The organism is Peribacillus sp. FSL K6-5616, from assembly GCF_038008245.1.
Classification (GTDB): Bacteria; Bacillota; Bacilli; order Bacillales; family DSM-1321; genus Peribacillus; species Peribacillus frigoritolerans.
This window is the reverse complement of record NZ_JBBOYT010000001.1, coordinates 337501-393469: the sequence shown is the minus strand read 5'-3', so window position 1 is coordinate 393469 and position 55969 is coordinate 337501. Positions and strand designations below refer to the sequence as shown.

The following is a 55969-nucleotide window of genomic DNA, read 5'->3' as shown; positions in this document are numbered from 1 at the left end:
TTTCATAGGTGGGCTTGATTCCCAGATCATTATCCTTTTGATGGGGATTGTACCAGCATGTATCCATTCCATAATTCAAGCCGCCCTGTATATCTGAAGTCAAGGAGTCACCAACTATCAACGCTTTCGATTTATCTGTGATATTTAACTTGGAAAATGCATAATCAAAAATCCCTCTATCAGGCTTCTGAAACCCAGCCTCTTGGGAAACTATCAAGGTCTCAAAGGTATTGCAAAGGGCTGACCCGCCGATTCTTGCTGTCTGCACTGCCGTGAAGCCATTCGTTATAATAGCAAGCCGGCATCCTCCAAGCTTCTCGCAAACCTCTATAGCCCCGGGCAGAAGATGTATTTCCTTTCCCAAATGTCCCAGGTACGCACGGCTGAACGCATCCGCATCCATATCAAGCCCATGCTTCAGGAACAACCGCTTGAACCTTTCCACTCCCAGAATGGTTAAATCTATATGCCCCCGTTCCAAATCCCTCCATAATACCTTACTGATTTCTTGGTAGCATCCCGCATAATCCTCCGCCCCTGTTGGCAAACCAAACTCTAAAAAGGCTTCATGCAGTGCTTTCTTTTCCGATATTCCAAAGTCTAGCAAAGTATCATCAACATCAAATAAAATAATTTCGTATTTCATCGCTGCCCCCATAATCATTTTAGTCCAACTTAACACATTTCCTTTAATTACGTATTAATTTTGCAAATTCATGGTAAATACATACTGCAAGCTTGGAAAAATTGCGGGAACGTAAAGAAGATATCATTCCCCTTACGTACAATTTTTTAAATAAGTTCAATGAAAGGTATCATGAAAATAAAGTCATTTCGGAAGAATGCTTGAACCTATTAATTCATTATTCATGGCCCGGCAATGTACGCCAGCTCGAAAACTTGATTGAACGGTTGGTCTTAATAAGTGACTCCGTTATCCTGATGTCCGACTTGCCTGAAATGATAACCGAGAACGTTGAACAGGTCACACAGATTGATCTCCCCACTTCACTCGATAAAGCACTTGATGAAACGAAACGGATATTGATCAGGAAATCTTACCAAACATACAAATCATCAAGGAAAGTCGCGAAGGACCTCTCTATCAGCCAAACGAAAGCCTCGGCATTGATCCGGGAGTACTGTGAAGACTTAATGAATAAATAGGCACCATGAAAACGACAATGATTTTCCATATTCATCCAACCGAAACATATTGGTTATCCGTTGCTAGTGATGAAAGTTTTCCATTTCTATGGGCTTCCATTGTAAATCCTGACTTCTTCTTCCTGATCCATGGTCCAGGTATGAAAAAAAAATAAGGGACTTACCCTTTGCGGGCAAGTCCCTTATTTTTATGAAGATCCCACTATTTTTTCGCCCCTCGGCTTTGTACTATTTGAGTCCGGTTCTTTTGTGATGCCAATTTGATTGAATTTATCATCTCTGGACAGTTTGTATGTCAATGATCCTGTACCTGCTTCATCAGGCTTGAAAGTTCCTGCATTTCTCCGTTTTCCATCTTTCAGCAACCACACCTGATACACCTCGGACTCTTGAAGGCTAGGTAAATTCTGAATTTGCACGATTAACCTTCTTTCGTCACCTTGCTGCAAAATGTATGCAGCCCCGTCCGTATTCATATTTACAGCGGTCTTATCGGCAGGCTGCAAAGATAGCGACGTTTTAACCTCCATTGGCAGATTGATAGCTGCAAGTTCTTTTTTCAGTTGAATATTGGAATATAACAGCACAAATACCAAAACCAGAACAGCCAACAAAAGACCAGAAGTGACTGGAGTAAACTGCTTAAAGAAAAAAACACCCCATTTCTTTTCCTTTCGCACCGGAACTTCATCATCAGTCTTAAAGACAAAATTCATGACCTCTGATTTCAGGGAAGAAGAAGGTTCCATTTCTTCGAAATCCCATTTCAATGAATTCCAGGCTTCCGTCATTTGTTCATACTCCCTAGTGCATTCAGAGCATTGAATTAAATGTTCCGCGAATGCCTTTTTTTCTTTTTCTCCCAGTTCACCCGATAAAAATGAAAGCAGGTTAGCGCACTCTGTATTCATTTACAAACCACCTACTTCCAAATACTTTTTCAACAATTTTAGCGACTGGTGAAGTCTGCTCTTGATGGTACCAATCGGTTCATTTTCAATTGTGGCAATTTCCGTTAACGAATACCCTTTCCAATACAGTAGATCAATCAGTCTTTTTTGCGGCTTGCTTAACTTACTTTTTGCCTGGGCAATTTCACTGTATAATAGCCCATTTTCTATATCATTATTAGGATCTTCTATGTCAATCGGATGACTCATGTCCATGTGTTTGTTATTCCGGATATGAACGCTGTCTTTGCGGACATAATCCACACACACATTTCGTGTAACGGTCAAAAGCCAGCTTACAAAGTGCCCCTTTTCGGAATTGTAACTGCTTTTTGTAGTCCAGAGCTTTAAAAAGACCAACTGCACGATCTCTTTAGTTTTTTCAGCATTTCCATTTGTGAACTTAAAAATAAAACCATAGATTAATTTAATATGCCGGTCATAAAGTTCTTCCAGAGCAGGACGATGCTTTTTCATGACTAATGCCATCAATTCCTTATCAAGTTTTTCTTTCAATCGCACCTGCAACTCCTCACAAGTAAATTTGGAAAAAAACGTGTAACAGGAACGACCATCACTGATCGTCCCTTTTTCTTATTTTGGAAAAAGCGTCTTATCATTTACAATATACCAAACATTTTTGACACCTTCGCCATTGACATCTCCCGCTTCCTTATCATTCACAAAATAGTAGAGTGGAAATCCTTTGTACGTTACCTGCTCTTCCCCTGTATCTTCTCTTTTCATGGTACCAAAGTCTTTTTCCTCAAATCCTTTAGGGACAGCAAAATCCCTTTCCATGAATGGCGGCCATTTCTTCAGACAATCACCCATGCAATTGCTTTTTCCTGATTTATCATTCTTGAAAAAATAAAGTGTCATTCCTTTGGAATCAGCAAGGTATTCGCCTGTTGTTTCACTTTCCATTAATTTCAGGGGCATTGCTTTTTCATCAGCAGTACCATTAACCACTTGATCATTTTGGGGTGAATCATTAGCTTCATTTCCACATGCCGCCAAAACTAGGACCATCATAAAAACTGAAAATACCATCCACTTTTTCATATGCTCTCACTCCACGTCAATTTACTTCCATCCCCATTTTTGAAACACTTGATGGGATTTTTCCGTTTTAAGATAATCAATGAATTGTTGTGCCTTTTTCTTGTTTTCACTCTTACTTGTTATGCTTACCGGGGTTCCCCTATAATGCTTGTCTTCCTCAGGGAGCTGAACCAGGTCCGTCACATCCGCCAGACGGTAATGCCAGGATTCATATGTAATCCAGGCGTCTAATTTAGAATTTGCCTTCCATAGATCGATAGCTTCTGCACTGGATCTCACTGAAATGTCAATATTCCTGCTAATTCCAGGAATCAATCCTTTTCTTCCGGCCAAATCTTCCCATAGCCCCAGTTGCCCGGCTCCATTAACATCCACAATCTTTACGCCCTTCTTCGTTAAATCCTCCAAAGACTGTATATTCTTTGGGTTTCCTTTTCTAACCAGGATTCCAGCAGACCGTGCATACAATTCTGTACGGTTTTTTTCATCAAGGAGCTCCGGATGATCATGCATAAAATCTGTTAGCATATACTCGGACCCTCCGTATATGATATCCGCATCCTGTTTGGCTTGATCAATCCATTTTTCTTCGGGTCCCGCTGTTACTTCAATCTTTATCCCCGTTTCTTTGGTGAATAGCTCCCCCGCTTCCTTGATAGGCCCAAGAGGTCCACCTGGTCCATAGACTTTCACGACGCCGTCGACAGCCTGGCCCCGTTTCGGAACCATTTCCGGTGAAAATCCTAACAGTACCAGCATCAATGATAAACATCCAACAAAAATGAGCTTTTTCAAGTCTTTCTTCTCTCCCTTCTAAAAAGTCTTTGTACTATAGATAACGGGACAAAATTCAAAACGGTTTGAAAAAAATTGTTATTTTTTTAAACTTGCTGCAAATACATCTGATGATCTTAAGCATTTCTCTTTTTTCTCAACAAAAACACCCCATTCGAAAAAGTATCCATTCGAATGGGGCATGACTTTAATTACATACTCTTTCAATCCTCTTAACCAAGTGGCAGAAAAGGTTAGCTTGAATTGCTTCCCTTTTTTCTCTGTCTATTTCTTTTAACAACAGCTATCACCAACAATAACAGAGGAATCAACGTTTGCATCAAAACCCCATAAAAAGGGAAGGCGATGATATCAAAACGGCTGACATCCATAGCGCTAGGATACGACCAAAAGCTGAATTCTACAATCAAAATCCCTATCGGCCATACCACAGGACGATAGTCGGAGAGATTCAGCCACTGCGCGGTACCCAAAGCAGCCGCATAATAAAACACAGAAATTTTGACAAACGCTCCTACTATCCATACGGCCATGATGGCGGACTCCAAATGTTCAAAAAAGTCGGCTAAACTGATGTACCGAGATACATTCATCAGGGGATAATTCTTTGTGGATGTTGTTGATCCGAGTACAAAAAGAACGATAAGATTCACTACAACTAACGTCACCATCACGGCAAACACAGTCATCATCCCGTGTTTCATTCCTTTTTTCATATCCGCTAAAAAAGGTAGAATAAAAATGATCAGAAAAAACTCGCTGAACCATCCACCCGGTACAATTGAACCCTTGATTGGAGGCATAATTCCATTCCCCAATACCGGGAATATATTCTTAAATTCAAGATCAGGGCCCAGTAAGATGATCAAGAGGAGGATTGGAATGATAAAAACGGGAACAAACAATTGGGCAGCTCTACCCAACACTTCTATCCCTCCGCATACGATAAAGGCACAGAGGAGTATCATCGATGCCATGACCACGCTAATTGGGGTTTTGACCAGAAAAGAGTCGACAATATATTCTCCGTAACTTCTTAGGATTTGCCCTGTGATCGGGATATAAAAAAACAAGAATAAAAAACCGAGAATTTTCCCCGGAATCCGCCCAATGATCTGTTCACTGAATTGGATAACCGTTTGTTTCGGGTAAAGTTTGTGCAGTTTATAAGCGATATACACCGTCGCATACCCGATGAGAGAAGCCAAAATGGGGGACAGCCATAAATCAGTTTTGGCATATTTCGCTGTGATGCTTGGAACACCGAGAATAGCCGTTGCCACAATCGTCGGATACATCATGAATGCCATCTGCAGAGATGAAATTCTCCCTTTCTCCATCATCGTCCTCCCTTCTGTGATAGTATGTAAATTTGAAATCACGCAACCCACTGATCGATTTACTTTTTCATAAACTCTTCAAACGGCTTCATAAAGAGATTAATCCATTCAGTTCGTCCTGCCTTCTGCGCGAGTACGAACATGTGTAGCACCTATCGAGGATATTTACCATAAAAAAATCTCAGTCAGCTTGTTTCAGTTCCTTTACGATTTCTCTTCCTTACAACAGCAATCACCAACAATAACAGAGGAATAATCGTTTGCATCAAAATACTTTGTAAAGGGAAGACGTTGACATCATTACGATTGACATCCACAGAGCTAGGCAACGACCACAAACTGAATATGACAATCAAAATCCCAATCGGCCATACAACAGGACGATAGTCGGAGAGATTCAGCCACTGTGCTGTACCTAAAGCAGATGCATAATAAAAAACGGAAATTTTCACAAACGCCCCTACTATCCATACTGCCATGACGGCGGACTCTACATGTTCAAAAAAGTCGGCGATACTAATGTATCGAGATACATTCATCAAGGGGTAAAGCTTTGTGGATGTTGTTGACCCGAGTATAAAAAGAACTGTAAGATTCACCACAATTAACGTCATCATCACAGCAAACACAGACTTCATACCGGATTTCATCCCTTTTTTCATATCCGCCAAGAAAGGAAGGAGGAAAATGATCAGGAAAAACTCGCTGAACCATCCACCCGGTACAATCGCACCCTTGATTGGAGGCATTACACCATCCGCCAATACCGGGAATATATTCTTGAATTCAAGATCGGGAATCAGCAAAAGGATTAAGATACAGATTGGAAAAATGAAAACAGGTACAAACAATTGGGCAGCTCGCCCCAACACTTCTATTCCCCCGCGTACGATGAACGCACACAGAAGCACCATCGATGCCATGATCACACTAATCGGGGTATTTACCAAAAAAGAGCCGACAACAAATTCTGCGTAGCCTCTAACGAGTAGCCCCGTGTTCTGGATATAAAAAAACATGAGTAAAAAACCGAAAATTTTCCCCGGAAACCGACCAATGATCTTTTCAGTGAATTGGATCACCGTTTGTTTTGGATACAGCTGGTGCAGTTTATAAGCGATATACACTGTCAGATACCCTATTAGTGCGGCAAAAATTGGGGACAGCCATAAATCAGTTTTGGCATATTTCGCTGTGATGCCGGGAACCCCGATTATAGCCGTTGCCACAATCGTCGGATACATCATGAATGCCATCTGTAATGATGAAATTTTCCCTTTCTCCATCCGCTTCCTCCTTTCTGTGATAATTTGAAATCATGCAACCTACTGATAGACTCACTTTTCCATAAACTCTCCAAATGGCCTGAAAAGAGTTTCGATCCATTGAGTGGGTCCTGACATCTGTGGGAGATTGAACATGGACAGAATCAAGCCAGTGAGGAGCAGTGTAAGAAAGGCCATTTTATCTTTTTTAGGATTCTGTTTCATTCTCGGCCATTCATACAAAATGATTAGAACTACAACCACGCTTGTACAAAAAAAAGCTCCCCATCTCATTTGTCCTTCACCTCTTCCTCAGACAATCCTGCCGGTTTGTTTATATAGCCCTGTCTTCGAATATGGGCCGCAACATCGACTTCCACTTCTATTTCTGCGAATATCTCATCCCAGTGGTTATCGACCTTATTAAACTGTTTAGGATATTTCCTATAGAAATCTTTACCTAACCCTAAAATGTCCGCTTTCTTATGCTGAGTATTCAGAAAAGCCATCTCGATGCGTTTTTCTATATCTTTTTGATATGCTCGTTCTGCAGCTTTTAGAGACTTAGGATTTGAAAGGTTTAAATTCGTTCCATTCTGTATAACAGCTCCATCTGTATTCACCCTCACCAATAATTTCCATTTTTCATTGATAATTTGCGGAATGATCTTGACTTTGGCTGACACTGGACTTAAAGATATCTTCCCTTTCACCCCTTTGGGTTTTATGGTCACGGTATATGATTCCACTTCATCCCTTAACCACAAAAGCCCTCTTGTTTCTTTTTCCGTCATCATCCCAGTCATTTTATCTTTTTTGAATACGGCTGTCCCGACAATGTAAGGAATTCCCTGTAATTTCGTTTGCCCTTTCCCTGGTGGTAAAATTTTAACGAATGGAAGTGCGGCCGCTTGAGGTATACCCGTTAACATTTCATCTAAATCCTGCATTGTGACCAGCATCCCGATATGTAAATCTGATAGTTCCCTAAGCACTTCCCCTGAATAGTTTTCCAGGGGTGGCAAAGATTCAAGGATAGGCTTTGCTTTCCCTTTGCTGACATACACATTTGCTTTCTCTCTTGGCTGCGGATGACGCAGTAAAAAATCCATCTGCTCTTGAATTCCTTCCTTCGCTAACTGTTCGCCGAATACAAATATTTTACAATGTCCCCAAAATACTTTTCGCGGAAGCTTACTCTGAAGCTTAGACAATGCATCTGAAATATTGGAGCCTTTTTCATATCTTACCAATGTCGTAACCGCACCCCCTCCTTGACTGCTCCCTCCTCCTTGACCGCCCCCTCCACCACTTATTGAACTTGGAATAAAGACTTGGATGGATAGTTCGATTTGATCATTATCCTTCTTATCGATGGCTGCTGCTGTGACAATCGCCAAATCAGTGATTTCTGTTCGATCCCAACAACCGCTTAGAAAAGGGGTTGTTCCACTAATACCGAGCAAAAGAAGGACGCTTTTCAAGAAATGACGCCTCTTTACTTTCTCCCATATCTTTGTTCTCCTCCAACCATTATTCACTCCGTTTCACTTCCCCTTTTTGGATTTGGTCCCTGCTCCGAGGATTGACGGTATACATTAGAATCGCCTGTGAGGCGCGGGCGTGTATCCATCATCCACCAAGGAGCTCTCCACAGCACATCTTTCAGCTCTTGTCCTTTTAACGGTGCCAGTGGCGTTAAGTAGGGAACGCCAAAAGAACGCAAGCTGCATAAGTGAATGACTATGGCAATGATCCCCATCATGATGCCGAGCAGTCCTAAGGTACCGGCAAGCAGCATCATTGGAAAACGCAGCATCCGGAAAGCAATTCCGGCAATATAACGAGGCATCATAAAAGAAGCGATTCCCGTAATTGCAACCACAATGACCATTGGCGCTGAAACCAACCCCGCTTGTACGGAAGCTTGACCAATCACTAGCGCTCCAACAATGCTGACAGCAGAACCTACCTGCTTCGGCAATCGAACCCCTGCCTCCCTTAGTGCTTCAAAGGTAATTTCCATAGCCAATGCCTCTACAATTGCAGGAAAAGGGACCGATTCCCGGGATGCCGCGCTGCTTAGCAGGAGTGCGGTTGGGACCGCCTCATGATGGAACGTCAAAATAGCAACATATAGGGACGGAAGCAATAGAGATAATCCCATAAAAATAAAACGTAACCAACGGATAAAAGTGGCTGCCATAAAACGTTGAGCATAATCCTCTTGTGATTGAATTAAAGAAAAGAAGGATATTGGAGCAATCAGAGTAAAGGGAGTTCCCTCCACAAGAATGACAGCCCGTCCCTCGAGCAAGCTTGAACAGGCTACATCCGGCCGTTCTGTCGTCATGATCTGAGGGAAAGGTGAATACGGATTGTCCTCAATCATTTCCTCGATGTACTCGCTTTCTAAAATACCGTCTATTTTAATTCGTTCCAACCGAGTTGTAATCTCTTCAATCAGTGTTTTATCGACAAGTCCATCAATATAAGCAATTGAAACATTCGTCCTGGTATACGTTCCGATCTTCATCGATTGTAATTTAAGGGCAGGACTTTTAATAATACGTCGCAATTGGGACGTATTAACCTCTAGAGATTCAATAAATCCCTCTCGTGACCCCCTAACTCCCCCCTCTGCCATAGGTTCTTCAATCGCCCGCTTTTCCCATTTGGACAATCCTAAAGAAAATCCATCGCTTTCCCCTTCATATAGAAGGATCGGGTTTCCAGAGGAAATCGATTCAATACAATCCGCCAACATATTCACTTTTACCACTTTAGGGACGGGCATTTTATGTTCAATAAACTCATTTAATGGCTGTGGCTCTTTTGATGACTCTTGCATGAGTGGAGATAGCACATATTGCTCTATCGCCTCGATGTCTGAGAGTCCCGCAATGTAAATAAGCATGGCCCTCGTCTTTCCGAAAAGTAAGAACGAACGGAACATCACATCCGAGCAATTATCATAAATAGAACGAAGTGTTTCTACATTTTGACTGAAATTCGCAGCAAGTACATCTGCAGGCTTAGAATCCTGGTAATTATTCTGTACACTGGATTTTTTTTCTTTCGTTTTCCTTAACAATCTACCTACATTACGAATCAAGCTGAATACCCCCATTTTTTTGCAGGTCGCTCTAACTCCATTTTTCTATGTTTCTTCATTAAGGGTATTTTATACAGGAAATCCTGTTTCCGGCATGAACTAATTTTCATGGAAAAGCTATGTTATAAGTTGATTTTGAATAAACTGTAAACTCTTGTGATATCCTGTTTGTAATTAATAACTAAGGGGTATATCAAAAACCGAGGCTATATATTAGTCGAAAACACTGTCTATGGCTAAATATTGTTTTTTTAACAAGCTACACAGGACCATACAGTAGGGGTTACTTTTTAAAGGATGGATATTGTTTTAAATACCTTTTTTATAAGTTTCATGGGCAATCGACTAAAACATTAGAAGATAAGGGAGATTCTATGTCATTATTAATCACATTGCTCGGATTATTGGTGTCCACAATAATCGCTACAATATTAAATGCCATATGGCCTCGTATCCCACTTCCGATATATCAGATATCCATGGGAGCAGTGTTCTCATTATTACCATTTCAATTATCATTTGATTTTCATTCAGAATTATTTATGATCTGTGTCATTGCTCCGCTGCTTTTTACAGAAGGAAAAAATACGTCTCGTAAAGAAATGCTTGAATTGCGTAAGCCTATTCTGTTATTGGCCTTTGGGTTAGTATTTGTGACGGTTTTTGCAGGAGGCTTTTTCATCCACTGGTTAATACCTGATATGCCGATGGCTGTGGCTTTTGCTTTAGCAGCAACCATTACCCCTACGGATGCGGTAGCGGTACAATCGATTACAAAAGGATTGAAATTGCCCGGAAACATGATGCCCATCCTTGAGGGTGAATCACTTTTCAATGATGCTGCCGGAATCGTCGCTTTTAAAGTTGCCCTGGCAGCTGCCTTAACTGGAGTGTTTTCTATAAAAGATGCATCGCTTAATTTTATATTTGTAGCTTTAGGCGGTATCTTTATAGGGATCCTATTGGGCTATTTAATCGTTAAATTACGATTATTTTTACGGGTTCATGGACTTGAAGAAATCCCAATGTCCATTGTCATTGAACTAATTACGCCTTTTGCCATCTATATGGCAGCTGAAGAATTCCATGTTTCCGGAATCTTGGCAGTGGTTGCTGCAGGTGTCATTCATGGCATCGAGCGGGATCGCCTTCAGAGTTCCACGACTAAATTGCAAATTGTATCAACTAATACATGGTCTGTATTAGGTTATGTCTTGAATGGACTTGTATTTGCTTTGTTAGGATTTATGTTGCCGAGTGTTTATCAGGAAATTGAGTCCAACTTAAATAGGGGCATTCTTTTTGGGATAAGTGTCTTGATCGTTCTTTTATTATTGGTGATCCGTTTTATATGGGTATACATCCTGCATGATACTTTTACGAAAAACAGAGTGAATCCATTAGAGCAATTCATTATGTCCAGGGTTCATCCAGAAGATAGCAATGACACCGATGAGGAGAATGTTTCAAGATCCCGATTTGCATTTTTGACATCCGTTTGCGGCATTCATGGAACCATTACATTAGCTACAGCTTTATCCATACCATATTTCATGCGGGATGACACTTTATTCCCGATGCGTAATACTGTCTTGTTCATCGCAGCTTGCGTAATATTGTTAAGCGTCACCTTGGCTACGGTTCTCTTGCCACTACTGGTAAAGACACCGACTGAATTCAAAGATGAGCGGCTAACCTCTGAGGAGGCTTATAAAATTGTTTTAAATAAAACGATCAACCAGCTGAGCAAAGAAGCAACCATCGAAAATCAGAAAGCGGTCCATCAAGTAATGGAAGATTTGAATGAACAACTGATAGATTTGGAACGGGGAATAACGAATCGGCCGGATAATCGGACAATACGCGATTTAGTGGAGCTGGGAGCCAATAAGGAACTGGAAGTCGTTTCTGGATTAGTCGAAAAAGGGACTATATCTGAAACAGCCTTTGAACTATATAAAGTGTATCTTTCAAGAACCTCGAATTATATGCAAAAATCCTCCCTGAAAAAGGCTTGGATCAATTTGCAGGCCATTCTTTTCAAGAAAAAAATCAATGTCAAATGGGATAAGAAATGGAAAGCGAAATTAGAGAACTCCATCGTTAAAAATGCGGACCTGATCAGGGAGTTCCGTAAAGCACAAAAAGAAGCTTCCAAGGAAGCCATTTTATTGATCAAACAACAAACTGCACCTGAAAACCGCCATGAAGTCATGCTTGTCATCCAAAGATATAATCGTTATTTGAATCCGTTCGGAACATTAAGTGAAAAAGAAGCAAAACGTTTTGAAGAGATGGTGAGTCAATTTCAGTTGAATGCGATGCAAATCGAACGTGATATCATTGCGCAAATGGTTGAGGATGAGCAAATATCCATACAAACAGCAACCGAGCTTAGACAAAACTTAATCTACGATGAAATGATAATGATACAAAATTGATAAAATATTAAGAGACTCCGATGCAACAGGAAACGGTGTCTCTTTATTTACATTCCAAAGCAGGGATGAATACCTCAGGAAAAATGAAATGAAAAGACCGTAGATCGAGCAGGTATAAGGGCTTTCGTCGAAATTCCAGAGGATTCACGGCATCTGTTCCCATTATTCTTTATTGCCCTCACAATGGAGTTAAATCACCGTTTTGCAGCTTTTACAATTGAACCTAACTCAGTTAATACAAGTGTCATGAAGCTGGCTGGTCAATACAACGAACTCTTCCTTGAATTCAAGATACATCCTACACATAACAAAGGTAAAAGGCATGTTCGTTTCTGTGTCTCACGAGTATTCGCTCCAAATTCACGAGTAAAAGCGCCGAACTCACGAGTATTCGCTCCAAACTCACGAGTATTCGCTCCAAACTCACGAGTATTTGCTCCAAACTCACGAGTAAGCGCCAAATTCACGAGTATTTGCTCCAAACTCACGAGTATTCGCTCCAAACTCACGAGTATTTGCTCCAAACTCACGAGTAATTGCTCCAAACTCACGAGTATTCGCTCCAAACTCACGAGTAATTACACCAAATTCACGAATAATTACACCAAATTCACGAGTAATTACACCAAATTCACGAGTAAAAGCACCAAACTCACGAGTATTCGCTCCAAACTCACGAGTAATTGCACCAAACTCACGAGTAAGCGCCAAATTCACGAGTAAAAGCACCAAATTCACGAGTATTCGCCCCAAATTCACGAGTATTCGCTCCAAATTCACGAGTATTCGCTCCAAACTCACGGGTATTCGCTCCAAACTCACGTGTATTCGCTCCAAACTCACGGGTATTCACTCCAAACTCGCCAGTAAAAGCCGAATGCCCCTTCCAATTTAATCTGATTGATCAATCCTCTGTGTCGATCCTTCTCAATCCCTTCTTTTATCAATTCCTTCATTCAATATTTTCACTTGGAAGCGAAAGTAGAGATAGAATGCGGTCCAGATGATCATATAGAATGGTATGAAAATCCCAATTCCTATAGCTAATCCTTTTAAGCTGAACGGAATCCAACCAACAAAGAAAGATAATAGGAAGTAAAGAATGCTGACAGTAAGGAAGTGCAGAATGGTTTGAGATAACAAACTCCATTTTTCATTTTCAAAGAAGATTGTTGCCATGCTGAAGAACCAGCCACATAATATGCAGCCTATCGCGTTTTTTACAAATATTCCACTGTCTAATGAACCTCCAAAAGCGATCACTCCTAAACATGTCAGCACCATCACGAGTGCTCCAAAACAAATTCCAACAAAGCTACGGAATAATAGTGTTTTCATCATAATCCCTTCCTTTTCCATTGAAATGCTTTCTTGATCCCTTGAACATAATGCCGGGAAACATATTCTTTTTCCCCTGATCGGAAGTACACACATAAGGTCCCGTTGAAAGATGCCTCGAATCTGCTTAACTCATCTAAGTTGGCAATCACTGACTTAGACAATCGCACGAATTGATTACCTGGAAGGTCCCTTTCCAGTTCATATAACCTTTCTTTCATTTCGAAAACCCCCTGTTTCGTCCGCACCATTATGGAATCTTGCTCTGTGAACAAACAGATGATTTCTTCTGCCCGGAAAACATGCTGCATTTCTCCTTTTCTGCCGACAAAATACGGTCTTTTCCTCTCCTTCAAGCGTTCCATCAATTCCTGCACTTCCTCATTCCATTCATGATTGCGGATAAGCACCTCTATCGCCTTGATCTCCTCATCTATCTCTACGTTTATTTTCATCTATGCGACCTCCCTTTGCTTATAATGTAAGTATATTAATATCTTAATATTTGGCTTGTAATTTCCAGCTACATGCCACTTTATTACGATAACATGCTTGAAATGGATACTCAGATACACTAAATAACCGTCCAAATAATTGGACGGCCCTTGATAGTACATCTAATTCCGAATTCGATGCGTTTACATTAATTAAGTTTACTCTTTGCTAGTAAAAGTACTTGGCATCACCACAGCGATTACCTCTCCACGGGCGCAAAGTTTATCGAGTGCAAATACCTCTGTTTCGATTCTCCATTTCTTAGGATGAATTTCATGAATCGTCCCAACGGCCATTAATGGCACATCATTTGGGGTTGGCTTTACGAACTCCACATTCAGTGACGCAGTCACGAACCTGGGTGGTTCCACTCCATCTCCAACTTTATGACCGTTTTTGCGGTGTAAAGCCAATGCAGCGGAACCTGTTCCGTGACAATCAATTAAAGAGGCAATCAAGCCGCCATAAACAAATCCTGGAATTGCAATATGCTCTGGGCGTGGTGTATAGATAGTCCTTGTTTGCTCGTTTTGCCACCCCGTTCGAAAATGATGACCATCTTTGTTCAAGCGACCGCATCCATAACACCAGGCAAATGCATCTGGATAATCATCTTGAATCGCATTTAGCACATTCTCCTCCATCATCTCTCCCCCTTTTTCAGAATATTATAACACCATTAATGAATAAGGGGTCTATTTGGATACATGCTGAAAGGTTAGTTTTTTGAAATTCCATGAATCTTTATTGAGGGTACTACCAAGTTTTATTTTCATAGAATAGTAACCTGAGGCAGCTTTAATCGAAAACAAGTTTGCAAGAATCCCTGCTCCTTTACTCCATATAATTGACAAAGGCCCCTGTAAGCCAGAAGCATTCAGGAGCTTTCCTTTGACTGATATAGAGTTAAGAAGTGTCTACGATCCTATTGCAGGTTTACCTTCTTATTAAAAGTTAAGCCTTTTTCTTAAATCCCAATACTTGAATGTCATTTTACCCATTTTCGACTTCGAAAGTGAATCATATTTCCGTCCAAGTGCTTGATTTTGTTTTTCTAGCTTAGTAATTTGTTTAAGTTGAACTTTGTTCAGTTTTTTTAATTGCTTTACTTCTTTAGCTAATTCTTTATTTTTCCCTTTCATATCATATTTTTCTTTATCAACAATTGCCCGTTCTTTGATTGAAATCTCCACATCTTTTGGTTTTAGTTTAGGATTGCCAAAGGTTTCAAATCCTATCGTTTTTAAATAGGGGATGTTATTTTGAAAATTTTGTTCAAAGGTTCCATACCTTTTATGGATGTGGAGAAATGTATAACATCCAGCTTTTTCTGCTGAAATGATTTGACCATACCCAGACAGTTTAAACAGTTTTTCGACTCGTTTTATTTCTTCAGGTATGTTTTTGACAATATAGGTGAAAACTTCGTCAACATTAAACTCCGCAGGCAATATTTTCACTTTATTTAATGATGTATGCCTAATCAGTTCATCAAAGTCAGCTTCATCAATATAAAACATATTCGCACTTTCATTCACATAATCGGTAATGCGCTTGCTCCATAATGGTCCTTGCAGTTTTTTTATTGCTTCTGAAAATAAAAACTGCCTGCTAACTTGATACATTCGTTGTGCCGCAAACTCATATATATCCTTATTACATAATGCTAATTTGACAGCGTCACGGAAATCCTTCTCTGTAACAGCATATAACGGGTAATCTTCGCCAAAAAGCTTCATATGCATTTTGGTTGGATTCATTATTACAGCCTTTCTTAAAATCCCATACTCCAATAGCTTTGTAGACAGTTCCAGACTGCTGTCCATTTCCTCACTTCTCCAGGTTATCCCAATATCACTGTTCACGATTAATTGTTGGGCATTCTCCCTTGTCAAAGCACCGTACCATGTAAGCCCATCCGTATTTTTAAGGAGGTATGCCGCTTCTTCCTTAAACTGAGAATCATCTTTAACCCATTTGAATTTATCCCCCGCCACATCAAGTGATAGATTCGGGATCTCACGTTTTAATTCTTTAAAAGCAGTAATAATGGGAATGGTCTTCCAATCCGGGTCGAATTTCCCTGTATATACAAGTTTGTTTTTTAACCGGGTCTGCCCTTCCGCTGATTCAACGTTTGGTATCATCGGGGTAAGCAGGGAAACTTTGTTTTTTTCTTTATTCAAATTAAGGATCTCAATGACAAATTCGCACATCTCTTCTGTTTGACATAAGAAATACGCACACTGATCATATATATTTTTGATGCTCTCGAATTTTTCTTCATTAACATCCTGACCTATGTGAGTCAATCCTGTAGCATAAACTAATGTATTCTTTATGATCTGCTTATGCTTTGCGATTTTTTCAACAGTCTCAATGCTTCTAACAAATAGCCAATCATAGTCATTTTGACTCCAATAATGAGAAATGAGCATTTCTGCTACATCGAAATCAATGACTCCTTTTTTTACCCATTCATCACCGGCGGCATTAAAAAAAGGATCGACAAAAGGATTGAGAATGGTTATATTATCAAATTTCTCAAGTGGCTGAAGTAAGATATCACGTTTGACCGGGCTAGCTAAAAGTAAATCAACTTCGATGTTGGAATCTAACGCAATGGTCGATGCTAAGGAAGATAAAAATACTGCAGATCCATCCATTGAATTCATGTCAATAAAGCCAAATAGAAGTATCTTCATTTTTCTGTTTTCAACTAGTTCATGTGAATTCAAAGTTTTCACTCCAATGACTGAAATCTGATATGAATTTTTATTTCTTTATTTGTTCTTTAATAGATGATTTAAGCGCAAGATATTTTAATGTGAATTTCCCTGCATATGTAACGTTGAATTTATGTTCTAACAACTTAAGTCTTCGTATTTCTTTGTTAAGCTTAATATTTTCGATTTGGGCCATCTTACTTTTTTCTACTTCTTCTCGCAGCCTATTATTTTCTTTTGTAACGTTCTCAATGGTTTTTTGTTTTTCCATGCCATTGCTCTCTATGAGCTCCAATGTCATGGACATCATGTCTTTCATTTGTAATTCGAGTTCCTCATACATCGTTTTCCAATATTCGTTTCGTTCGTCCATATTGAAAAAACTCCCCTCCATTAACCTTGGATGATCTCCAATTCTCTTTTTATAACAACATCTACAGCGCATTTTTCCCGAATCGACTGAGAAGCTTGTTTTGACACTCTTAAAAATACGTCCGAGTTGTAATATAAGCGCTCTATTGCATCGGCAATATCGGTAGGAGACTCAGGTTTTGTTAGAAGGCCAGAAACGTCATGTTTAACGAATTCCGGAATTGCCGTAATATCTGTTGAAATCGGCACTAGTCCGCTCGACATTGCCTCACACATGGAAACCCCTTGAGAATCCAAACGGGTCGGGCAAAGGAAGATTCCATACTCCTTATGTAATGCAGCGATTTTCTCCTGAGATAGGAAACCTTTATGAATCGTTATATTCTCAAAATCCCGGATTGGCTCAACGGTTTGATCGAACAATTTTCCATCGCCATAAAATGCAAATTCCAACTTATCGAAGTATGGTCTCTTCGATAGTTCCAGTACTGCTTTCACCGATAGGTCATTGGCGTATTTTCGTGAAGCGTATGGCCTGATTGAAAGGACTTTTGTCCGCATTTCAGCTGGCTTTTCAATAAAGGTAAACAGATTATCATCTATGACATTAGGTATGATTACTGAATTTTTCGATTCTGCTCTTGCATCACATTCCGCTATATGCTCTTTGAACCATTTGGAAATATGAACAAAGGTTGTATCCAATTCATTCGTTTGATAAAACCAATTCATAAAAGAAAGCTGTGATACATAATAGTCGTCCGACATTTCAAGTATCTTCCTCAAGCTTTCAGGGCTTTCAAGAAAATTAAACCATCTTCTATGCCATGCCTCCGTTTCAAATCCATGTATCCAGGTGATAATCGGTAAATCCGTGTTCGTTTCTTTTATCGCTTGTACCATTTTTGGATTAACAAAATGAATGAGCGCTTTTTTATGTATTTTATGATTTAAGAAAATGCGCAAATGCTGTTCAGTTCCTCGATAAACAGGCACATCTTCATACGTATACTTTTCCGCTTTTTTATAGGCAGGATGCAAAACAAAGACATCCACCTTCAAACCCTCATCCAGATAAGCCTTGACTCTTCGGTGGATAAACCCATTCCGATATAGCTGATCTTCATGTGGATAAGCATTCGTAATGATCACATATCTATCTTTTTCACTAAATGTAAGCTCATATAGATTTATAGATTCCTCCATTTTTGTTCACTCCTACTATTCAGTCATCTTCAATCAGCCTGCTACTTATCTGTAAATGAAGGATTTTTAAAAGACCCTTTTCCAACCACTTTTAAAACCGTCAATCGATTATAACAAACATGTATTACTGAATATTGACATCAATGTGAGAATTCTGTAAATAAAAGTAAAGTTTTCATGAACTTTTATATGTTTTTGTAAAGTTTCAGTATGTATAAACAAGCAAAATAAAGAAGGGCGATCCGGTTTCCGGAAGCGCCCTCTTATATATTTCCCCAAAGCTTAGAATTGATTATTTTTATATCCATAATGGGGTTATTGGTTTAGTTACCAGTCAGTTGACTTTTTTCTACCTTCCAGAATTATTCAAGCATGTTTTTGTAAGAATAGAATAGAATCGAAAAAAGACCAATTTGCTGAAGAGAGTGATATAGATGGAAGAAATTACCTTTAAAGCATGTGCAATCACTAATGAAATCGATTTGAACAAAATCGCCATTCATTGCGGCATCCCCAAAAAATTCACCTGGGAAGAGCCTTTAATTCTTAAAGGCGATATTCTACGTTCCATCCTTTATAAAAATGTGGACGAATCGCAGCAGGTGCTGGTTTTTTCCTTTGGCAGCATCGTCTTCATCAATTACTCACATGAGGATGAGATCAAGGCATTTTCCTCCTTTATCCAATCATTCGAGCCGGACATTGATCTCGTCAATGTAGATAGATATACGGATGATTACAGCCTTCACTTCTGTGAAACTGAAAACATCAATTTGACAGACGAATATGTAGTTGTTCCTAAATATGAATTTTTCTACCCTGAATTAATATCCACCATTCTCGCAAAATCGGTGGCTCTTGAAAAGACTGAGGAACAACTAGGAAAAATCCACGACAAGCTTGAAGCCATGATTGACCGACTGGAAAAAGGCAAGCTCAGAATCGGTAACAAGGAACTAGCGAGGACGACGGCAAAAATCGTACGTCACGAGTACAATACCCTGGCATATATCATGATTCTGGATAAACCTGATATTACATGGACAAGCAGCATTGCCGGCGAATTTTATGACAGAATGCTTGAATTTTTTGAATTGAATGATCGGTATAAAATCCTAAAAAGTAAAACCGAAATTTTATATAACATTATGGATGGGTTTTCTAACATCAGCCATTCGATCAGGGGACTATTCGTTGAATGGATCATTGTAATTCTCATTGTCTTTGAGATCATTCTGACTATTCTGGAAATTGTAGGATGGATTCCATGAATTCTTAATCATATCGTAAGGAATACCTTCCAAAAAAATAAGCATCGTTTTGATGCTTATTTTGCGTTTAACCACTTCATCATATTTAAGCTGACTGTATACTGTCGTTTAATTACACGCTTTTTCCTTTCGGGTCGAAGCATTCCGGAAGTTATCTATATTCCCCTTAATCCAGAGCAAAGTGGAAAATGTATTCCTCCCCTTCTTCCCCATTAAATCTGTATCCTTTGTCAATGAATCCAGCTTTTTTATATAAATTTATCGCTGGGACATTCGAATGATGCACCGTTAGAATAATCTCATCTTTATCTGGATGACTTAGTTTGATCATATCAGGCAACACTTTTAACGTCTTAAAAGCTAGCCCTTTTTTTTGATGCTGCAAATCCAAGGAGAATGATTTAAGAAGAATTGCATTCTCATTACTTGTATATTGATTTCCCGCTTTATCCGCATATAAGGCAAAACAACCAATCAAATCCTTATCTAAATAAATGACCATGGGGAGGTTATATTTATCCTTCCTGAAGTCTTCGATAACTTTTAAAGGTAAAGAAGTATAGATTGCTTGTTCTATAGGTAAACAATAATTGCTCAGCGCCTCATGGTCAGTTTCCATAAAAGGTCTAATAATTAATCCAGCCATCATACTTGCACCCCATTTTCACATTTCTGATAAAGCCATATTAACAGAAACTAAGGTTTTACACTCCACTGTAAAGTAATTTTCAAGAAAATTCATTCACAAAAAAGGAATGGTTTTGTTTACCATTCCTTCAGACTGTAAACAGACTCAATGTAAAAATCAAGTTTGCCTGCATTTTTTATTTGAATGGTTCAGTTGATTTCAGAGATTCACTCCCTTTCCGCCGACTGACTGCCAAGCCTCCTCGGCACACAAGCGCCTGCGGGGTCTCGGCTAGCCAGTTATTTGGCAGGAGTGTCGCAAATCTCTTCAATCCAATGAGGCTTACAGTAAAAAACATCAATGATCATCTAGTCTTGTTTGAATATTATGGTTCTGGATGAGCTATTCCAAATCCACTTTTGTCACAAACTGAAGGAGTTTCCAATCCTATTTTCTTCTGTTTTTGAACTCATGATGTTAAATCATTTAGACGCTGATAATTCGCTTTCGGTTACCCATTTATGGTTCTTCACTTTTTCTCTACCCGTAGTCGGTGTGAAATCGACCATATAAACAGTCGTTTTTTCGGCAGATTCAACTTCAGCGACTGCCCCGTTCATCCCTTCCATATGAGAAGCATTTACTGTGACCTCCGCTCCGGGTTCATACGTCACTTCACCTGCATCTTTGATTTCTTCGTGAATGATCCATTTATGATTTTCCACTTTTTCTCCGCCGGTTGCAGGCGTATACGAAATTGCATAAGCAGTCGTATCAAAGGCACCCACTATTGTTGCTTCCGCCCCTTTCATGCTTTCCATATGACCTGATTCGATAATCGCTTGACTTCCAACTTCATAAGTTGGATTTTCTGCCGCTTTTAATCCCTCCGGAACATCACCCGAGCTAGAATGGTTCATGTCCATTTCACTATGTTCCTTATGTTCATTTTCTTCCTTCTCTTCGTTGCTTTTATCATCGCTGTTGGAACATGCTCCAAGGACTAAAAACAGGGCTGCAAATAGGGATAAGATGGTAGGCAATTTTGTTCTTTTTTTCATATTGAATAAAACCTCCTTTATGATTACACCCATCTTACCAATTAAATATGCAGAAAATATGGAGTACACTCGTGACTGAATTTAACCTGATGGCGTTCTGGATAAAAGTGAAAAGCCATCGAGCATGGTTTAACGAGGAAAAAGAATGGTTTATTGATAGTGGTTATTTGAGGTATTCAATCCTGCCGGGTACTTGGAAATCAAGCAAGAAGGACTTGGTCAAAAGTCCTTCCTCTGTCTAGTCTTCCAAAGTTGATTGTTCGATTTTTTGCATGATATGTGAAAGGTTCATGGAGGCATGTTTTTTATAATCCCTGCCTATGGATTTGAATAACCCTTTTGCTATATCTATTAACATGATTTTCGTATGTCCATCCGAAATAATGGACTTATTAGGGAAACTTGATTCAGCATGTGCACCGCCAATCTTATTAGCTGTTTCCTTAATAAAATCAATGACTTTAATTTCCTGGGTTTTTCCTTCGATATCGATTTTATAGATAATTTGATTTCTCCAAAGCTTTAGCTCAATCCTTTGTTTAGTATAATCGAAGAGTTCTTCCGATATATGATCATGATCATTGCTCATTTGATTGGAGTCTTTAATGGGATACAATTTCGGGTTAGGATTGATTTTCTTTATTAAGGATTGATCAATTGTGACCTTTTCCCGTTTTATTCGCGTATTTTTCGTTTCACATAGAATCAGCCTTAACTGTCCGGCAATTATATTGTTGAATTCTTGTAATCCAAAGAATTCAACAAGCATTACACTATATTCCAAAATGGTGATGGCTTCATCGAATTTTCGTTTAGCAGCTGCATTCGACCTAGTAAAAACCAATCGGTTCTTCTTCTCCATATCCTTCTCACCCCACTGAATTCGAATCTATTGAATAAATAGTAAAACATCCATAATGGATGTTTCAGATTGTAGCAAATTCGTAGAAAGCCGGTTTGCCTACAGTTTTCATGTATTCTCAGAAATTCGCTCTCTTTCCGCCAAAAAGCATTCAGCGGGTTCTCGATTTGCCAGCTATTCGGCAGGATTTTCGCAAATTTCTTCATTATAGTAATAGTTTTCTATGTCTTGCATATCAATGACATCCCATGGAATGATCATACAATTCATAAAAAAACTGTCAAGAATGGACAATCTTTCGATAAGGATGCCTTTGATATTCAGATCTTTTTCCACTATCTATCGAAGTGCTGTTTCAGTAACTCTTTAAATCGTGCTCCATCTATTTCTTCTTTCGTCACTTTTCCATTTTCCCACTGTGTAAAGGAAGTATCGGTTAAAGTGATGTTCCCGCTGTTTGTCAAACGGGTGATTAATGGATGCTTATTGAATGGTGATTGGGGATTTTCCCTGATGATCGTTTGGACCTCATTAAGTTCCTCTACATTTCCCACGGGTTGTGAAGAATCGAAAGCATAGCCTATTCTCCAATCGCGATCTTTATGTTTCAGTTTTAATTCAAGGATATGATCTCCATGGTCGGTACTTTCTTTTTTTATCCTGAATTCGCCATTTCGGGAAACGACCGTTTCTCCGTTCAACGGAACTGGTTTTAATGGCAGATTCCCGCCAAAACCCGTATCGATCAAATAGGTTTGGCCCTCATGCTTCAATAGAATGGTGACATGTGTCCTTCCTATGGTCATCCACCCCTGATTATAGATGACACCACGAACCAAAGATACATCAAAGTCATTTTCCATAAGGAAAAAATAAAGGGCTGAATTCAATTCATAGCATAATCCCCCCTCATTCCTCACGAGGACTTTGTTCACGATATTCGCTTTATCGATATCACTCAGATGGGATGCCATGATTGATAAGTTTTCAAAAGGAATGGTTTTCGCTGTCTTATCCAGAATTTCGTCTAATTTCTCAAATGTCAGTTTCACATCTTCCTGGAGCCCTATTCTTTTCCTGAATAATGCATTCAGTTCATTCATTAAGATTCCCCCTTAGACAGATACCGGCGAAGCGTATCTTGACTTTGTATATATTCATTATACTTTGTCCATATTTCTTCCTTCAATCAATCTGCCATCAGCTCCACCTTTTCCTCATCACCTGAAAAGAGGTCGCCCAATCAAGTCTTAATCCTGGGCAACCTCCCCCATTCATGCACCGAGGCAGTTTTTCTTTAATCATTCATTAATCTGTAAGATGATTTTACCTACATTCTTATTGGCTTCCATATGTTCATGCGCTCTTTGTACCTCTTCAAAAGGGAAGACATGGTCCACGATTGCCTTGATTTCATTTTTGTGGAACAACGGCATTGCCTTTTTAACGAATTCTTCCGTTAACTCTTTTTTATATTCATCACTCCGAGGAGTTAGTAGAGTGCCTTTTAATTGAACTCTTTTTAAGAGAAGTTCCATCAGGTTCACCTTCTCGACTACAGTTCCGCCTAGAATGCCTATCAATACCCATCGTCCATCAGTTTTTATGCTTTTAAGGTTTTTCTCCCAGTAAGAAGCACCGATGAAATCCAGGATAACATCCACTCCTTGATTATTTGTAGCTTTCAGGATTTCCTCATCAAAAGATTGTTCTTTATAGTTGATACAGATATCCGCTCCTAGTGAGTGACAGAAATCCAATTTTTCCTTTGAGCCGGCTGTAGTGATGATTTTCGCTTTTGTCAGTTTTTTTGCCAGTTGGATAGCTGCATTGCCTACACCGCTTCCGCCAGCATGAATCAATACCGTTTCTTGATCCGTCAATTCACCTAACCAAAACAAGGTTTGGTACGCAGTCAAGAATACCTCAGGTATCGCTGCCGCTTCTTCAAATGACAGGTTATCCGGAATCTTCATTGCACGATCAGCCGGCATCAAGGCATATTGAGCATAACCGCCGCCGTTTACTAGGCCCATCACCCTCGTCCCCGTTTGTATATTTGCACCTTCCCCTGTTTCCACCACTTCCCCAGAAACTTCAATCCCCAATATTGGATTGGCCATATAACCGGATTTTCCTTCCCGGGAAACAATATCCGTTCTATTTATCGCAGAGGCTTTAACCTTTATTAATATTTCCCCTTTACCGGGCACGGGCTTTGAAAAATCTTTTAATAGTAATTGTTCTGCACCACCCGGTTCTTTAACCACTACTGCTTTCATTTGCCCCACTCCTTACCATTAAATTAGTGACCATCCTTTTAAAATGGTTTGTTTTGAAGATGGAAACTATCCTACTCCAAAAAATATCCACAAGCAAATAATTAGGTTTTGGAAACAAGATAGAATAAAAAAAGCCTAGGCAGCTTGAAAAAGATGATTTCTGTATTGAACAGGAGTCATCTTTTTTAAATTCCATTGGTATCTGTAGTGATTGTAATACGTCATATATTGCTTAATTTCTTTTTTTAATTCATCTAAAGTTGAACATGCTTTAATAGAGGCTTCATCTTTAAAATGGCCAAAAAAAGATTCTTGAGGTGCATTATCCCAGCAGTTCCCGCGCCTTGACATCGACTGGCCTAATCCCAGTTTTTTTACTAATTTCTGAAAGTCCGGATGGGTATAATGAGTTCCCTGATCAGAGTGGATAAAGGCATTCTTTGCTTTGTGAAATCTTCGATTTTTCTTTAACTTGAGGAGGGTTTCCGTAGCCAGGTCCATGGTAATGCGATCTGATACATGGTAAGCCACAATTTCATTGGTCGAAGCATCCTTAATCGTTGATAGATAAGCTTTCTTTCCTTGGCCATAGAACAAATATGTGATATCTGTCAGTAGTATTTTACCTGGAACTTCCTGTTTGAATTCCCTCTTCAAAAGATTCGGCACCACACGGTGCTCGTGAGTGGCTTTCATCATTCGTCTGTACGGATTTGCCTTCCGAATAGGGCATATAATGCTGTACTTCTTCATGATTCGCCGGATACGCTTCAAATTATAGACAACATTAAATTGACCCGCCAAAGTCATTTTGATCTGACGAGCCCCTTTCTTACGATTTTTGAAATGGAATGCTTTTATGATGATTTCTTTCACTACCTCATCCTTTTCATCTTTTCGAATTCTTTTTTCCTGTGATTTCACTGAGAAGTAATTATAATAACCACTTCTTGAAACACCGACTATTTTACAAAGGTATTTCACCATATGTTTTAGTTGATATTTTTCAATCACGGAGCGAATTAGGATATATTTTTGGAAAGGAGGAAGAACTACTTCTTCATCCCCCTTTCTGCAAAACGAATCTTTTTTAACAGTTCGTTTTCTGCCTTTAGTAAGTTGATTTGTGCTTCTAAGCGAGCATTTTTCTCCTCTAGGGTAAGTTTTCTTTCCTTTTGGCGCCCTGAATTTCCTGCTCTAGTGTCACATAAACCAATAATCCCGTTCTTCTCGTAAACTGCTTGCCATCTCTTACTCGCTGATTTAATTCTTTCCGTCCCCAAAACCTCTACATCAAACCCAAATTCTTCAAATATTTGCCTTACGAACTTGCCTTTCTGTTTTTCCGCTATAAATATATGCTTAAATTCATCAGTATAAGTAATTCCTTTTGAACTTACAGATTTAACATAATTATTAGATGATAGTAGTTTGATTTCTTTCTCTGTAAAAAGCTTTTTACTCATAACCTTCTCCAGTCCCATGTTGTGTTTTCTCGTTGTGTTTCTTAATTATACAAAAAAGTACCCTATAGGAGACTTTTTTAGGTGTCTACTCTATAGGGTACAGTTTATCAGGGCCATCGAGCTTTTTTTGAAAAGTTTATATTACCTTTTATTAAACGATTGACTTCTATCCAGGTCATGATGCAATTGTGCTGCCGGAACCTTAGGGTTAGGAATCTGTCCTTTTGCAACTGGTTCAGCTACATAAACAAAATCTCCCGTACCATCTGGGGCGCTTCCTGTTGCCCACAGGCCGTCTGCCGATTCATTACCTTCCGACAAGTTCCAGAATTCGTACGCTTCCGGTTGAGATTCCATTTCCGCTTCCGGTGGGAATGATGCGGGAACAACCACGCCATTTTTTTCTTCAAGTTCTGCAATGGCCGCCATCCATTGATATTGGTGGTAACGATCACGGGCTAACATTTTACGGAAGGTAGCACGTACCCCTTCATCTTTGGTCATATGATATAAACGGGCCACTTGAAGGCGTCCTTGGCTTTCAGCATGCAGATTGGATCGCATGTCCGCTAATAAATTTCCGCTGGCTACGATATAAGATCCGTTCCAAGGCACCCCATTCGAGTTGGTTGGCAGTCCGCCAAGACCGCTTACGAGCAAATGCTGGGGATTGATACCACCCATGATCGCTGCTGTAGCAGGATCTTTTGCGGCTTCTGCTTGATCTTCCGGAGAAGCGCCATCAAGCAATTGACTAATGAGTGAACAAAGCATCTCTACATGTCCAATTTCCTCTGTACCGATATCCATCAGCATATCTTTGTATTTTTCTTCACCACGACAGTTAAATCCCTGAAAAAGATATTGCATCATGACAGTCATTTCCCCAAACTGTCCACCTAACACTTCCTGAATTTGACGGGCAAGCATCGGATCTGGTCGATCTACCTTAACTTCAAATTGCAATTCTTTTTGATGGCGAAACATATTAACTCCTCCTTTTTTTATATGATGTACGGTTTTTTATTACCCGCCTGTACATGCTTAAAACCATAATTCAGTTATAATGAACAATAATTAGAAGAAATTTACATACCGTTAACATTGATGACTGAACTAAAAAGCCAAGGATTTCTTTGTGCTATGAATCCCTCAATAAATAAGATATATAAAAGGTCCATTTACCTGTCTATAACTTTAAAATACAGGGTAAAGTAGAAAGAACCATATATAGGAAAAAGGAGGATGGAAAATGGATTTCAAGCCTCGAAATCAAAGAGATCAATCCATTTCAGAATTACGTTATACTTATTCCGCTCGTAACCTATGGTCCGGTTTTCTATTCGGGATCGGATTGGTTGCATTCATCGATGAAGCCATCTTTCATCAACTATTACATTGGCACCATTTCTATGACAAGTCCACAACCAGTATCGGGCTTGTCTCGGATGGTTTATTTCATGCTCTAAGCTGGTTCGCAACGGTCGGGTCGTTATTCATGTTCGCTGACCTTCGCCGTCGAAAGGGATTATGGCTGAAAAGGTGGATAGGGGGAGTTTTGCTCGGGGCAGGTTCTTTCCAGTTATATGACGGAATCATCCAGCACAAGCTCATGCGCCTCCATCAAATCCGTTACAATGTCGATATTTTCCCATACGACTTGACTTGGAACATTGCTGCCACAATCATGATCTTGATCGGCATTACCCTCGTCATTCAAACAAGGCGCAGCTTACTTAAAATGAAAGAAGACGCCAGCAATGCACAGTAATGGACATATTCATGATAATGGAACTGGTTTTGAACCGATTTTATTGATGCTACTCATGCTGGTTATAGTGATTTATATCGCAGCTGTCATCATTTCGAACCGCCGCTATAAAAAATGGCCTTTATACCGTACCTTCTTTTGGATTCTTGGCACTCTCTGTGCAGCCTCTGCAATCATAGGCCCAATAGCCAATCGCGCGCATATGGACTTCACGGCGCATATGGTTGGTCATTTACTGCTTGGAATGATTGCACCCATCCTGCTCGTGCTTGCTGCACCCATTACGCTTGCACTGCGAACACTTGATGTACAATCAGCAAGACGCCTTTCAAAGGTGTTGAAAAGTTGGCCGCTGCGGTTTTTAAGCAATCCAATCACTGCCTCTGCGCTTAATATTGGAGGGCTTTGGATCCTTTATACGACTGGTCTGTACGGGTTGATGCATCAGAATGCCCTTCTGCATGCATTAGTGCATTTTCACGTGTTCATAGCTGGCTATCTATTCACTGCGTCTATGATTTATATGGACCCTGCCCCCCACAGGTTCAGCTTCTTGTTTCGAGCTATCGTATTTACAGTTTCACTGGCCGGCCATGATATCCTTTCTAAATATATTTTTGCCCACCCGCCAAGCGGAGTCACCAAGGTACAAGCGGAAAATGGCGGAATATTAATGTACTATGCCGGTGATGCGATTGACGTTGCACTTATATGCATCCTTTGCTATCAATGGTTCAAAGCCACCCGGCCCAAGGGGTCACTAGCCTTGTAGGAAGGCGGTTCCATGATTACTTCGGTAAACTCCTGCGTTTCTGTTTAATCGTCCAACATTTAGCTCATACTAATTTTTGATGAAAAATTTTTGGATGGAGCTGAATGAAAAATGGAATATGAAGCGAATAATTCTACTGAAAATGCTCTTCGTGATTATAAAGCTGGAATCGGTGTCTTTACGCATAAAATGCCAGATCTTGCTGAGAAATTCAATTCGTTTACGGAAGAGTGCTTTAAAGAAGGTCAATTGTCCAAGAAAGAAAAACAGCTTATCGCACTAGGAATAAGCTTATATTCACAAGATGAATACTGTATTATCTATCACACAAAAGGATGTCTTGATCAAGGCTGTTCCGAACAAGAAATTCTTGAAGCAATTGGTGTGACCGCGGCATTTGGCGGAGGAGCAACCATGAGCCAGGCTGTTACCCTCGTCCAGGAATGCATTCAGGAAATAAATCAGATGAAACAATGATAAAGAAGGGATAGGAGAATCAGTCCTATCCCTTCTTTATGTTCTTAAAAATGCTTTTAATGACTCATGTTGTTGTTATTTCCTTGTGCGGGGGCATACGAATTCATCATTTGCTGCATATCCTGCTGTGCAAGCTGAGGAACTTGGTAATAATGATGTTTGTTTTGATATATCGAAATCTCATAAGCCATTTCAATGCAGTTCGGAACGGAATCTGCAAATACGCGGCGAACCACCGGATTCGTTATTTCAAGTGCTGCCATCGCCTTCATGGATGCTGCAGACTTAACAGCTGCAAGCATCAAGCCTGAAATGCATTCATCCGTAATTTCCGATACGGATTGCAAAGGTTTCTTTGGCTGAGTCGGTGTCAATCCATATATAAAATCGTTACCTTGATTCATTTTGTAGCTCTGAGTCGGTTTAGAAGGATCCTGGCCCGTTTGGAAGCACTCCAATGAAATATTATATTCATCTTGGATGAACTGATATTGACGATCCAGAATGTCGAGTAATTCCTGATCTTGGACATGCTGACGCAAAAGAGTATACGTGTTTAAAGTACCAATCGCTCCCGACAGCACTTCATGTACATCGAATACTTCGTGACCACCGTGATTCAATTGTGGGGGAATGGCACCCGTTTGCATGTTCTGGTGTACTTGACCTTGTTGATTTTGGTTTTGCATTGTATTTCCCTCCTCATTTTATCAATCAAGCGAACACGTTTAGTATGTTAAACCCCAACCGGATTATTCAGTCTAAACTCTTCCAAGAAGACCAATAAGCTGCTGCACCATTTTTTCTGTATAAAAAAACCGTGGCGCTTTAAACTATAAACACTTTATATACATGGGAGGATTTCTAATGACACATCAATGCTTCTATTGTAGTGATGTCACGGAAGAAAAAAAAATACATGTCGTAACATTTCAAGTTACTGACACGGATAGAAATGAAATGCTCTGTGATGAATGTTATCAAGAATGGCTGCAAGGAATAAAAGGGTAAGCATTAAAAGCCCTCTAACCTTTCCCAAACATCAACGATGCATGCTTGGATGAATTCAGGGTAACTTAAATGCGTTAATGAATTTCAAGGAGGATGGTTATGGGAATTTTAAGCGGAAATCCGAAAGATGAGCCTATGCATTACGGAGAGGTATTTGGAACATGGGCATTTCTAACCACTACAAAAGGGTTGATTGCCTGTCATCAAACCATGCTTAATCATACTGGCGACAAGGACCTGCATAAATTGCTTGTTGAAGTGATCAATCAAGGAAAACAGGAACATGACCAACTTGAATCGTTATTAAAAGAAAATAACGTAGGACTGCCTCCCTCACCACCTGAAAGGCCTAAAGCTAATTTGGAGGATATTCCCGTCGGGGCACGTCTTCAAGATCCTGAAATCTCCGCTTCAGTATCAATCGATATTAATGCAGGATTAGTTGCTTGCAGCCAAATGATGGGTCAATGCATCCGCGAGGATATTGCACAGATGTTTGCGCAATTCCATACCAACAAAGCTGCATTGGGTGCTGACTTCCTTAGATTGAATAAGGAAAAAGGATGGCTTGTCCCTCCTCCTCTTCATATTAATAAAACAAGTATGTAAATAGTAATGAAAGAGCCCCTTAATCATGTTTTGTGACTGAATGTCCAACATGATTAAGGGAGTCATTCCATAAGGACGATTATGGAATCATTACCATTGCAGACTTTCGATCAAGTGGCACTTTGTACATTGTTGACTATAATCATTTTTCACAAATTCATGGTTACAATTCTCCCGAAAAATGTTCAGCTCCCTTTTCAGCTGCTCCAATTGAGTTTCCAACTGTTTCATTTCAACTTTTATCTGGATTACCCGATTCATCGAATTCTCCCTCTCGTTGGAATCATTGATAGATTTCCCCATCCGTTTTCCTAAATTCATTCGCTTTTTCTTTAAGCCCTTCATCGATTACCGACTCAAAACCCAGACCCTTTTTCTTCGCCAAATCACGGATGTCCTGAGAGATTCTCATGCTGCAGAATTTCGGTCCGCACATTGAACAGAAATGGGCTGTTTTGGCCCCTTCTGCCGGAAGAGTTTCATCGTGATATTCAACCGCCCTTTCAGGATCAAGGGAAAGATTGAATTGATCTCTCCAACGGAATTCGAATCTAGCCTTCGAAAGGGCATCATCCCGTTTTCTTGCCTGCGGATGGCCTTTTGCAAGATCAGCTGCGTGTGCTGCAATTTTATAAGTAATGACCCCTACCCGAACATCCTCTTTATTCGGCAGTCCCAAATGCTCTTTCGGTGTCACATAGCAAAGCATGGCCGTTCCAAACCATCCAATCATGGCAGCACCAATCGCAGAAGTGATATGGTCGTATCCAGGAGCTATATCCGTCGTCAATGGTCCCAGGGTATAGAATGGTGCTTCTTGACAGACTTCCAGCTGCTTATCCATATTTTCTTTAATCAAATGCATCGGTACGTGACCGGGTCCCTCCACCATGACTTGAACGTCGTGCTTCCAAGCAATCTTCGTCAATTCCCCAAGTGTTTCCAATTCCGCAAATTGTGCCTCATCGTTTGCATCTGCAATGGATCCCGGACGGAGACCGTCACCTAATGAGAAAGAAACATCATACGTCTTCATGATTTCACAAATCTCTTCAAAGTGTGTATAGAGAAAACTTTCCTGGTGGTGGGCCAAGCACCATTGTGCCATGATGGAGCCTCCCCGGGAAACAATACCCGTAACTCGCTTTGCTGTCATGGGGATGTATCGCAAAAGTACACCAGCGTGTATGGTGAAGTAATCGACACCTTGCTCAGCCTGCTCGATTAATGTATCCCGGAAAACTTCCCAATTTAAATCTTCCGCGACCCCATTCACTTTTTCCAATGCTTGATATATCGGAACCGTCCCAACCGGCACAGGTGAATTCCTGATAATCCATTCCCGCGTCGTGTGAATATTCTTTCCTGTGGAAAGATCCATTATGTTGTCTGCACCCCATCGTGTGGCCCAAGTCATTTTCTCCACTTCAGCTTCAATCGATGAACTGACAGCTGAATTTCCTATATTCGCATTTATCTTCACGTGAAAATTACGTCCGATGATCATGGGCTCACTTTCAGGATGGTTAATATTTGCCGGAATGATTGCCCGCCCGCTAGCTACCTCTTCCCTTACAAACTCAGGGGCTACATTTTCCCTGATCGAAATGAACTCCATTTCTGGAGTAATGATCCCTTTGCGGGCATAATGGAGCTGGGTTACGTTTTTTCCTTTCACCGCACGCAATGGTTTTCTTTTCAATCCCGGAAAAACTTCGGCATTGGATTGTGACTCCACTTTTCTATATCCGTTATCTTCGGGCTTTATTTCACGCCCTTCATACTCTTCAACATCTTCCCGTTCCAGAACCCAGCTGCGTCTGATCGGGGCAAGGCCTTTATGAATATCAATCGGATATTCTGAATCCGTATAGAAGCCGCTTGTATCATATACACGTAAAGGCGGATTCTCCTCTTCACCGAATGCCCCTGTCGTCGGACTTAGCTCAATTTCACGCATAGGTACTTTAATATCGGGTCTAGATCCCTCAACATACACTTTTTTACTCCCGGCAAAACTGGACATAATTGAAACGTTCATGTCATTTACTGAATTACTCTTCATGATTTCATTTCTCCTTTTTAAGTTCATTTAAAAAGGACAAAATCCAATCCACTTCGCACGAAAAAGCCAGGTCTCATATTAAAGACCCGGCTAACGTTAGTATGACTACAGAAATGACCAATTGAAAGGTCATCGTTTAGTAGATTCTAACTTCCCCACGCTGGTATGAACCAGATCAGGTCCTGAGGGTTAAGAAGCTTAAGCGCTTCTCTCTCAGCCCAACTTTTATTGGACACCCCTAGTCTGAATAATTTAATTGATTACAGGGTAACTATATCTCACCCTTTTCATTCTGTAAATAATTTGAAAGACCTAATATTTTCATTGCAACTCTCCAAAATTTGTTATTTGGAGGAGGACCGCCAATTAATTCCCCAGGCTCTCAAGGATAGGGAAAAGCTCCTCTAAATGCTTGATTTCATAGGTTGGAAGCACTTCATTCCGTTTCTTATCATGGCGATTTATCCAAACCGACTTTATACCTACCCGTGATGCTCCAAGGATATCGGTCATTAAATTATCGCCGACCATCAATACTTCATCCTTATCCAGCTCCATGATTTGCAAAGCATGCTCAAAAATGGAGGCATCCGGTTTACCTCGACCAAATGCGCCTGAAATCACGATTTGGTCGAAATAAGGAACCAGTTCAGGCGTTATTTCAAGTTTGGTATTTTGCAGTTCAGGAGATCCGTTCGTTAGCAATAGCAAGTTGTACTTCCCTTTTAATTCATCCAGAACACGGAATGTTTCTTCATAGATAAATGGCTTTTTGCGTCTTTCGGCCGGGAAACGTTCTGCCAGTTCAAGCCCAAATTCCGGGTCATCGATCCCTAATGCCTTCAAGCCCCTCGTCCACGCTTCTTTCCGATAAGCCGGTGCGATCCCGGCCATCTTCCGGAATTCATCATGATCATCCTGAAAATTCCCCCATAGTCCCTCAAATGGGTTGATTCCGATCATTTGAGTGAATGCATATGTATCGTAAGAAGAATAAAGATCACGCGCTTCCTTCCGCACCGCTTCTTCAAACTCGTCGACATTCAGACCATATTTCTCCTTGGCAACTTCGCATGTGGCCACAAAAGCCTCTTTTACACTTTTCTGATCCCATAGTAATGTATCATCTAAATCAAAAAAAACTGCCTTCAGCAAAATGTCCACCCCTCTTTCCCCAATATTGAATTCGTAAAAATTACACTATTACAATAATAAACCACAACCAATAAAAAAAGAATAACTATTCGGAAAATACATGCCTCTTTCTTCGCAAAATGGCTTACCTTTTCCGGTGGGGAACCATATATTCATTTCCCTTTTCCGCTTTCAAATACATACAATTTTCCATTACTGGCAATCTTGAACTTTGGACCGGTGAACCCCCGTCGGATCAGCTCTTTCCTCATATATACCATGAGGGCGGCATGACTCACGATCAGAACATTCCTTTCCCCCTTTGCAAAGACTTCATCCAATACATTATTGATCCTTTGCTCTGCAATCTTAATTTCCGCCCTTGTCTGCTTGTTGATCACCGAGCAGCAGCGAATCCAGATGGCCCAAAGGATGAACGGCAGCTTAACCCTTCCTCTCAAAGGGGGAGAAGGTATTTCCCGCAGCTCCTCCATCCGATGAACCGTGCCTGGAAAGATGTGTTCCGCTGTCTTGACGGCTCTCGACATATCACTGCAATAACATTCCTGCCATTCCTCCACGCCAAATAAAGTCGTTCCATAAATAATATCCGCTGCATCATAGTCCACAAACCATTGCTTCATATCATCCGCCGTCACAGATTTCCCAGTAGGAAATTCATGTGCCACCTTAAAATGCCGTACCAAACCAATTTTCATATATTCTCCTTTTTATCTTTTAAAATATTCGTTTCTATTTCTTATAAAAGCCCTTAACAATATATTAACCTATGTAAAGCTATATAATAAATGCAAGTTGAAACCATTAAAAGCCTACTGAGCTCCCCTTGTGCATGGTTAAAGGTTCTCACAGATTGTGTCACTGCAAGCATTTAATTATCATAAGGAAAAATATCATGGCCATATGTAAAAAAGAGAAAGCATATCGCCTTCTCCTTTCGTTTAATCTATGAATTGGAGTTCTGTTACCGTACATCTTTTCCTGAATTTATATTTCCCGCTCAAATCACTGAATTGATAATCATTTAGGGATTTACCCAGTTGTTCCTTTAGTTTATCCGCCGTGATGGATTCCTCAACTGTCTCTTTCCAATTTTCATTTCCCATTATCTCTTCGAACGGAATGGTAGTCAGGACTTCATCATATATCTGGATGCTTTGATCGATGCCGAAGCTGCCATAGATACTGCCATTTTCATCGGCAAAGATATGCTCCGATTCCAATTCTTCCACCAATACTTCCAGATAACCCTTTGACTTAACAGGCTTGATGGCAATCTCCGCTTCTGCCTTTACAGGTCCCAATCTCTTATCGATGATCTCTATCGTCAATTTAACGTGAACGGGCGGATAACCAAACCCTTCACAAAGTTCTGCTGCCGAGTTATATACCATCTGAACATCCTCCTTTTGTCACTATCATTATATAATATAAATACTCCATTCCCTTACCAAAAACCCTTAATCAAGATCACTCGGCAATGCATCTCTCCTTCATCATCGGAAGGGTCAATCGTCACATTCCCGGAATCCCCTTTAAAAGCATCATAGTAAAAAAAACAGTGTACCCCCGATTTCCTCAGTTCACGGGTAGGATGAGCATTTATCCCGCGTCATTTATACGTTTATCGATCATGCACCATACACTTTTATCTATTTACGAACTCAACTAAAAAATCCAATGCAGCTCAGGGGCATTGGATTTTTATAGCTACACATTATTGCTTTAGCACCACTTTAATACATTCATCTTCATGATCGTTAAAGATTTGATAAGCCTCACTCGCTTTTTCGAGAGGGACTTTATGGGATATGATTTCCGTAGGGTCGATCTCTCCAGCCGTGATTTTATCAAAAAGTTTGGGCATGTAGTGAATGACCGGTGCTTGTCCCATTTTCAGGTTAATGTTCCGCTCAAATAAATTGCCTAATGGGAACATATTATATTTCGATCCGTATACGCCAGTCAATTGGATCGTGCCGAATTTACGTACGGCGTTAAGGGCAATCTCGATTGCACTTAACGTTCCACCCTGAAGTTTCAGCTTTTGCTCAATCGCCTCTATCGTCGATTTCTTCCCATCCATTCCCACACAATCTATGACCACATCGGCCCCGCCTGAAGTGATTTCCTTAATGTAGCTGCCCATATCGTTATATTCATCGAAGTTATACGCCTCTACCTTATTCATCTGTTTAGCCTTTTTGAGTCTATAAGGTAGATTGTCGATGGCAATGACCCTTTTTGCTCCTTTCATCCAAGCGAACTTCTGAGCCATCAAGCCAATCGGCCCACAGCCCAATACCGCTACCGTATCATCTTTATTGATGCCAGCGTTCTCTACACTCCAATATGCGGTTGGCAGCACATCGGACATGAACAAAAGTGACTCATCTTCTAGTTCGCATGACTCCGGGATGACAAACGGCATGAAGTTTCCATATGGCACCCTTAAATATTCTGCCTGCCCGCCTGGATAGTTCCCATATCGTTCAGTAAAACCAAAGTACCCGCCTGTATCCACCGCTTCATTAGGGTTGGAATTATCACATTGACTCTCCATATCATGTTCACAATAATAACAGTGCCCGCAAGAAATGTTGAAAGGCAGGACAACCCTGTCCCCTTTTTTCACCTTTGTCACTTCCGGACCCACTTCTTCGATGATGCCCATCGGTTCATGGCCAATGACATAATCTTTATGCGTCGGCAAAGCACCCTGGTATATATGGAGGTCGGACCCGCATATAGCTGTTGAAGTCACTCGGACGATGATATCATCCTTTTGCTGAAGTTTCGGATCTTCAACTTGTTTTACTTGTATATCTTTTGCTCCTTGAAAAGTTACAGCCTTCATAATCAACCTCCTAAAATTTTCTTGATTTATTTTATATACCCGTCCGAAAGACTACTAAGCCTATGGACATCTAATTTCCCCAAGAATTAATCGCCCATTATGCTGCACCTGGATGACAAAAAAAAGCCCCGGAAACCGGAACTCACATTTGAAACCATTTATTTAGTAACTTTATTTCCATTATCTTTGTGCTTATACTCACTTAGTACCTCGTTGAACACATCGGGATAATTCGTAAACAGCCCCGTTGCACCCCATTCAAGCGCCTTTTTCATATCGGCTCTTTCATTTACTGTATATGGATGGAATTGGAGGTCATGGTTTCGAACCATCTTCACATATTGTCCGTCAACTTTACTGAAGTTCGGGCCTACGCCAACTGCATATTCCTTTATGGATTCCAATTCTTCATCGGAAATGGTTGCTTGGGTCTTGTAAGAAAAAAGTTGCACAAGAGGTAACTTTGGATTCAAGTCATGAACCTTCATAAGGCTTTCTTTACTGAACGATTGTATTAATACATTCTTTGTACGGCCCTTCGAATCCACCATTTTATATTCTTCCAGAACCTGCAGAAGTTCTTCTTCCATTCCTGGATACACATCAGGGGACTTTGTTTCGATATAGTAATTGGCCTTCTTTCCAAACTTCTTAAAGACTTCTTCAAGAGTAGGAACCTTTAACCCTTCATATCCCTCTTTTGCCAATTGTGGATATTTTTCATTGAACCAAGTACCTGCGTCCAGTTTCTTGATTTCTGCCAGCGTTAAATCCTTCACAAGGCCAGTACCATTCGTTGTACGATCCACTTTTTCATCATGCATTGCTACCAATCTACCATCCTTGGTCATTTGAAGATCGATTTCTATGTAGTCGCCTTTCATTTGTTCTCCCATTTGATAAGCGGGAATGGTATGTTCAGGTGCATAACCAGAAGCTCCCCTATGTGCGACATTCACAATTTTCTTCTCATAAATAGATGAATTGGAATGATTTCCATTTGCAGCTGAGGCCCCCATTGAAGTAGCCTGCAATATAAAGGCCGCACTCATCATACAAAAACCGAATTTCTTTAGATTCGTTTTCATTTCCCTCTCTCCCTCCTATTATTACCATTATTTTAAAAGGGGAATGTGAATCTACAGCGAATATAATGTAAAGAAATAATATAGTAGTTAAAATGGTTAAAATAACCTATCAAAAACAGGGTATTCATGCAGTTCGTTCTACCCAACCAAAAAGTTGAATTAACTTTCCATAATATAGATAGAAAGGTTATCGATGACAAAATCTATCTTTTTCTGATTTACAAAAAACTAGTATCATATTACTATTAAGCAAACAGAATATTAATACTAAGGGGAATTATGTTAAAAAATTATCAATATTATCAAAACAAACACCGATTTATACTGAAGGCTTTCATGGCAATGATATCCTTTTTACTATTAGTTGGGATTTCTGTATCACCTATAAGTTGGAAAGATAATCCCTACGAGATGACATTACAGGTCATTTTAATATCGGGGATGATAATTTCTCTGTTATTTTTCTTAAAAACAGAAGTCAATTTTTATAAAACCCTATTCATTTTCTTAATTACTGTTTATTTTTATAGCAAATTTTGGATATTCCCAGATACTGCCATCATGCTGGCCTTATTTGCTATAGCACCCTTGTTTCCCATTTTTCTCTTTGATAAAATCGGTTTTTATATTGTGGCCACTTTAAATATCATATTAGGTCCCGCTTCCATCTTGATCATTTCAAAAACGGATCTTCAACACACTTATGAATATGTCGCTTTGGATAGTTTCGGCAACACGCTTAATTTCTTCGCTATACAAATCATATTGGTATTCGTATTCATAGGAACCAATAATAGGATGGAATCCAATAATGCATTTCATAAGGAAATACAGCAGGCCAAGCAATTGAACTCAGTCGGACAGCTAGCTGCCACCATTGCACATGAAATACGTAATCCGATTACAGTCGTTAAAGGGTTTGCCCAGCTATTAGATCAAGAGAAGGAACTGAATGAAACGGAAAAATTTTATGTACAGACCATGCTTACGGAACTTGAATATACACAAGTGATTATCAATGACTATTTGTCTTTAGCAAAACCGCAAACGGATAATGTACAGGTCATTCCTTTAAATGATGAAATCCAAAAGATTTCCGACCTATTAACCAGTTTTGCCAATAACCGCAACATCGGCTTTCTTCTCGATTTCCGTGACGACCTGCACATTAACATGAATCCCATCGAGCTTAAACAGATACTGGTCAATATCATGAAAAATGGTATTGAGTCAATGAACAAACCCGGATTCATCAAGGTGGAAACAGAGCAGGAACGCACTATGGCAAAAATACGAATAACGGATACAGGAATAGGCCTATCAAAAGAACAGCTTGAAATACTCGGCACCCCATTTTACTCGCTTAAAGATAGGGGAACCGGTATCGGTCTGACCGTTTGTTATTCCATCGTTCAAAAATACAAAGGGAAAATCGTGGTACAGAGCGAAGTGAACAAAGGAACATCGTTCACCATTTATTTGCCCTTATATAAAGAAATAGATTAAACATACATACCTAATAAGAAAAAGGATGACCACCCATCACCGGGCGGTCATCCTTTTTCAATTAGGCTTTAAAACTATCTTGCCATTTCAACAAATGATTTTCTAAAAAGCGGACAAATGAGTCGGAGATTTTACCAGCGAGGGCAAAAATGATGATGCCTACGAATACGACGTCCGTTTGCATGAATGAACGGGCATCCTGGATCATGAAGCCCACCCCTCTATCCGCACCGAGCAATTCAGCGACGACCAGGCACATCCAAGCCGCACTTAAGGCTAAACGGATACCAAGTAATATGTTAGGCAATGCTGCCGGAATCATGAGCTTCGTTATTTGTTCCCGACGGCTAAACTCCAAGATTAGGGCAACATCGTAGAGTTTTTTATCCACATTCCGAAGACCCAAAAAAGTTTGTAGATATAGAGGAAAAAAAGCACCTAAAGCAATAAGCAGCACTTTGGATAGTTCACCAAACCCGAACCACATAATGAATAAAGGCGTAATCGCGAGTAAAGGAACCGTTCGTAACATTTGAATGCTTGGGTTAAGATACTCTTCGGATTTTTTTTGCATCCCAACGATGACCCCTAGCAATAAGCCTAAAAACCCACCTAAGGCAAAGCCAAGAAAAGCCCGCGTTAAACTGATTTGTAAATGCATGCCCATTTCCCCCGACTGGACGAGATCAATGAACGTCATGACGATCAATAAAGGGGATGAGAACAATTGGGCAGGCAGGATGCCAACCGAACCTAATGCTTGCCATGCAATCAACACGACAACGGGAAGGACCGAACCCCGCAATGCCGATTTGGCAAGTTTGGATTGTTTTGTCGTTTCCCTTATGACAAGGTGCTTGTTTTGTGCAACGGTCTGTGTAGACATAATTTTCATCCTTCCTTTTTCAAAAATCCAATTAAATGCTCCAATCTTCCACCTCTACTGGATGATGTTCAAGTTGGGTTAATATGACGGACCTGAATTCCTGGAACGCTTTGCTTGTTCGGGTTCTTGGGTATGGCAAATCAATCGGAACGATAGATTTAATCCGTCCAGGCTTTGCATCCATGACGACCACCTTCCTCGATAAAAAGATGGATTCATCAATATCATGGGTGACAAGCACCATCGTTGTCTTATTCCTCTCCCATATTTCCAGTAAAGCCTCTTGAAGATGCGTTCGCGTGAATGCATCCAATGCACCGAATGGCTCATCCAGCAATAAAACTTCAGGATTACGCAATAAGGCCCTGGCAATGGCAACACGCTGCGACATTCCTCCGGATAATTGGCGTGGATACGCCTTCTCAAAACCTTTTAGTTTAACAAGTGAAATCAAATCATCCACCCTTTTTCGAATGTCCGGTTTCTTTAATGGAAGGTTACCTGCAATATTCTTCTCCACGTTTAGCCATGGAAATAAGCGATGCTCCTGAAAAATGAAACCACGGTCTTTAGAAGGTCCGCTAACCGTAAGATCCTCTGCCATGATCGTGCCATCAAAGTCTGAATCAAGTCCTGCGATCAACTTTAATAATGTGCTTTTCCCGCAGCCGCTCGGACCAATGATGGTAACGAACTCACCATTGTTGACGGTCAGATTTAAATGATCCAAAACATGGACACTTTCATTCTCATTCTTAAATGTTTTGCTTACTTGATTAATTTCTAATGTTGCAACCAATCCCCTCACCCTTTCTCAAATAAAAAAAATAGAGATCCAGCAAAAAGGCACATATTGTCCCTTTGCTGAATCTCTAGTTAACTAGTCGATTCAATATTTCATTTTATATTAACTTATCGATTATTTATAATCAACACCTAATACCAATTTATTTTATCGGATTAATCGTAAAAAAATAATTGACAGATAATTCTAACAGCTGTTAAGATGCATTCATACACAAATCCGCTTCACACTGGAGCCAATTAAATAAAGGTCATGTGAATCAACTGGACTACCGGAGATTCAATGAAGAGTAACCAAGCAAACTCTTCGTTGAATCTCTTTTTTGTCATTAATCTGACTATCCAGATGTGTATAGCTGTAAAAAAGGAGGGAATTCATGAAGGAATATCGTAAACATCTAACCGCAGTACTACTTGCCATCATTAGCATCGCTGTATTGGCAGGCTGTAATTCCGATGCCGGCAAAGCTTCCGGGAAAAGTGATCCACTGAAAGTTCATATTGCCTTAAATGGCAAAATGGGACCATTGGTCATTGCAAAGGAAAAGGGATTGTTCAACGAAGAGTTTTCTAAACTGGATACCCAAATAGAGTGGAGTGAATTCCAGAGTGGTCCCCCGCTTTTGGAATCCCTTGCTTCCAATCGGGTTGATCTGTCTTTTTTAGGGGATGGTGCACTGATTGCCGGCATTGATAAGAATCTGCCATTCGAAGTGATTGCCCAAACAGGCCGGGGTGAGTCATCTGTTCGGATTCTGGCTCAAGCGAAAGGTAACATAAAGCAGATTGAAGACTTAAAGGGGAAAACGGTCGGTGTTGCTTCGGGGACAACGGGGCATGTGTATTTAATCAAGGCGTTGAAAGCCCATGGTTTAACGACTGATGACATTAAACTCATCAATTTGCAACCAGATGATGCTCAAGCGGCTTTTGAAACCAAAAAATTGGACGCCTGGGCAATATGGAACCCCTATTACCTTAATAATATTGAAAAAGGGAATGCTGTCGCACTTAAAGTAAAAGGAAAAATATTAGCTCCTGGTGCAATCATTGCACGTAACGGCTTTGCCGAAGAGCATCCTGAAATTGTCGAGGCCTATTTAAAGGTTTATAAAAAAGCTGCCGATTGGCAAATTGAGAATCCAGATGAAGCATCTGAAATTTATTCCAAAGAAACTAAATTGCCTGTGAGCACGGTAAAGACAATAATAACGGCCGAAGAACCAAATATCTTCTTTACCGAAGATGCCATCAAAGCACAACAAGAATCCATCGATACTTTAGCTGGTGTGGGCTATATCAAGAAATCATTTAATTTTAAAAATCACATCAACAATGAATACATTGATGATGCCTTTAAAAAATAAAAAACTAACCTTACAGGAGGAGATTGATTATGACGGAAACTAAAACACAACAATTGAAAGTGGTACCGGTAGCAGGAAGGATTGGAGCGGAAATTCAAGGAGTGCAATTAAGCGGGGACTTGGATTTAACTATTTTCAATGAAATCAAACAAGCGTTAAACGATCATAAAGTCATATTCTTCAAAGGTCAAAATCATTTGGACGATGCCAGCCAAGAAGCATTTGCCAAACTATTGGGTGAGCCTTATGCACATCCTACAGTACCGGTCAAAGACAATACTAATTATATTTTCGAGCTTGACTCCGAACGCGGTGCTAAAGCAAACCATTGGCACACTGATGTCACTTTCGTTCCAGAGGTTCCTAAATACTCTGTTTTAAGAGGGGTAACCATCCCTGATGTCGGCGGAGATACAGTTTGGGCCAATACGAATGAAGCATATGAGGACCTGCCGGATGGATTGAAGAAATTAGCGGACGGACTATGGGCAATCCATACAAATGAATATGATTATGCTCAATTCAAACCAGCCGAAAACATTGATGATGAGGTTAAAAAGAAGTATCGTGATATATTCGAATCGACCATTTATAAAACAAGGCACCCAGTCGTTCACGTACACGCCGAAACCGGAAAAAGGCATTTGTTATTAGGTGGCTTTGCTGGTAGAGTGGAAGGCTATACAACAAGTGAATCCGAAAGATTATTAAGCATCTTCGATTCATACGTCACGCGCTTAGAAAATACCGTGCGTTGGCAATGGAGTGAAGGCGACGTGGCCATTTGGGATAACCTAGCCACGCAGCATTACGCTATTGCCGATTACGGGGACCAGCACCGCGTCGTTCGCAGGGTCACAGTAGGAAAAGACGTTCCCGTAAACAAGGAGAACGAGTCCAGCAGACTAATTATTAAGAAATAAAACTCCTGTATCGAAGGTAAGCTTCCATTACTTGACTGCCCCATAAGCGAATGAAAACATTCAAACGGCCTTATTGCAGGAAGTTTGAGTGTTTTCTTTATTGAGCAGGACTAGCCAACTCGCCCTTTGGTCTTTTCAGTACCTTCCCCTCACTTAAAATTAACTTCAATGAATTCAACCTCTCTGCCCGACTTAATGTTCCATGGGCTTTTCCAACGGTGCCTTCTTTGTCTTCCCAAAAGAAGTTATGGTCCTGAACGATCGTGCTAAAATCAAAGTCTCGCCACCGGGCAGCAATGGACAGCAATCGATCTCTATGCTGAAAATCACTTGAATCCACTATTTTATAAACTTCTTCTATAATCTTAGGGGACATCGGTATAGCTCCCCATTTATCTTGCGAGCGAACCTTTTGATGAGTCATTTTATGCATGACGTCCATGACTTCCATTTCGGTTGAGCCTTCATCAAGTCCTGCTTCAAATTCAATCCCATCATATATCGCTGTTTTCGCTTCAAGTTCCGCAGCTTTAGCTTTCGCTTCCCTTTGGGCTTCGATTTTTTCATCTTCTCTTTCTCTTTCAATTTGTTCTTTGGCTTCCCTGGTCCATTACCAGTTGAGCTTTTTCGTACTCATTGGAGTTCTCCATGATTTTAAAGGAAGCAACCCCCACCCCGAATAATGCAACAGCGGAGATTCCACTAATAAGTAAAACCTTTTGCGTTTTCTTCATAAAAACTTCCTCCAAGATTGATAATGTCAGATACTATTTATTTTAACATATTGAATGGATGGACTATCCAGAAAAGGAACACATCCCCCCTCATCCCTTCAATAAAAATTACATAGTTTCAGGTATCGATAATTACCCAACATCCCATTCTATTTTTTCAAGAAGTTTCATTCGTCACTTATTGCATACTGGATGTCACATATAATGCAGCAACAGTAGACAAGAAAAATTGATAATACCGAGTGCCGGGCATTGTTAAGCTGAGGTAGTGGATTGGAATAGTATTTGGAACAAGGTATGGTGTAAAAGGTAAAAAAAGAAACTGCCAATCTAATATCGGCAGTTTCTTTTCGTTTTCGTACAGCCGGCGTCTTTATCAGAATTAATTATCCTGAACGATTATTTCATCGATTATACCGTAATCCTTCGCCTCATTTGCACTTAAGAAGTAATCGCGATCTGTGTCCTTCGCCACCTTTTCGATAGGCTGACCGGTCCTTTCGGAGATGATTTGATTGATATGATCCTTTAGCTTCAAAATCCTTCGGGCAGAAATTTCGATTTCCGTTGCTTGCCCCCTCGCCCCACCAAGCGGTTGATGAAGCATGATTTCACTATTTGGCAAAGCGCACCTTTTCCCTTTCGTACCCGCCAATAAAAGCATGGCACCGAATGATGCGGCCATCCCCGTACATACAGTCCGGATATCAGGCTTAATATATTGCATCGTATCATAAATGGCGAAACCGGCACTGGTCGATCCCCCCGGACTGTTTATGAAGATGGTAATTTCTTTATCAGGTGCATCTGCTGCCAAGAATAACAATTGGGCTACCACACTATTGGCTAAATGATCGGTGATCTCTTCCCCAATCATGATGATACGGTCTTTTAGAAGTCTGGAATAAATATCGTACGAGCGCTCACCTTTGCTGGATTGCTCAATTACATATGGAATGGTGGTCATATCTCTTCTTCCTCCTAACAATAATATTGGCTATGCAGCCATTGAGAGTGTGTTTGAAGGAGTGAAGCTTGATTTGGAAAGATTCGAACGATTCATCAGTTTAGGAATCATCGACTCACTGTTCAGGGATTTGAAAGATGGGATGCTTCTAATGAGGATATCCGGATTTTGGGCTTTTAAAGCCTGTGTCATCAGGGAGATGAGCCGCTGCTCCTCCTCATCCTGCCAATCTTCCACGCAAGACAACCTACGATCTTCAACGTCATTCTCAAAACGCTTCTTCACACGGTTCAAGATTGCCTTTACAGCCGTTTCCGTGGTGTTCAAGTAATCTGAGATTTCTTTTGACCGGTAGAGGAATCCTTCCTTTAATATGAACACTACAGCTTGTTTCGGGGTAAGGGATTTTATTATATATTCAACCGTTTCAAAGACATTTCCCCCAACTGCCCCCAGTTGTTCGGTATCCAACAGATCGTCTAAAGATTCTTTTTTCCTTTTTCGTATCGTATCAATCCAGGAATGTCGGGCTATCGTCTTCAATAAAGCTGTTGTTATCACCGTTTTCTTCCCATAGCCCTGCATTGCCTTCAATATCGTTTCCTGAGCCAAATCATCCCCATCCCAATTATTTTGGGTCAGGAATCGGCAAAACCGAATCAATTCAGGATAAACTTCACGCAAAATTGCACCGTTATCCTTTTCTTCAGCAATATCTTCCCTCAACTTATTTATCATTTTTCTCACTCCTTCAACACCCTCTATCCTCTAAACGTTTCAGAAAGAGAAAAAGATATGGGGGTGAAAAATTTTCCTTCATGCTTCATTATATTCTATTCCATTTTTTCCATTGGATTTCCTTTCATACTAAAAACCTGTTTGGTTAGGATCCAAACAGGCTAATATATGGCCTCCCCCGCTGTGTACCCGGTTCGTCACCAATCATTTCAGTGTAGACCTTATTTTCGAAAACAATTATTATTCCTGTGCATTCCGCTCCATTCCAATAAGCCAGACGCTTGGATGTGACGTACCTGATGTCCTTGGTGTGAATCCTGAATTCGATCCGTAGGAACTCTGCTGCTATTCCAAGTGTTCAATGCATTCGACCGTATATTCGCTAGGTTCCATTTCGTTTACTTCCATACCAAACCAACTGGAGGAGCGACTCTCATTAGCGCTATCTTTACAATAGTTCACCATAGAACCTGCTGGAATTTCTTCAGACTCTTGATCGCTCATCTCTTCAAAATTCACCGACCGCTCGTTATGACGCTCGCTGTCTGACTTTTCATTATCCAGGTCTGCGAACATGAACATGCAGTAAAAAACCAAAACCATAATTGCAATGGTAATCAACCTTGACATTATAGGCAGTAATTTTTTCAATATAGCCAAAACTCTCTTCATGGTGGTTTCCCCAATCCTGCTAAAGCATATAAATTCAGAATGAATTAATTCATCTATTAAATATCCATCAATAACACTAGTTTAGAAAAATATTACTATTTTCATTATATCAAGTTCCAGAAGTTTTTTATTGCTTTTATCCAATAAACAACTAAAAATACACCGAACCCTTTATAAAATGGACAGTCCAAAAAATATCAATATCCCCCTCAAATTGACTTCCCTCCTTTTTCAGTGTTACTCTTAAAAGTATACATTCAAAATACTGATTTCATTGGCGTGAATTAAGGGTGATCACTTTTGCCAAAAGAACATTTAATAGACGTGCAACCAATCAGATCATCGGAAAAATTAGATGATATGAAATGGTCATTGAAAAGACATTGCAGCGAGAGAGACTACATATTGTTCTTGTTAGGCATCAATACCGGATTACGGGTGACTGATCTATTATCACTGAAGATAACGGACATTAAAGGAAAGTTTGAGGTCATCATCAAGGAAGGGAAAACAAAAAGGCCAAGAATGATACAGCTTAACAATGTCTGTAATGAATTGGCCTCCTATATAGCCACCATTGATGGTGAATGGCTATTCCCCTCACGCAAGGGCGATAAGCCAATAAGTAAGATACAAGCATACAGGCAGCTTAATAAAGCAGCGGACATGGTGGACATCGAGGGCGTCGGTACACATACCATGCGGAAAACATTCGGTTACTGGCACTATAAACGAAGTAAGAATCTTGCTGAGCTACAAATGATCCTTAACCATTCACATCCTGTAATTACACTTAAGTACATTGGGATTGCTGATGAAGGGACAGAGGACAGCTTAAATGACTTTACACTATGGGAGGACGGAAGAAATGTCATTGACTGAATACAATGCAAAATATGAATCTATCATTCGCAGCAATATTTCCGACAGACAAAAGGCATTGAAGTTAGCTGATCTAATGACCGATATTGAAGGCCAGCTAAAAAATGAAATCGGGGAACATCGAAATAAAGAGGTAAATGCTTTATATAAAAAAGTATCTCTTTTCTCCAACTTGTTATGAAATAGTCCTAAGACCTTGCCCTTATGCAGAGGTCTTTTTTTTTTGCCTTGAAAGTAAATGATTTGTTTCCTTAAGGCTTTACACTGAACTCATTTAACATCCGACTGACTCGGTACTGGTTTCAATGTTTACAAATTAAACATACTTAAGGAATACTTTTTCGCCATCATTTCCAAGATTTTTATCCCGGCAACGCTGTTCCCCTTCTCATCCAGCGCTGCACCATAAATTCCAATCCCGCATTTTCCGGGGACGGCCCCCATGATTCCCCCTGACACACCGCTTTTAGCCGGTATGCCAACATTAATGGCAAATTCACCTGATGCGTTATACATGCCGCAGGTAACCATGAATGTCTTGCAAATACGGGCAATGTCCCCGGGGATGATTTGCCTTCCCGTCAGCAAATCTTTCCCATTCATGGCCAGCACACAGCCTATCCTCGCTAAATCCTGACTGTCCATTTCAATGGCACACTGCTTTGAATACAATTCGATTAACTCCTCCACATCCTCATTTATTACATGATGCTGCTTTAAAAAATAGCTTAACGACCTATTCAAGTCTGCTGTATTATATTCTGACCGGGCAACATCTTCATTAAAGCCGATATTCGGATTTTGCGTCAACTCCCGGATAAAATGTAAAATACGTTCAAATCGCTCGGTTACACTGGCACCCTCAATCATGTGGGTCACAGTCAATGCTCCTGCATTGATCATGGGGTTTAACGGTTTGGATGGCTTGTTTGTCTCTAGCTTGGCAATCGAATTAAAAGGATCGCCAGTGGGTTCTTTTCCTACATAGGAAAAAACATAATCCTCCCCTTTTTCCATTAATACAAGAGCAAGTGTCAAAACTTTTGATATGCTTTGCAGGGTCATTTTACCGCTTACATCACCCGCACAATATCCTTTCCCGTCAGGATAGTAAATAGCAACAGACAAATCCCCAGGATTCGCCTTTTCAAGAGCCGGTATATAGTCTGCCACTGTTCCGTTACTCGTATATTTTTTTGCCTCATCAACCAGTTGCTGTAATTCGTCATTGGACCTGCATTGACATCCCATATTGTTCACAATTTTCCGCCCCTTAGAAAATATGTTTTGTGAAGTGTTCCTAGATAGTGTTTTTTTATTTATTGCCATATTTCATCGATATTATTTATAAAACTGCGAAGCGGCTACTTTCCTGGTCTTGGTTTTCTTAAACAATAATTCTTTATAGAAATTTTTAAATGCTTCTTATTGATACTAATTAGCCCTTTGTAAGGTACAACCATACTTCCCTAATCTGGTTCTGAATTATTTTCGTCTTGTTTAAGAAAAGAAAAAAGACCTCACACTATCGTTGAGATCTTGATTTTAATGCTTCGGTGGAATCAAAGGGTTCATCTTTTTTTGTTATGTGTTTATATTCTAAGACATATCATTGGTTAAACATCCAATTCCTCAACTCTTAAACCTTCAATACCCATAATTTTTGAAGCTTCGGTTTCATTCTCAGGGAAAATGAAGCATTGTTTTTCATGCGAAGAAGTAGCCAGCCAGACCTTTCCTTGTTTAAAAAAAGACAAATCCTCAGGCAAATTAGGCATTTCCCACTGAAAAAGAGATTTTGCAATCATTTTTATTATTGATGATAACGGGAGTAATGCATCATGCCTCATATGAATTTTCTATCCTCACAATAATGTACTCCTACGCAGATCGTGTTTCAGAATTACTTTGATCTTGAAAAACAACAACAACTTATATAACAAAGGTCAAGCTGTAAGACAGGTGGGCTAACGCCTTGTAAAAAACAGGGGCAACTTCTCTGTTCTTTAAAGATTTAATTGAAAAAAGAAGGAATTAGAAGCGATAAGACGGAAATATAGAACATACGAATATTATCGAATAAGCTTTCATATGTATTTCACACTTGATGGAAAGTAGGAAAGGTCATGGGAAAATCAAAAAGTTTACAAGAAATCTATAACGCCAACCGTCCAGAAAATAATGAACTTTTCCGGGCGATACAACAGCAGCTACAAATGAAGCATCCAGACAAACGAATGACAGCTACGAGAACCATGCAAATAATTGTGGCTGATAGTGTTTCATCTGGAGAGCTGCGGAATGTGGAAGCCCGCCTTCTTTACAGTTTATAAGGATCTGCTGTTTCATAAGCCCTTTAAAATTTTTGAACACAGAAACGAATTCATCATTGAAAGAATTTCTGAAAAAAATGGCCCATTTGTTGAATAAAGTAAATGGATGAAGTATATAATCCAATTGGTTATGATCGAGCTTGAATCAACATGGTACATATAATTTGGTCCGTTTCGTAAACAAACTTCATTCTTTCGCCTACTTCGTGCGCCCTGTGCAATGATTTTTGCCTTTGGAAAAGTCTCAGATATTTTATTACTCAATTTCAATATATACCTACTTTCAACTGGTGAGTAAAAATGCTCAAAAGATAAAGATTGACAACATTTTTAGAGTGACTCATACTAGTAATGACTCAGGTGACAGAATATTATGAATAGTGGAGGGGTAATTATGAATAAGATTTTCGTTCCTAACGCAATCGCCACTTTAACAAGGCTTTTCTACAGTTCGACTACAACGAATGAGTATTTAGCTATGAGAACCGCTCAATTCTACATTGAAGACCTGAAGTTACTGCAAGACGTGGAGGCTGTTGCCTTGGCGATCGAAAATCAAAATGCTTTCGCATTAATGTCTAAATTCAAATTATTTGATTATAAGGCTGCTGAAAAAATTGAAATCGCACTTTCCGCTTCTGGCTATACGGAAGCAGACTTGAATGCTATGAATATTGAATTCTAAATCATTTATCAAAGTTAACGAAACGAATGGCAGAGTTAATATTCTTTGACCCATTCGTTTTTTCTTTTTAATTGTAAGAACAAACGTTGATAAAATAAACGATATCAGTGCATAAGATTCTATCATCTTTTAAACTCCGATAAGCTGCCAATTGTTTGATTCGGTTTTGTTTGCTCCTTGGTTTCAATTCCCTTCATTCTGGAGTGATTAAAAACCATTGCATAATGCCCCCGCACATTATTTGTACATGTTCTGTAGTGCGTCATGAACACAAAAAAGCTTCAGACAATTAAGTGTGAAGCTTGATGTAATAGCGATTCTTCGCTATTGGTGATACCGGTGGCCGGGGTCGAACCGGCACTCCAGAGGAACACGATTTTGAGTCGGGCTAAAAAATGTTAAATTCCCCATTTGTGGAAACCGATATCCCTTAAAAACCATCATATTTCTCCCTCTTTTTGAACCGCGCAATGGGGAAACAAGCAAAAATTAGTCTCAGAACTATGAAAAACCACCAAAAAACAGTAAATTCCTAATCAAATGCCAACCCCAAAGAGAACCACAAGCATAGAATTTCCAGATTCAGTGCCACTATGGTTTGATACTTATATCTTTCCGCTAAACTCCCACAGCCCAAGCTGCCCTTTTGCAGGAATATATTGATCGAGCATCCGCATGTCCTCAATTTCCCAGGCATAGCCGCCAACTCTGTAATCCCCTAAAAACAAGTCGTTCCCTGAAATAACCCGACTATCTTCTAAGACCGCCCAGTTTCCATTGTTTTCTTCTATTTTCTAACAGTTTTTCAGCTTACAGACTCCAATTATCATTCCGGTCGGCAGATTATCTTCTGTATACCCATGCTTAGCCAGCAGCTCGGCAACTCCATCCAGTCTACAGGTGGGCTTATCTACTTTTTTGCTCGTATGAATAGCAAGAGGACCCCGATAATGCGTTCTCCAAGTCCTTGTTTCATATTCGGCTTCCCTAAGGACAAATAAGCTTGCCCAAGGCTGGATCATCGACAGTACTTTCATTATTAATCCCCCTGCTCCTGACATCATTAAGTTTGTTAAAAGTTATTATCGATAAATTCTGCTTCTTCATCTGTGTTAAGGATTCCGGTGGCTTTTCCAACAGTTCCATTTTGATACTCCCAAAAGTAGTTATGATCTTGAGCGACGTTGTCAAAGTTTCCTTCTTTCCAACCAGATACGATATTTAACAAATCACCTTTAAGCATGAAATCGCTATCAACCACAATATCGTAAACTGCATTGATGTTTTCGGAATTCATCTCAACTGCTCCCCATTTCTCTTCTGCAATAACTTTTTGATGAGTCATATGGTGCATAACATCCATAACTTCTTCTTGAGTTGAATTTTGGGTAAGACCAGTTTCATCTTGAACTCCACCAATTTCTGAAGTTTGTTCTTCCATATCTTCATCTTTCTTAATATGCCCCGTAACGTCCATGACGGCAATATCACCTGAATTTGGTTTATTATACTTTGCTTCATACTCTTTAGCATTCTGATAAATTGTTATTACAACTGAAATAATTGCTGCTGCAGCTATAAGTCCAAACATTGACCATCTAAATTTATTCATGATAAGTTCCTCCGAGTCATAGTTCGATTATCACTCATTTCAGTTACATCCTATTATGGATAAGCTAACCATTATTATATTAACATAAACTATTAACAAATAATCTTAAACTATTAAGTAACCATATAGATAGATATAAAATTTTTATCTTATAATAAAAAAATTGAGCATAAGTTATTAATCCTCAAAATCATCTAAATCTAAATTGATTAGATGGGATTAATAAACACTCTGTATTGGCCATTAAACTACTCCCTATATAATTCTATATAAAATTTATTGGAAACCAATACAGAGTATCCTGAGACTTCTAAGGATTATATAAATCTTACCAGTTCATTAATTGAACATTGGAATCATTTAATCTTCCTTCAAATATCTCATAAAGATCAATTTGTCCATGCTTCAATTGGCTTTTATATAAGGTGTTTTCTAAGCAAGTTCTAAAGTAAACTCCAAAGTTATCTATTTCACGATTTGCTTCTACCTCTTTTAAGACCCTATAACAAACTTCTTTACTCAATCCTTTTAATCGATATTCAAAATTAATTTATTTATTATTTCATCGTTGTTAACCGATTTCTTATTAACAAAATAATTATTAATATTTTTATATTGTTCTTTTTTATATTGTTCTTTTTTATTTTTCCTTTTATAAGCTGGTAACTTTTGTACAGGCTTGGATTGCTCTTTTGTTATTGCTAGGGTTACACATTTGTCATAGCTCAAAAAATCTTCAGACTGTTTCTGTGCTGAAGTTCCTTGTTCATTTTCCTCGTTTAGGTCTGCTCTTTTGTCAGAGCTGACAACAACTTTTGGAAGTAAATGCTGCACTATTTTATCTGTGTTATGAAAGTACTTCTTAGATGGCGAACCCATGATTACCGATTCGATATATCCTGCATCTTCTAAATCCTTAATTGCTTTCAATTGCTGCCTGTATGATAAAGCTGTTTCTTCTTCCAAAACTCCACTTAGTTTAAATAGAAGTACTCTTTACCATCTCGTACAGTTAGCATTTTCTTACTTCCAAAACTTTCATAGCTTGAACATAACTGTCCAAAAATAATTGCTCCGTTGACTGATACTTCATGAGCTAGTTCTTTATTGAACATAACAAACGCATTGCCTCCAAGTATGGATAATAAATTCATGTTCTTTTTCCCCTTTTGATACAGAAAAAGAAACTTGCTAAAATTTAATTAGAAGTTAATTCTTCTGTTTTTTGTGTAGAGATGGTAGAGCCGCCAAACTCATTTGCCATCTCTTTTATTATTAAAAGACACCGAACATTCGTTTGTAAAGTATAGGTTGGGATATATTACTATATTTTTAATCCTCTTAATGCTCCGTGCAACTTATGCTTTTGCTCCAGATCTTGTCCCCATATATTCACATATCTTTTAGTAACAGTGATATCTATATGACCAAGTAAATGCATTAAAGAGAATGCATCCACACCTGAAACAATCATCCTCTTAGCCATCGTATGTCTAAATGTATGAGGACTAACTCGCTTATTTATCATTGCTTCCTTCCCATACTTAGTAAGCCTAGTTTGAATGCTTTGTCGATTTAATTCTTTATTATCCTGGCTTATGAACAGTTTGGTCGTCTCAACGTCTCCTCTTATCTTTATATATCTGCTTAGCTGCCCTTTTGTCGTTTCAAATAAGTAAACCGTTCTTTCATCTATAACTTTTTATGTAAGAGCAAACTTATCGTAAAGAACACAATGAGGAACATCAAATTATTAAGGGATAGACAAAAGACAATTGAAAAACAATAAAGAAGAAATTGAGAAACTTATAAGGACAATTAGAAAAGAAAAAACGTTTATATCCTTTAGAGATGAAGTAATCATACTTGTTTTCCTAGATACTGGAGTCAGATTGTCTGAACTTGTAGGCATTGAAGTAGATGATGTTAGGGGGAACATTATCATTATTAGAAGAACAAAGAATCTCTTTAGAGCTCTCAACAGGGTATTAATAGTAGTAACTTTCATTAGTTCCTTACTCTGGAGAATTAAGCTTTCTACTTCCTTTTGTACCCATTCAACGAGCTGCTTATTAATTATCTTCTTTGATCCATGAAATTCATTTTTGTAGTATTCAATCGCCGCTGGTCTTAAGTTTCTTAAATAGCAGTCCTTAAAAAGGCTTCATATGCTTCATCATCTGAAATCTTCTTCTTAATAATTCTTAGTTCATCTTCCCGTTAAAGACCTCCTACGCACACGATTCTTAGTTATTTTTGTCGTGTAAAAGACAAAGAAAAAAGGCCTCAACAATTAAGTTGAGACATTTTTTCTATAAGCTTTCATGATACCGGTGGCCGGGGTCGAACCGGCACTCCAGAGGAACACGATTTTGAGTCGTGCGCGTCTGCCAATTCCGCCACACCGGCATGTATGTTGGAGGCGGCAACCGGAATCGAACCGGTGGTAAAGGTTTTGCAGACCTCTGCCTTACCGCTTGGCTATGCCGCCAACGTTTTTTGGAGCGAAAGACGGGATTCGAACCCGCGACCCCAACCTTGGCAAGGTTGTATTCTACCACTGAACTACTTTCGCATATGGCTGGGCTAGAAGGGATCGAACCTTCGCATGACGGAATCAAAATCCGTTGCCTTACCGCTTGGCTATAGCCCATTAACGTTGTAATCATTATATCATATTTTTAAAAATGGGGCGACTGATGGGAATCGAACCCACGAATGCCTGAACCACAATCAGGTGCGTTAACCACTTCGCCACAATCGCCATTATATAATTTAAATTGGCAGGGGTAGTAGGACTCGAACCCACACTGGAGGTTTTGGAGACCTCTGTTCTACCTTTAAACTATACCCCTGTAATAAAATGGTGGAGGGGGGCAGATTCGAACTGCCGAACCCGAAGGAGCGGATTTACAGTCCGCCGCGTTTAGCCACTTCGCTACCCCTCCGCATATGGATGAAACATGGTGCCGGCAAGAGGACTTGAACCCCCAACCTACTGATTACAAGTCAGTTGCTCTACCAGTTGAGCTACACCGGCACTACTATGGTGGCTCAGGACGGAATCGAACCGCCGACACAAGGATTTTCAGTCCTTTGCTCTACCGACTGAGCTACTGAGCCAAACAATAAAAATGGCGGTCCCGACGGGAATCGAACCCGCGATCTCCTGCGTGACAGGCAGGCATGTTAACCGCTACACCACGGGACCATAGATTGCGGGGACAGGATTTGAACCTGCGACCTTCGGGTTATGAGCCCGACGAGCTACCGGACTGCTCCACCCCGCGACGGTAATAATGTTACTATTTTGCATCAAGTTTTCGTGTTAAGCGTTTCAATGGGCTGAATAATCAATCCTTTATGCAGAAACAACCTGATCTTATTGAAAATGGTGGAGGATGACGGGATCGAACCGCCGACCCTCTGCTTGTAAGGCAGATGCTCTCCCAGCTGAGCTAATCCTCCAATATGTTGTCTAAATGGTGACCCGTACGGGATTCGAACCCGTGTTACCGCCGTGAAAGGGCGGTGTCTTAACCGCTTGACCAACGGGCCAGGTATAAATGGCGGAGAGCAAGGGATTTGAACCCTTGAGACAGGGTTACCCGTCTACACGATTTCCAATCGTGCTCCTTCGGCCACTCGGACAGCTCTCCAATAATGGCTCCGCAGGTAGGACTCGAACCTACGACCGTTCGGTTAACAGCCGAATGCTCTACCACTGAGCTACTGCGGAACAATATAAGCTTGGCGACGTCCTACTCTCACAGGGGGAAACCCCCAACTACCATCGGCGCTGAAGAGCTTAACTGCCGTGTTCGGAATGGGAACGGGTGTGACCTCTTCGCTATCGTCACCAAACAATGTTAACATTTTTTCAAGACATATATTATTATAACGTCTTTTTGAGAAAATGCAAGAAGAAATTTTCATTCCTTCAAAACTAGATAATAAGAAGGTATTTCATTTTTTAAAAAGCGTTGGTTAAGTCCTCGATCTATTAGTATCAGTCAGCTCCACATGTCACCATGCTTCCACCTCTGACCTATCAACCTGATCATCTTTCAGGGATCTTACTAGCTTGCGCCATGGGAAATCTCATCTTGAGGGGGGCTTCATGCTTAGATGCTTTCAGCACTTATCCCGTCCGCACGTAGCTACCCAGCTATGCCTTTGGCAAGACAACTGGTACACCAGCGGTGCGTCC

General features: G+C 40.0%; 64 protein-coding genes, 15 tRNA genes, 2 rRNA genes and 1 riboswitch (2 of these 82 running past the window's edge). Of the genes, 17 read left to right on the top strand and 64 right to left on the bottom strand.

The window, feature by feature from the left end; all coding sequences use genetic code 11:
• Window positions 1-646, bottom strand: the 5' portion of a protein-coding gene (locus MHB45_RS01930; RefSeq protein WP_048684310.1) for a YjjG family noncanonical pyrimidine nucleotidase. 50 nt of this gene lie to the left of the window's left edge; only the first 646 of its 696 coding nucleotides appear in the window; its start codon is at window positions 644-646; the stop codon falls past the left edge of the window.
• Window positions 647-747: 101 nt separating this feature from the next.
• Here MHB45_RS01930 and MHB45_RS01925 point away from each other — a divergent pair, with 101 nt between their 5' ends.
• The gene (locus MHB45_RS01925; protein ID WP_318285249.1) at window positions 748-1167 is read left to right on the top strand and encodes a hypothetical protein; all 420 of its coding nucleotides are present in this window, start codon (window positions 748-750) and stop codon (window positions 1165-1167) included.
• Window positions 1168-1355: 188 nt separating this feature from the next.
• Here MHB45_RS01925 and MHB45_RS01920 read toward each other — a convergent pair whose 3' ends face one another.
• From MHB45_RS01920 to MHB45_RS01885, 8 genes are all read right to left on the bottom strand, one after another.
• Window positions 1356-2078: an anti-sigma factor gene (locus tag MHB45_RS01920; protein ID WP_048684306.1), complete on the bottom strand. Its 723-nt coding sequence runs from the start codon at window positions 2076-2078 to the stop codon at window positions 1356-1358.
• Window positions 2079-2633: an RNA polymerase sigma factor gene (locus MHB45_RS01915; protein ID WP_048684303.1), complete on the bottom strand. Its 555-nt coding sequence runs from the start codon at window positions 2631-2633 to the stop codon at window positions 2079-2081.
• 78 nt (window positions 2634-2711) lie between these two features.
• Window positions 2712-3182 carry a COG4315 family predicted lipoprotein gene (locus MHB45_RS01910; protein ID WP_048684301.1) on the bottom strand — a complete coding sequence of 157 codons (471 nt, stop codon included), beginning with the start codon at window positions 3180-3182 and terminating at the stop codon, window positions 2712-2714.
• A gap of 21 nt (window positions 3183-3203) precedes the next feature.
• Window positions 3204-3941, bottom strand: coding sequence for an extracellular solute-binding protein (locus MHB45_RS01905; protein WP_397330529.1), 738 nt, complete (start codon window positions 3939-3941; stop codon window positions 3204-3206).
• A 269-nt stretch (window positions 3942-4210) separates the two neighbouring features.
• On the bottom strand, window positions 4211-5317 hold the full coding sequence (locus MHB45_RS01900; protein ID WP_048684298.1) for a GerAB/ArcD/ProY family transporter: 1107 nt from the start codon (window positions 5315-5317) through the stop codon (window positions 4211-4213).
• 185 nt (window positions 5318-5502) lie between these two features.
• Window positions 5503-6603, bottom strand: a complete 1101-nt coding sequence (locus MHB45_RS01895; protein WP_202187022.1) for a GerAB/ArcD/ProY family transporter — start codon at window positions 6601-6603, stop codon at window positions 5503-5505.
• 269 nt (window positions 6604-6872) lie between these two features.
• Window positions 6873-8123 (bottom strand): Ger(x)C family spore germination protein, encoded by a 1251-nt coding sequence (locus MHB45_RS01890; protein WP_226990463.1) that lies wholly within the window; start codon window positions 8121-8123, stop codon window positions 6873-6875.
• Window positions 8120-9697: a spore germination protein gene (locus MHB45_RS01885; protein WP_226990462.1), complete on the bottom strand. Its 1578-nt coding sequence runs from the start codon at window positions 9695-9697 to the stop codon at window positions 8120-8122. The genes MHB45_RS01890 and MHB45_RS01885 overlap by 4 nt, the downstream gene beginning before the upstream one ends.
• Before the next feature lie 374 nt (window positions 9698-10071).
• Here MHB45_RS01885 and MHB45_RS01880 point away from each other — a divergent pair, with 374 nt between their 5' ends.
• Entirely contained in the window at window positions 10072-12138 is a 2067-nt protein-coding gene (locus tag MHB45_RS01880) for a Na+/H+ antiporter (protein ID WP_202187023.1), read from the top strand.
• A 260-nt stretch (window positions 12139-12398) separates the two neighbouring features.
• On the opposite strand, the gene MHB45_RS01875 is transcribed toward MHB45_RS01880, so the two are convergent.
• From MHB45_RS01875 to MHB45_RS01835, 9 genes are all read right to left on the bottom strand, one after another.
• The gene (locus MHB45_RS01875) at window positions 12399-12605 is read right to left on the bottom strand and encodes a hypothetical protein (RefSeq protein WP_340907245.1); all 207 of its coding nucleotides are present in this window, start codon (window positions 12603-12605) and stop codon (window positions 12399-12401) included.
• A complete protein-coding gene (locus MHB45_RS01870; RefSeq protein WP_340907244.1) occupies window positions 12583-12876 on the bottom strand; it encodes a hypothetical protein in 294 nt (97 codons plus the stop codon). Before MHB45_RS01870 ends, MHB45_RS01875 begins: the two co-directional genes overlap by 23 nt.
• Window positions 12833-12991 (bottom strand): hypothetical protein, encoded by a 159-nt coding sequence (locus tag MHB45_RS01865; RefSeq protein WP_161802085.1) that lies wholly within the window; start codon window positions 12989-12991, stop codon window positions 12833-12835. Before MHB45_RS01865 ends, MHB45_RS01870 begins: the two co-directional genes overlap by 44 nt.
• Window positions 12992-13065: 74 nt before the next feature.
• A complete protein-coding gene (locus MHB45_RS01860; RefSeq protein WP_202187025.1) occupies window positions 13066-13476 on the bottom strand; it encodes a DUF3021 domain-containing protein in 411 nt (136 codons plus the stop codon).
• Window positions 13476-13931 (bottom strand): LytTR family DNA-binding domain-containing protein, encoded by a 456-nt coding sequence (locus MHB45_RS01855; RefSeq protein WP_048684282.1) that lies wholly within the window; start codon window positions 13929-13931, stop codon window positions 13476-13478. Before MHB45_RS01855 ends, MHB45_RS01860 begins: the two co-directional genes overlap by 1 nt.
• Window positions 13932-14129: 198 nt before the next feature.
• Complete coding sequence (locus MHB45_RS01850; RefSeq protein ID WP_340907241.1) at window positions 14130-14615, bottom strand: PaaI family thioesterase; 486 nt, start codon at window positions 14613-14615, stop codon at window positions 14130-14132.
• Between the two features lie 303 nt (window positions 14616-14918).
• Window positions 14919-16709, bottom strand: a complete 1791-nt coding sequence (locus tag MHB45_RS01845; RefSeq protein ID WP_048684278.1) for a glycosyltransferase — start codon at window positions 16707-16709, stop codon at window positions 14919-14921.
• 37 nt (window positions 16710-16746) lie between these two features.
• A complete protein-coding gene (locus tag MHB45_RS01840; RefSeq protein ID WP_142398499.1) occupies window positions 16747-17070 on the bottom strand; it encodes a hypothetical protein in 324 nt (107 codons plus the stop codon).
• A gap of 20 nt (window positions 17071-17090) precedes the next feature.
• Window positions 17091-18275 (bottom strand): glycosyltransferase family 4 protein, encoded by a 1185-nt coding sequence (locus tag MHB45_RS01835; RefSeq protein ID WP_048684274.1) that lies wholly within the window; start codon window positions 18273-18275, stop codon window positions 17091-17093.
• 434 nt (window positions 18276-18709) lie between these two features.
• Between MHB45_RS01835 and MHB45_RS01830 the strand changes: the two genes are divergently transcribed.
• Window positions 18710-19546, top strand: coding sequence for an RMD1 family protein (locus MHB45_RS01830; protein ID WP_048684271.1), 837 nt, complete (start codon window positions 18710-18712; stop codon window positions 19544-19546).
• 166 nt (window positions 19547-19712) lie between these two features.
• Here the strand turns inward: MHB45_RS01830 and MHB45_RS01825 are convergent, their stop codons facing one another.
• Window positions 19713-20195 carry a GNAT family N-acetyltransferase gene (locus MHB45_RS01825; RefSeq protein ID WP_072272438.1) on the bottom strand — a complete coding sequence of 161 codons (483 nt, stop codon included), beginning with the start codon at window positions 20193-20195 and terminating at the stop codon, window positions 19713-19715.
• A gap of 461 nt (window positions 20196-20656) precedes the next feature.
• Complete coding sequence (locus tag MHB45_RS01820) at window positions 20657-21235, bottom strand: YdhK family protein (RefSeq protein ID WP_072272437.1); 579 nt, start codon at window positions 21233-21235, stop codon at window positions 20657-20659.
• Between the two features lie 71 nt (window positions 21236-21306).
• On the opposite strand from MHB45_RS01820, the gene MHB45_RS01815 reads away from it, so the two are divergent.
• Entirely contained in the window at window positions 21307-21477 is a 171-nt protein-coding gene (locus MHB45_RS01815; RefSeq protein ID WP_153246125.1) for a hypothetical protein, read from the top strand.
• Here the strand turns inward: MHB45_RS01815 and MHB45_RS01810 are convergent.
• The 5 genes from MHB45_RS01810 to MHB45_RS01790 all read right to left on the bottom strand — a co-directional run bounded on the left by MHB45_RS01810 (window position 21474) and on the right by MHB45_RS01790 (window position 26832).
• The gene (locus MHB45_RS01810; RefSeq protein ID WP_063596624.1) at window positions 21474-22097 is read right to left on the bottom strand and encodes a hypothetical protein; all 624 of its coding nucleotides are present in this window, start codon (window positions 22095-22097) and stop codon (window positions 21474-21476) included. The two genes, MHB45_RS01815 and MHB45_RS01810, sit on opposite strands and share 4 nt — an antisense overlap.
• A 335-nt stretch (window positions 22098-22432) precedes the next feature.
• Window positions 22433-23200 (bottom strand): arylamine N-acetyltransferase family protein, encoded by a 768-nt coding sequence (locus tag MHB45_RS01805; RefSeq protein WP_048684263.1) that lies wholly within the window; start codon window positions 23198-23200, stop codon window positions 22433-22435.
• A 198-nt stretch (window positions 23201-23398) separates the two neighbouring features.
• Window positions 23399-24379: an NAD(P)H-quinone oxidoreductase gene (locus MHB45_RS01800; protein WP_340907240.1), complete on the bottom strand. Its 981-nt coding sequence runs from the start codon at window positions 24377-24379 to the stop codon at window positions 23399-23401.
• 135 nt (window positions 24380-24514) lie between these two features.
• A protein-coding gene (locus MHB45_RS01795; protein WP_226990452.1) for an IS3 family transposase occupies window positions 24515-25845 on the bottom strand; the annotation gives its coding sequence in 2 pieces (ribosomal slippage) (window positions 24515-25473 and window positions 25473-25845; 1332 coding nt in all).
• Between the two features lie 141 nt (window positions 25846-25986).
• Complete coding sequence (locus MHB45_RS01790; RefSeq protein ID WP_048684258.1) at window positions 25987-26832, bottom strand: manganese catalase family protein; 846 nt, start codon at window positions 26830-26832, stop codon at window positions 25987-25989.
• Window positions 26833-27097: 265 nt separating this feature from the next.
• On the opposite strand from MHB45_RS01790, the gene MHB45_RS01785 reads away from it, so the two are divergent.
• The 3 genes from MHB45_RS01785 to MHB45_RS01775 all read left to right on the top strand — a co-directional run bounded on the left by MHB45_RS01785 (window position 27098) and on the right by MHB45_RS01775 (window position 28865).
• Window positions 27098-27616, top strand: a complete 519-nt coding sequence (locus tag MHB45_RS01785; RefSeq protein WP_063596621.1) for a DUF2243 domain-containing protein — start codon at window positions 27098-27100, stop codon at window positions 27614-27616.
• A gap of 46 nt (window positions 27617-27662) precedes the next feature.
• Complete coding sequence (locus tag MHB45_RS01780) at window positions 27663-28388, top strand: cytochrome c oxidase assembly protein (RefSeq protein WP_375564715.1); 726 nt, start codon at window positions 27663-27665, stop codon at window positions 28386-28388.
• A 111-nt stretch (window positions 28389-28499) separates the two neighbouring features.
• Entirely contained in the window at window positions 28500-28865 is a 366-nt protein-coding gene (locus tag MHB45_RS01775) for a carboxymuconolactone decarboxylase family protein (protein ID WP_034305272.1), read from the top strand.
• 56 nt (window positions 28866-28921) lie between these two features.
• Here MHB45_RS01775 and MHB45_RS01770 read toward each other — a convergent pair whose 3' ends face one another.
• Window positions 28922-29554, bottom strand: coding sequence for a spore coat protein (locus MHB45_RS01770; RefSeq protein WP_048684252.1), 633 nt, complete (start codon window positions 29552-29554; stop codon window positions 28922-28924).
• A gap of 178 nt (window positions 29555-29732) precedes the next feature.
• Between MHB45_RS01770 and MHB45_RS01765 the strand changes: the two genes are divergently transcribed.
• Both MHB45_RS01765 and MHB45_RS01760 read left to right on the top strand, forming a co-directional pair.
• Window positions 29733-29876 (top strand): hypothetical protein, encoded by a 144-nt coding sequence (locus MHB45_RS01765; protein WP_174878762.1) that lies wholly within the window; start codon window positions 29733-29735, stop codon window positions 29874-29876.
• 99 nt (window positions 29877-29975) lie between these two features.
• Entirely contained in the window at window positions 29976-30485 is a 510-nt protein-coding gene (locus MHB45_RS01760) for a DUF3231 family protein (RefSeq protein ID WP_048684250.1), read from the top strand.
• Between the two features lie 90 nt (window positions 30486-30575).
• On the opposite strand, the gene MHB45_RS01755 is transcribed toward MHB45_RS01760, so the two are convergent.
• The 7 genes from MHB45_RS01755 to MHB45_RS01725 form a co-directional block, all read right to left on the bottom strand.
• Window positions 30576-30746, bottom strand: a complete 171-nt coding sequence (locus MHB45_RS01755; protein ID WP_153246124.1) for a hypothetical protein — start codon at window positions 30744-30746, stop codon at window positions 30576-30578.
• A 22-nt stretch (window positions 30747-30768) separates the two neighbouring features.
• Window positions 30769-32550, bottom strand: coding sequence for a phosphomethylpyrimidine synthase ThiC (thiC, locus tag MHB45_RS01750; protein WP_340907238.1), 1782 nt, complete (start codon window positions 32548-32550; stop codon window positions 30769-30771).
• 135 nt (window positions 32551-32685) lie between these two features.
• A riboswitch (TPP riboswitch) is annotated at window positions 32686-32800 on the bottom strand.
• A gap of 116 nt (window positions 32801-32916) precedes the next feature.
• The gene (locus MHB45_RS01745; protein ID WP_048684247.1) at window positions 32917-33705 is read right to left on the bottom strand and encodes an HAD family hydrolase; all 789 of its coding nucleotides are present in this window, start codon (window positions 33703-33705) and stop codon (window positions 32917-32919) included.
• Between the two features lie 152 nt (window positions 33706-33857).
• A complete protein-coding gene (locus MHB45_RS01740) occupies window positions 33858-34403 on the bottom strand; it encodes a histidine phosphatase family protein (RefSeq protein WP_048684245.1) in 546 nt (181 codons plus the stop codon).
• Window positions 34404-34646: 243 nt separating this feature from the next.
• On the bottom strand, window positions 34647-35099 hold the full coding sequence (locus tag MHB45_RS01735) for a hypothetical protein (protein ID WP_048684241.1): 453 nt from the start codon (window positions 35097-35099) through the stop codon (window positions 34647-34649).
• 323 nt (window positions 35100-35422) lie between these two features.
• Window positions 35423-36562 (bottom strand): zinc-dependent alcohol dehydrogenase, encoded by a 1140-nt coding sequence (locus MHB45_RS01730; protein ID WP_202187231.1) that lies wholly within the window; start codon window positions 36560-36562, stop codon window positions 35423-35425.
• Window positions 36563-36720: 158 nt separating this feature from the next.
• Window positions 36721-37650: a glycerophosphodiester phosphodiesterase gene (locus MHB45_RS01725; protein WP_053087402.1), complete on the bottom strand. Its 930-nt coding sequence runs from the start codon at window positions 37648-37650 to the stop codon at window positions 36721-36723.
• Window positions 37651-37986: 336 nt separating this feature from the next.
• Between MHB45_RS01725 and MHB45_RS01720 the strand changes: the two genes are divergently transcribed.
• The gene (locus MHB45_RS01720; RefSeq protein WP_161798620.1) at window positions 37987-39156 is read left to right on the top strand and encodes a sensor histidine kinase; all 1170 of its coding nucleotides are present in this window, start codon (window positions 37987-37989) and stop codon (window positions 39154-39156) included.
• A gap of 61 nt (window positions 39157-39217) precedes the next feature.
• Here the strand turns inward: MHB45_RS01720 and MHB45_RS01715 are convergent, their stop codons facing one another.
• Both MHB45_RS01715 and MHB45_RS01710 read right to left on the bottom strand, forming a co-directional pair.
• Window positions 39218-40051, bottom strand: a complete 834-nt coding sequence (locus MHB45_RS01715; protein WP_048684234.1) for an ABC transporter permease — start codon at window positions 40049-40051, stop codon at window positions 39218-39220.
• A gap of 22 nt (window positions 40052-40073) precedes the next feature.
• Window positions 40074-40841, bottom strand: a complete 768-nt coding sequence (locus tag MHB45_RS01710; RefSeq protein WP_338565070.1) for an ABC transporter ATP-binding protein — start codon at window positions 40839-40841, stop codon at window positions 40074-40076.
• 382 nt (window positions 40842-41223) lie between these two features.
• On the opposite strand from MHB45_RS01710, the gene MHB45_RS01705 reads away from it, so the two are divergent.
• Together MHB45_RS01705 and MHB45_RS01700 are read left to right on the top strand one after the other, a co-directional pair.
• The gene (locus tag MHB45_RS01705) at window positions 41224-42213 is read left to right on the top strand and encodes an ABC transporter substrate-binding protein (RefSeq protein ID WP_161921970.1); all 990 of its coding nucleotides are present in this window, start codon (window positions 41224-41226) and stop codon (window positions 42211-42213) included.
• Window positions 42214-42242: 29 nt separating this feature from the next.
• Complete coding sequence (locus MHB45_RS01700) at window positions 42243-43136, top strand: TauD/TfdA dioxygenase family protein (RefSeq protein ID WP_048684230.1); 894 nt, start codon at window positions 42243-42245, stop codon at window positions 43134-43136.
• A 97-nt stretch (window positions 43137-43233) separates the two neighbouring features.
• Here the strand turns inward: MHB45_RS01700 and MHB45_RS01695 are convergent, their stop codons facing one another.
• The 5 genes from MHB45_RS01695 to MHB45_RS01675 form a co-directional block, all read right to left on the bottom strand.
• On the bottom strand, window positions 43234-43587 hold the full coding sequence (locus MHB45_RS01695; protein ID WP_142953050.1) for a DUF6241 domain-containing protein: 354 nt from the start codon (window positions 43585-43587) through the stop codon (window positions 43234-43236).
• Between the two features lie 130 nt (window positions 43588-43717).
• A complete protein-coding gene (locus MHB45_RS01690) occupies window positions 43718-43870 on the bottom strand; it encodes a hypothetical protein (protein WP_161921972.1) in 153 nt (50 codons plus the stop codon).
• Window positions 43871-44252: 382 nt separating this feature from the next.
• A complete protein-coding gene (gene clpP / locus MHB45_RS01685) occupies window positions 44253-44837 on the bottom strand; it encodes an ATP-dependent Clp endopeptidase proteolytic subunit ClpP (RefSeq protein WP_034305312.1) in 585 nt (194 codons plus the stop codon).
• Between the two features lie 30 nt (window positions 44838-44867).
• Window positions 44868-45575 (bottom strand): sigma factor, encoded by a 708-nt coding sequence (locus MHB45_RS01680; protein WP_048684225.1) that lies wholly within the window; start codon window positions 45573-45575, stop codon window positions 44868-44870.
• A 345-nt stretch (window positions 45576-45920) separates the two neighbouring features.
• Window positions 45921-46247 carry a hypothetical protein gene (locus MHB45_RS01675; protein WP_048684223.1) on the bottom strand — a complete coding sequence of 109 codons (327 nt, stop codon included), beginning with the start codon at window positions 46245-46247 and terminating at the stop codon, window positions 45921-45923.
• Window positions 46248-46607: 360 nt separating this feature from the next.
• Here MHB45_RS01675 and MHB45_RS01670 point away from each other — a divergent pair, with 360 nt between their 5' ends.
• Both MHB45_RS01670 and MHB45_RS01665 read left to right on the top strand, forming a co-directional pair.
• On the top strand, window positions 46608-47129 hold the full coding sequence (locus tag MHB45_RS01670; RefSeq protein ID WP_048684352.1) for a tyrosine-type recombinase/integrase: 522 nt from the start codon (window positions 46608-46610) through the stop codon (window positions 47127-47129).
• Window positions 47116-47310 carry a hypothetical protein gene (locus MHB45_RS01665; RefSeq protein WP_048684221.1) on the top strand — a complete coding sequence of 65 codons (195 nt, stop codon included), beginning with the start codon at window positions 47116-47118 and terminating at the stop codon, window positions 47308-47310. The genes MHB45_RS01670 and MHB45_RS01665 overlap by 14 nt, the downstream gene beginning before the upstream one ends.
• A gap of 128 nt (window positions 47311-47438) precedes the next feature.
• Here MHB45_RS01665 and glsA read toward each other — a convergent pair whose 3' ends face one another.
• A complete protein-coding gene (gene glsA, locus MHB45_RS01660; RefSeq protein WP_048684349.1) occupies window positions 47439-48380 on the bottom strand; it encodes a glutaminase A in 942 nt (313 codons plus the stop codon).
• A gap of 365 nt (window positions 48381-48745) precedes the next feature.
• The gene (locus MHB45_RS01655) at window positions 48746-48979 is read right to left on the bottom strand and encodes a hypothetical protein (RefSeq protein ID WP_072272429.1); all 234 of its coding nucleotides are present in this window, start codon (window positions 48977-48979) and stop codon (window positions 48746-48748) included.
• Between the two features lie 276 nt (window positions 48980-49255).
• Between MHB45_RS01655 and MHB45_RS01650 the strand changes: the two genes are divergently transcribed.
• Window positions 49256-49462, top strand: a complete 207-nt coding sequence (locus MHB45_RS01650) for a hypothetical protein (RefSeq protein WP_072272428.1) — start codon at window positions 49256-49258, stop codon at window positions 49460-49462.
• Between the two features lie 394 nt (window positions 49463-49856).
• Window positions 49857-50147 (top strand): hypothetical protein, encoded by a 291-nt coding sequence (locus MHB45_RS01645; RefSeq protein ID WP_034305321.1) that lies wholly within the window; start codon window positions 49857-49859, stop codon window positions 50145-50147.
• Window positions 50148-50941: 794 nt separating this feature from the next.
• On the opposite strand, the gene MHB45_RS01640 is transcribed toward MHB45_RS01645, so the two are convergent.
• The 5 genes from MHB45_RS01640 to MHB45_RS01620 all read right to left on the bottom strand — a co-directional run bounded on the left by MHB45_RS01640 (window position 50942) and on the right by MHB45_RS01620 (window position 53392).
• Complete coding sequence (locus MHB45_RS01640) at window positions 50942-51184, bottom strand: hypothetical protein (protein WP_226990461.1); 243 nt, start codon at window positions 51182-51184, stop codon at window positions 50942-50944.
• Between the two features lie 35 nt (window positions 51185-51219).
• Window positions 51220-51759, bottom strand: a complete 540-nt coding sequence (locus MHB45_RS01635) for a DUF6241 domain-containing protein (protein ID WP_053087399.1) — start codon at window positions 51757-51759, stop codon at window positions 51220-51222.
• Window positions 51760-52287: 528 nt separating this feature from the next.
• Window positions 52288-52725 carry a hypothetical protein gene (locus MHB45_RS01630; protein ID WP_340907235.1) on the bottom strand — a complete coding sequence of 146 codons (438 nt, stop codon included), beginning with the start codon at window positions 52723-52725 and terminating at the stop codon, window positions 52288-52290.
• 8 nt (window positions 52726-52733) lie between these two features.
• Window positions 52734-52913 (bottom strand): hypothetical protein, encoded by a 180-nt coding sequence (locus tag MHB45_RS01625; RefSeq protein WP_340907234.1) that lies wholly within the window; start codon window positions 52911-52913, stop codon window positions 52734-52736.
• Between the two features lie 170 nt (window positions 52914-53083).
• Window positions 53084-53392: a tyrosine-type recombinase/integrase gene (locus MHB45_RS01620; RefSeq protein WP_237766633.1), complete on the bottom strand. Its 309-nt coding sequence runs from the start codon at window positions 53390-53392 to the stop codon at window positions 53084-53086.
• A gap of 142 nt (window positions 53393-53534) precedes the next feature.
• Between MHB45_RS01620 and MHB45_RS01615 the strand changes: the two genes are divergently transcribed.
• Window positions 53535-53855, top strand: a complete 321-nt coding sequence (locus tag MHB45_RS01615; protein WP_226990460.1) for a tyrosine-type recombinase/integrase — start codon at window positions 53535-53537, stop codon at window positions 53853-53855.
• A 232-nt stretch (window positions 53856-54087) separates the two neighbouring features.
• On the opposite strand, the gene MHB45_RS01610 is transcribed toward MHB45_RS01615, so the two are convergent.
• From MHB45_RS01610 to MHB45_RS01530, 17 genes are all read right to left on the bottom strand, one after another.
• Window positions 54088-54168 (bottom strand) — tRNA-Leu (locus MHB45_RS01610).
• An 8-nt stretch (window positions 54169-54176) separates the two neighbouring features.
• Window positions 54177-54250: transfer RNA gene (locus tag MHB45_RS01605), tRNA-Cys, on the bottom strand.
• A gap of 9 nt (window positions 54251-54259) precedes the next feature.
• Window positions 54260-54334: transfer RNA gene (locus MHB45_RS01600), tRNA-Gly, on the bottom strand.
• Between the two features lie 3 nt (window positions 54335-54337).
• Window positions 54338-54412, bottom strand: a tRNA-Gln gene (locus tag MHB45_RS01595).
• Between the two features lie 35 nt (window positions 54413-54447).
• A tRNA-His gene (locus tag MHB45_RS01590) sits at window positions 54448-54523 on the bottom strand.
• A gap of 17 nt (window positions 54524-54540) precedes the next feature.
• A tRNA-Trp gene (locus tag MHB45_RS01585) sits at window positions 54541-54614 on the bottom strand.
• Between the two features lie 9 nt (window positions 54615-54623).
• Window positions 54624-54707 (bottom strand) — tRNA-Tyr (locus MHB45_RS01580).
• A 16-nt stretch (window positions 54708-54723) separates the two neighbouring features.
• Window positions 54724-54799: transfer RNA gene (locus tag MHB45_RS01575), tRNA-Thr, on the bottom strand.
• A 7-nt stretch (window positions 54800-54806) separates the two neighbouring features.
• A tRNA-Phe gene (locus tag MHB45_RS01570) sits at window positions 54807-54882 on the bottom strand.
• 12 nt (window positions 54883-54894) lie between these two features.
• Window positions 54895-54970 (bottom strand) — tRNA-Asp (locus tag MHB45_RS01565).
• 5 nt (window positions 54971-54975) lie between these two features.
• Window positions 54976-55049, bottom strand: a tRNA-Met gene (locus tag MHB45_RS01560).
• Window positions 55050-55151: 102 nt separating this feature from the next.
• Window positions 55152-55227, bottom strand: a tRNA-Val gene (locus MHB45_RS01555).
• Window positions 55228-55242: 15 nt separating this feature from the next.
• A tRNA-Glu gene (locus MHB45_RS01550) sits at window positions 55243-55317 on the bottom strand.
• A 9-nt stretch (window positions 55318-55326) separates the two neighbouring features.
• A tRNA-Ser gene (locus tag MHB45_RS01545) sits at window positions 55327-55418 on the bottom strand.
• Between the two features lie 5 nt (window positions 55419-55423).
• Window positions 55424-55498, bottom strand: a tRNA-Asn gene (locus MHB45_RS01540).
• A 9-nt stretch (window positions 55499-55507) separates the two neighbouring features.
• Window positions 55508-55623: ribosomal RNA gene (gene rrf / locus MHB45_RS01535) — 5S ribosomal RNA — on the bottom strand.
• 119 nt (window positions 55624-55742) lie between these two features.
• Window positions 55743-55969, bottom strand: a 23S ribosomal RNA gene (locus MHB45_RS01530); it runs 2706 nt beyond the window's last position.

Bases quoted from the DNA above. Each gene is read 5' to 3' on its own strand.
- MHB45_RS01920 (WP_048684306.1), bottom strand. From the start codon at position 2,078: ATGAATACAGAGTGCGCTAACCTGCTTTCATTTTTATCGGGTGAACTG.
- MHB45_RS01910 (WP_048684301.1), bottom strand. From the start codon at position 3,182: ATGAAAAAGTGGATGGTATTTTCAGTTTTTATGATGGTCCTAGTTTTG.
- MHB45_RS01905 (WP_397330529.1), bottom strand. From the start codon at position 3,941: ATGCTGGTACTGTTAGGATTTTCACCGGAAATGGTTCCGAAACGGGGC.
- MHB45_RS01900 (WP_048684298.1), bottom strand. From the start codon at position 5,317: ATGGAGAAAGGGAGAATTTCATCTCTGCAGATGGCATTCATGATGTAT.
- MHB45_RS01895 (WP_202187022.1), bottom strand. From the start codon at position 6,603: ATGGAGAAAGGGAAAATTTCATCATTACAGATGGCATTCATGATGTAT.
- MHB45_RS01880 (WP_202187023.1), top strand. From the start codon at position 10,072: ATGTCATTATTAATCACATTGCTCGGATTATTGGTGTCCACAATAATC.
- MHB45_RS01860 (WP_202187025.1), bottom strand. From the start codon at position 13,476: ATGAAAACACTATTATTCCGTAGCTTTGTTGGAATTTGTTTTGGAGCA.
- MHB45_RS01855 (WP_048684282.1), bottom strand. From the start codon at position 13,931: ATGAAAATAAACGTAGAGATAGATGAGGAGATCAAGGCGATAGAGGTG.
- MHB45_RS01850 (WP_340907241.1), bottom strand. From the start codon at position 14,615: ATGGAGGAGAATGTGCTAAATGCGATTCAAGATGATTATCCAGATGCA.
- MHB45_RS01840 (WP_142398499.1), bottom strand. From the start codon at position 17,070: ATGGACGAACGAAACGAATATTGGAAAACGATGTATGAGGAACTCGAA.
- MHB45_RS01835 (WP_048684274.1), bottom strand. From the start codon at position 18,275: ATGGAGGAATCTATAAATCTATATGAGCTTACATTTAGTGAAAAAGAT.
- MHB45_RS01830 (WP_048684271.1), top strand. From the start codon at position 18,710: ATGGAAGAAATTACCTTTAAAGCATGTGCAATCACTAATGAAATCGAT.
- MHB45_RS01825 (WP_072272438.1), bottom strand. From the start codon at position 20,195: ATGATGGCTGGATTAATTATTAGACCTTTTATGGAAACTGACCATGAG.
- MHB45_RS01820 (WP_072272437.1), bottom strand. From the start codon at position 21,235: ATGAAAAAAAGAACAAAATTGCCTACCATCTTATCCCTATTTGCAGCC.
- MHB45_RS01810 (WP_063596624.1), bottom strand. From the start codon at position 22,097: ATGGAGAAGAAGAACCGATTGGTTTTTACTAGGTCGAATGCAGCTGCT.
- MHB45_RS01805 (WP_048684263.1), bottom strand. From the start codon at position 23,200: ATGAATGAACTGAATGCATTATTCAGGAAAAGAATAGGGCTCCAGGAA.
- MHB45_RS01800 (WP_340907240.1), bottom strand. From the start codon at position 24,379: ATGAAAGCAGTAGTGGTTAAAGAACCGGGTGGTGCAGAACAATTACTA.
- MHB45_RS01790 (WP_048684258.1), bottom strand. From the start codon at position 26,832: ATGTTTCGCCATCAAAAAGAATTGCAATTTGAAGTTAAGGTAGATCGA.
- MHB45_RS01785 (WP_063596621.1), top strand. From the start codon at position 27,098: ATGGATTTCAAGCCTCGAAATCAAAGAGATCAATCCATTTCAGAATTA.
- MHB45_RS01780 (WP_375564715.1), top strand. From the start codon at position 27,663: ATGCTACTCATGCTGGTTATAGTGATTTATATCGCAGCTGTCATCATT.
- MHB45_RS01775 (WP_034305272.1), top strand. From the start codon at position 28,500: ATGGAATATGAAGCGAATAATTCTACTGAAAATGCTCTTCGTGATTAT.
- MHB45_RS01770 (WP_048684252.1), bottom strand. From the start codon at position 29,554: ATGCAAAACCAAAATCAACAAGGTCAAGTACACCAGAACATGCAAACG.
- MHB45_RS01765 (WP_174878762.1), top strand. From the start codon at position 29,733: ATGACACATCAATGCTTCTATTGTAGTGATGTCACGGAAGAAAAAAAA.
- MHB45_RS01760 (WP_048684250.1), top strand. From the start codon at position 29,976: ATGGGAATTTTAAGCGGAAATCCGAAAGATGAGCCTATGCATTACGGA.
- MHB45_RS01755 (WP_153246124.1), bottom strand. From the start codon at position 30,746: ATGAATCGGGTAATCCAGATAAAAGTTGAAATGAAACAGTTGGAAACT.
- thiC (WP_340907238.1), bottom strand. From the start codon at position 32,550: ATGAAGAGTAATTCAGTAAATGACATGAACGTTTCAATTATGTCCAGT.
- MHB45_RS01740 (WP_048684245.1), bottom strand. From the start codon at position 34,403: ATGAAAATTGGTTTGGTACGGCATTTTAAGGTGGCACATGAATTTCCT.
- MHB45_RS01735 (WP_048684241.1), bottom strand. From the start codon at position 35,099: ATGGTATATAACTCGGCAGCAGAACTTTGTGAAGGGTTTGGTTATCCG.
- MHB45_RS01730 (WP_202187231.1), bottom strand. From the start codon at position 36,562: ATGAAGGCTGTAACTTTTCAAGGAGCAAAAGATATACAAGTAAAACAA.
- MHB45_RS01725 (WP_053087402.1), bottom strand. From the start codon at position 37,650: ATGAAAACGAATCTAAAGAAATTCGGTTTTTGTATGATGAGTGCGGCC.
- MHB45_RS01720 (WP_161798620.1), top strand. From the start codon at position 37,987: ATGGCAATGATATCCTTTTTACTATTAGTTGGGATTTCTGTATCACCT.
- MHB45_RS01715 (WP_048684234.1), bottom strand. From the start codon at position 40,051: ATGAAAATTATGTCTACACAGACCGTTGCACAAAACAAGCACCTTGTC.
- MHB45_RS01705 (WP_161921970.1), top strand. From the start codon at position 41,224: ATGAAGGAATATCGTAAACATCTAACCGCAGTACTACTTGCCATCATT.
- MHB45_RS01700 (WP_048684230.1), top strand. From the start codon at position 42,243: ATGACGGAAACTAAAACACAACAATTGAAAGTGGTACCGGTAGCAGGA.
- MHB45_RS01695 (WP_142953050.1), bottom strand. From the start codon at position 43,587: ATGGAAGTCATGGACGTCATGCATAAAATGACTCATCAAAAGGTTCGC.
- MHB45_RS01690 (WP_161921972.1), bottom strand. From the start codon at position 43,870: ATGAAGAAAACGCAAAAGGTTTTACTTATTAGTGGAATCTCCGCTGTT.
- clpP (WP_034305312.1), bottom strand. From the start codon at position 44,837: ATGACCACCATTCCATATGTAATTGAGCAATCCAGCAAAGGTGAGCGC.
- MHB45_RS01680 (WP_048684225.1), bottom strand. From the start codon at position 45,575: ATGATAAATAAGTTGAGGGAAGATATTGCTGAAGAAAAGGATAACGGT.
- MHB45_RS01675 (WP_048684223.1), bottom strand. From the start codon at position 46,247: ATGAAGAGAGTTTTGGCTATATTGAAAAAATTACTGCCTATAATGTCA.
- MHB45_RS01670 (WP_048684352.1), top strand. From the start codon at position 46,608: ATGAAATGGTCATTGAAAAGACATTGCAGCGAGAGAGACTACATATTG.
- MHB45_RS01665 (WP_048684221.1), top strand. From the start codon at position 47,116: ATGTCATTGACTGAATACAATGCAAAATATGAATCTATCATTCGCAGC.
- glsA (WP_048684349.1), bottom strand. From the start codon at position 48,380: ATGGGATGTCAATGCAGGTCCAATGACGAATTACAGCAACTGGTTGAT.
- MHB45_RS01655 (WP_072272429.1), bottom strand. From the start codon at position 48,979: ATGAGGCATGATGCATTACTCCCGTTATCATCAATAATAAAAATGATT.
- MHB45_RS01650 (WP_072272428.1), top strand. From the start codon at position 49,256: ATGGGAAAATCAAAAAGTTTACAAGAAATCTATAACGCCAACCGTCCA.
- MHB45_RS01645 (WP_034305321.1), top strand. From the start codon at position 49,857: ATGAATAAGATTTTCGTTCCTAACGCAATCGCCACTTTAACAAGGCTT.
- MHB45_RS01640 (WP_226990461.1), bottom strand. From the start codon at position 51,184: ATGAAAGTACTGTCGATGATCCAGCCTTGGGCAAGCTTATTTGTCCTT.
- MHB45_RS01635 (WP_053087399.1), bottom strand. From the start codon at position 51,759: ATGAATAAATTTAGATGGTCAATGTTTGGACTTATAGCTGCAGCAGCA.
- MHB45_RS01625 (WP_340907234.1), bottom strand. From the start codon at position 52,913: ATGAATTTATTATCCATACTTGGAGGCAATGCGTTTGTTATGTTCAAT.